General features: G+C 72.4%; 38 protein-coding genes and 2 pseudogenes. 24 read left to right on the top strand and 16 right to left on the bottom strand.

Going from position 1 to position 44312, the window contains the following annotated elements; genetic code table 11:
* The 5 genes and pseudogenes from ACFYTE_RS05360 to ACFYTE_RS05340 all read left to right on the top strand — a co-directional run.
* Nucleotides 1-186 (top strand): annotated as a pseudogene (locus ACFYTE_RS05360) (xylose isomerase); the annotation flags it as partial.
* 108 nt (nt 187-294) lie between these two features.
* The gene (locus tag ACFYTE_RS05355; protein ID WP_388705138.1) at nt 295-1554 is read left to right on the top strand and encodes an ABC transporter substrate-binding protein; all 1260 of its coding nucleotides are present in this window, start codon (nt 295-297) and stop codon (nt 1552-1554) included.
* Between the two features lie 11 nt (nt 1555-1565).
* Nucleotides 1566-2519 (top strand): carbohydrate ABC transporter permease, encoded by a 954-nt coding sequence (locus tag ACFYTE_RS05350; RefSeq protein WP_388705135.1) that lies wholly within the window; start codon nt 1566-1568, stop codon nt 2517-2519.
* Between the two features lie 6 nt (nt 2520-2525).
* Nucleotides 2526-3368 carry a carbohydrate ABC transporter permease gene (locus ACFYTE_RS05345; protein WP_388705134.1) on the top strand — a complete coding sequence of 281 codons (843 nt, stop codon included), beginning with the start codon at nt 2526-2528 and terminating at the stop codon, nt 3366-3368.
* Nucleotides 3369-3399: 31 nt separating this feature from the next.
* On the top strand, nt 3400-4785 hold the full coding sequence (locus tag ACFYTE_RS05340) for a GH1 family beta-glucosidase (protein WP_388705131.1): 1386 nt from the start codon (nt 3400-3402) through the stop codon (nt 4783-4785).
* Nucleotides 4786-4864: 79 nt separating this feature from the next.
* Here the strand turns inward: ACFYTE_RS05340 and ACFYTE_RS05335 are convergent, their stop codons facing one another.
* On the bottom strand, nt 4865-6106 hold the full coding sequence (locus ACFYTE_RS05335) for an ROK family protein (RefSeq protein ID WP_388705198.1): 1242 nt from the start codon (nt 6104-6106) through the stop codon (nt 4865-4867).
* A gap of 164 nt (nt 6107-6270) precedes the next feature.
* On the opposite strand from ACFYTE_RS05335, the gene ACFYTE_RS05330 reads away from it, so the two are divergent.
* Both ACFYTE_RS05330 and ACFYTE_RS05325 read left to right on the top strand, forming a co-directional pair.
* A complete protein-coding gene (locus ACFYTE_RS05330; RefSeq protein ID WP_388705130.1) occupies nt 6271-7074 on the top strand; it encodes an SDR family oxidoreductase in 804 nt (267 codons plus the stop codon).
* A gap of 149 nt (nt 7075-7223) precedes the next feature.
* The gene (locus ACFYTE_RS05325; RefSeq protein WP_388705127.1) at nt 7224-7859 is read left to right on the top strand and encodes a TetR/AcrR family transcriptional regulator; all 636 of its coding nucleotides are present in this window, start codon (nt 7224-7226) and stop codon (nt 7857-7859) included.
* Here the strand turns inward: ACFYTE_RS05325 and ACFYTE_RS05320 are convergent.
* A complete protein-coding gene (locus ACFYTE_RS05320; protein ID WP_388705125.1) occupies nt 7846-8622 on the bottom strand; it encodes a CoA-transferase subunit beta in 777 nt (258 codons plus the stop codon). The genes ACFYTE_RS05325 and ACFYTE_RS05320 overlap by 14 nt on opposite strands.
* Nucleotides 8619-9509 (bottom strand): CoA transferase subunit A, encoded by an 891-nt coding sequence (locus ACFYTE_RS05315; protein ID WP_388705123.1) that lies wholly within the window; start codon nt 9507-9509, stop codon nt 8619-8621. Before ACFYTE_RS05315 ends, ACFYTE_RS05320 begins: the two co-directional genes overlap by 4 nt.
* Before the next feature lie 180 nt (nt 9510-9689).
* Here ACFYTE_RS05315 and ACFYTE_RS05310 point away from each other — a divergent pair, with 180 nt between their 5' ends.
* The 8 genes from ACFYTE_RS05310 to ACFYTE_RS05275 all read left to right on the top strand — a co-directional run bounded on the left by ACFYTE_RS05310 (nt 9690) and on the right by ACFYTE_RS05275 (nt 19437).
* Nucleotides 9690-10499, top strand: coding sequence for an SDR family oxidoreductase (locus tag ACFYTE_RS05310; RefSeq protein WP_388705121.1), 810 nt, complete (start codon nt 9690-9692; stop codon nt 10497-10499).
* A gap of 97 nt (nt 10500-10596) precedes the next feature.
* Nucleotides 10597-11748: an acetyl-CoA C-acetyltransferase gene (locus ACFYTE_RS05305; protein WP_388705118.1), complete on the top strand. Its 1152-nt coding sequence runs from the start codon at nt 10597-10599 to the stop codon at nt 11746-11748.
* A 23-nt stretch (nt 11749-11771) separates the two neighbouring features.
* Complete coding sequence (locus ACFYTE_RS05300) at nt 11772-12857, top strand: NAD(P)H-dependent flavin oxidoreductase (RefSeq protein ID WP_388705115.1); 1086 nt, start codon at nt 11772-11774, stop codon at nt 12855-12857.
* Between the two features lie 50 nt (nt 12858-12907).
* Complete coding sequence (locus tag ACFYTE_RS05295; RefSeq protein WP_388705112.1) at nt 12908-13672, top strand: enoyl-CoA hydratase family protein; 765 nt, start codon at nt 12908-12910, stop codon at nt 13670-13672.
* Between the two features lie 2 nt (nt 13673-13674).
* Entirely contained in the window at nt 13675-14811 is a 1137-nt protein-coding gene (locus ACFYTE_RS05290) for an acyl-CoA dehydrogenase family protein (protein ID WP_388705110.1), read from the top strand.
* A gap of 9 nt (nt 14812-14820) precedes the next feature.
* Nucleotides 14821-15870 (top strand): acyl-CoA dehydrogenase family protein, encoded by a 1050-nt coding sequence (locus ACFYTE_RS05285; protein WP_388705107.1) that lies wholly within the window; start codon nt 14821-14823, stop codon nt 15868-15870.
* Nucleotides 15867-16748: an SDR family oxidoreductase gene (locus tag ACFYTE_RS05280; RefSeq protein ID WP_388705105.1), complete on the top strand. Its 882-nt coding sequence runs from the start codon at nt 15867-15869 to the stop codon at nt 16746-16748. Before ACFYTE_RS05285 ends, ACFYTE_RS05280 begins: the two co-directional genes overlap by 4 nt.
* 262 nt (nt 16749-17010) lie before the next feature.
* The gene (locus ACFYTE_RS05275; RefSeq protein WP_388705103.1) at nt 17011-19437 is read left to right on the top strand and encodes a lamin tail domain-containing protein; all 2427 of its coding nucleotides are present in this window, start codon (nt 17011-17013) and stop codon (nt 19435-19437) included.
* Between the two features lie 179 nt (nt 19438-19616).
* On the opposite strand, the gene sbnA is transcribed toward ACFYTE_RS05275, so the two are convergent.
* From sbnA to ACFYTE_RS05240, 7 genes are all read right to left on the bottom strand, one after another.
* On the bottom strand, nt 19617-20642 hold the full coding sequence (gene sbnA / locus ACFYTE_RS05270) for a 2,3-diaminopropionate biosynthesis protein SbnA (protein WP_388705100.1): 1026 nt from the start codon (nt 20640-20642) through the stop codon (nt 19617-19619).
* A 37-nt stretch (nt 20643-20679) separates the two neighbouring features.
* Nucleotides 20680-21750 (bottom strand): 2,3-diaminopropionate biosynthesis protein SbnB, encoded by a 1071-nt coding sequence (gene sbnB, locus ACFYTE_RS05265; protein WP_388705097.1) that lies wholly within the window; start codon nt 21748-21750, stop codon nt 20680-20682.
* A complete protein-coding gene (locus ACFYTE_RS05260; protein WP_388705094.1) occupies nt 21747-22751 on the bottom strand; it encodes a TauD/TfdA family dioxygenase in 1005 nt (334 codons plus the stop codon). The genes sbnB and ACFYTE_RS05260 overlap by 4 nt, the downstream gene beginning before the upstream one ends.
* 42 nt (nt 22752-22793) lie before the next feature.
* The gene (locus ACFYTE_RS05255; RefSeq protein WP_388705091.1) at nt 22794-26057 is read right to left on the bottom strand and encodes an amino acid adenylation domain-containing protein; all 3264 of its coding nucleotides are present in this window, start codon (nt 26055-26057) and stop codon (nt 22794-22796) included.
* 13 nt (nt 26058-26070) lie between these two features.
* Nucleotides 26071-28680, bottom strand: a complete 2610-nt coding sequence (locus tag ACFYTE_RS05250) for a Pls/PosA family non-ribosomal peptide synthetase (RefSeq protein ID WP_388705088.1) — start codon at nt 28678-28680, stop codon at nt 26071-26073.
* Between the two features lie 302 nt (nt 28681-28982).
* A complete protein-coding gene (locus tag ACFYTE_RS05245) occupies nt 28983-29303 on the bottom strand; it encodes a peptidoglycan-binding domain-containing protein (RefSeq protein WP_388705086.1) in 321 nt (106 codons plus the stop codon).
* 106 nt (nt 29304-29409) lie between these two features.
* A complete protein-coding gene (locus ACFYTE_RS05240; RefSeq protein ID WP_388705084.1) occupies nt 29410-30279 on the bottom strand; it encodes an effector binding domain-containing protein in 870 nt (289 codons plus the stop codon).
* A 345-nt stretch (nt 30280-30624) separates the two neighbouring features.
* Here ACFYTE_RS05240 and ACFYTE_RS05235 point away from each other — a divergent pair, with 345 nt between their 5' ends.
* From ACFYTE_RS05235 to ACFYTE_RS05225, 3 genes and pseudogenes are all read left to right on the top strand, one after another.
* Nucleotides 30625-31566, top strand: a complete 942-nt coding sequence (locus ACFYTE_RS05235) for an alpha/beta hydrolase family protein (RefSeq protein ID WP_388705081.1) — start codon at nt 30625-30627, stop codon at nt 31564-31566.
* 63 nt (nt 31567-31629) lie between these two features.
* A pseudogene (locus ACFYTE_RS05230) lies at nt 31630-32095 on the top strand (cupin domain-containing protein); the annotation flags it as partial.
* Nucleotides 32096-32152: 57 nt separating this feature from the next.
* On the top strand, nt 32153-32608 hold the full coding sequence (locus ACFYTE_RS05225) for a helix-turn-helix domain-containing protein (protein WP_388705195.1): 456 nt from the start codon (nt 32153-32155) through the stop codon (nt 32606-32608).
* On the opposite strand, the gene ACFYTE_RS05220 is transcribed toward ACFYTE_RS05225, so the two are convergent.
* A complete protein-coding gene (locus ACFYTE_RS05220; protein ID WP_388705079.1) occupies nt 32605-33147 on the bottom strand; it encodes a hypothetical protein in 543 nt (180 codons plus the stop codon). The two genes, ACFYTE_RS05225 and ACFYTE_RS05220, sit on opposite strands and share 4 nt — an antisense overlap.
* A 292-nt stretch (nt 33148-33439) precedes the next feature.
* Between ACFYTE_RS05220 and ACFYTE_RS05215 the strand changes: the two genes are divergently transcribed.
* Together ACFYTE_RS05215 and ACFYTE_RS05210 are read left to right on the top strand one after the other, a co-directional pair.
* The gene (locus ACFYTE_RS05215; protein ID WP_388705077.1) at nt 33440-34417 is read left to right on the top strand and encodes an NADPH:quinone reductase; all 978 of its coding nucleotides are present in this window, start codon (nt 33440-33442) and stop codon (nt 34415-34417) included.
* 103 nt (nt 34418-34520) lie between these two features.
* Nucleotides 34521-35291: an SDR family NAD(P)-dependent oxidoreductase gene (locus tag ACFYTE_RS05210; RefSeq protein WP_388705075.1), complete on the top strand. Its 771-nt coding sequence runs from the start codon at nt 34521-34523 to the stop codon at nt 35289-35291.
* A gap of 42 nt (nt 35292-35333) precedes the next feature.
* On the opposite strand, the gene msrA is transcribed toward ACFYTE_RS05210, so the two are convergent.
* Nucleotides 35334-35843: a peptide-methionine (S)-S-oxide reductase MsrA gene (gene msrA / locus ACFYTE_RS05205; protein WP_388705073.1), complete on the bottom strand. Its 510-nt coding sequence runs from the start codon at nt 35841-35843 to the stop codon at nt 35334-35336.
* Nucleotides 35844-36232: 389 nt separating this feature from the next.
* Between msrA and ACFYTE_RS05200 the strand changes: the two genes are divergently transcribed.
* Both ACFYTE_RS05200 and ACFYTE_RS05195 read left to right on the top strand, forming a co-directional pair.
* The gene (locus tag ACFYTE_RS05200; protein WP_388705070.1) at nt 36233-37867 is read left to right on the top strand and encodes an ABC-F family ATP-binding cassette domain-containing protein; all 1635 of its coding nucleotides are present in this window, start codon (nt 36233-36235) and stop codon (nt 37865-37867) included.
* A 75-nt stretch (nt 37868-37942) separates the two neighbouring features.
* On the top strand, nt 37943-39580 hold the full coding sequence (locus ACFYTE_RS05195) for an ABC-F family ATP-binding cassette domain-containing protein (RefSeq protein ID WP_388705068.1): 1638 nt from the start codon (nt 37943-37945) through the stop codon (nt 39578-39580).
* 629 nt (nt 39581-40209) lie between these two features.
* On the opposite strand, the gene ACFYTE_RS05190 is transcribed toward ACFYTE_RS05195, so the two are convergent.
* From ACFYTE_RS05190 to ACFYTE_RS05180, 3 genes are all read right to left on the bottom strand, one after another.
* Nucleotides 40210-40542, bottom strand: coding sequence for a Tn3 family transposase (locus tag ACFYTE_RS05190; RefSeq protein ID WP_388705065.1), 333 nt, complete (start codon nt 40540-40542; stop codon nt 40210-40212).
* Between the two features lie 54 nt (nt 40543-40596).
* Nucleotides 40597-41160 (bottom strand): hypothetical protein, encoded by a 564-nt coding sequence (locus ACFYTE_RS05185; protein ID WP_388705064.1) that lies wholly within the window; start codon nt 41158-41160, stop codon nt 40597-40599.
* A 78-nt stretch (nt 41161-41238) separates the two neighbouring features.
* Entirely contained in the window at nt 41239-41673 is a 435-nt protein-coding gene (locus ACFYTE_RS05180) for a cupin domain-containing protein (RefSeq protein ID WP_388705061.1), read from the bottom strand.
* A 275-nt stretch (nt 41674-41948) separates the two neighbouring features.
* Here ACFYTE_RS05180 and ACFYTE_RS05175 point away from each other — a divergent pair, with 275 nt between their 5' ends.
* Nucleotides 41949-42698 (top strand): hypothetical protein, encoded by a 750-nt coding sequence (locus tag ACFYTE_RS05175; protein WP_388705058.1) that lies wholly within the window; start codon nt 41949-41951, stop codon nt 42696-42698.
* A 373-nt stretch (nt 42699-43071) separates the two neighbouring features.
* Nucleotides 43072-43287 (top strand): hypothetical protein, encoded by a 216-nt coding sequence (locus tag ACFYTE_RS05170; RefSeq protein ID WP_388705057.1) that lies wholly within the window; start codon nt 43072-43074, stop codon nt 43285-43287.
* An 8-nt stretch (nt 43288-43295) separates the two neighbouring features.
* On the opposite strand, the gene ACFYTE_RS05165 is transcribed toward ACFYTE_RS05170, so the two are convergent.
* Entirely contained in the window at nt 43296-43919 is a 624-nt protein-coding gene (locus tag ACFYTE_RS05165) for a hypothetical protein (protein ID WP_388705054.1), read from the bottom strand.
* Nucleotides 43920-44312 lie beyond the last annotated feature (393 nt).

Here is a 44312-nt window from a genome sequence, read left to right as displayed (position 1 = left end):
CAGGACGCCCTCAAGGCCGCCCGCCTCGACCAGCTCGCCCTGCCCACCGCCGCCGACGGCCTGAACGCCCTCCTCGAAGACCGCACCGCCTACGAGGACTTCGACACCGAGACCGCCGCCGCCCGCGGCATGGCCTTCGAACACCTCGACCAACTCGCCATGGACCACCTCCTCGGCGTCCGCTGACTCCCCGCCGCGGGCCGGCCGGTGCCCGCGGACCGCTCCCCCAACCCCCGTGCGACACAGTGGTCGTGCGGGCGGGCCGGCACCCCCTCGCACCCAAGGGCACCCACCGTGACAGCACATCCTCCCGCCGCCGCGCGCGGCGGGCGCGGACGCTCGCGCCGAGTCGTCGCGCCGCTCGCCGCAGTCTCCGTCCTGGTCTCCGCGGCGGCGCTGACCGGCTGCGGACAGCAGCGCGACGCCCGCGTGTACACCGTGATGAACTCCTCGACCGACGAGTCGTACCACCGCTGGGACGCCGAGGCCATGGGCCGCTGCGGCAAGCAGCTGGGCGTCACCATCGAGCAGCAGAGCGTTCCGGCCGCGCAGGTGATGACGAAGGCGCTGCGCATGGCCTCCTCCAAGTCCCTGCCGGACATCGTGCAGTTCGACGCCTCCGAGATGCCGACCTTCGCCGAGGCCGGCGGTCTGGTCGACCTCAGAACGCTCGGGCTGAGCACCCGGGACATCCCGGAGGGAATCGTCAACTTCGGCTCCTACAAGGGGACGTACTACGGCGCGGCCCGGTCCGTGAACACCCTCGCGCTCTTCTACAACAAGGACGTCCTCGACGAGGCCGGGCTGCCGGTCCCCACCACCTGGGCCGAGCTGCGGGCGACCGCGCAGAAGCTCACCCAGGGCAAGCGCTACGGCGTGGCGCTCAGCGCGGGCGGCGCCGAGGACGGCGTCTTCCAGTTCACCCCGTTCATGTGGTCCAACGGCGGCGACGAGACCCGGCTGGACAGCCCGCAGGTCGTGGCCGCCCTCGACTACTGGAAGAGCCTGCTGAAGGACGGCTCGCTGTCGAAGTCCACGGTCAGCTGGACGCAGGCGGACGTCAACGACCAGTTCATGGCGGGCAACGCGGCCATGATGATCAACGGGCCGTGGCAGGTCGAGACCCTCAACACCAAGAAGTCCCTGCACTGGGGCATCGCGCAGATCCCGGTGCCGAAGGCCGGTGACGCGTCGGTCGGCCCGCTCGGCGGCGCCGTGCTCACCGTGCCCAACACCGGGGACGGGCAGCGGGAGCGGACGGCCGCCAAGATCGTCGCGTGTCTGTCCGGCCAGAAGGAGCAGCTGACCTACGCGCTCAACAGCTGGATGGTCCCCGCCAACGAGAAGGCGGCCGCCGTCTGGCGCAAGCGGGTGCCCGAGCTGGACGCCCTCGCCGACCAGGTCGCCGCAGCGCGGTCCCGTACGGCCAAACTCGGCGCCGGCTGGTCGAGCGTCTCGCTCGCCCTGCAGAGCGCCTTCCAGTCCGCCCTGACCGGGCAGTCCAGCCAGGCCGCCCTCACGCGGGCCCAGCAGCGGGCCACGAGCGGGAACTGAGGTACGCGCACATGACCACGTCCACCGTCACCGCCCCGGCCGCCGCCCCGGCGTCCCGCACGGCCGGCGCACCGGACCCGGTCCGGCAGCGGCGCCGGCGCCGGCTCGCCCAGTGGGGGTTCGTCGCCCCCGCGGTCGTCTTCATGCTCCTGTTCTTCGGCTACCCGCTCGTCCGGAACGTCGTGATGAGCTTCCAGCACTACACGCCGAAGACGTTCTTCACCGGCGACGCCCCCTTCAACGGCACCGACAACTGGTCCCATGTGTTCCGGGACGCCCTGTTCGGCAAGGCGCTGTGGCACACCCTCGTCTTCACCGCGGGCTCGCTGCTCGGACAGTTCTGCATCGGTCTCGCGCTCGCCGTGTTCTTCAACCGCCGCTTCCCGCTGAACGGGGTGCTGCGCTCGCTGATCCTGCTGCCCTGGCTGGTGCCGATGGTGGTGTCGGGCATCGTGTGGCGGCGCATCCTCGACCAGGACACCGGGGTGCTCAACTCCTTCCTCGACACTCTGGGTCTCGGCGGCCACACCCCCTGGCTGACCAGCCCGAGCATGGCGCTGTTGTCGGTGATCCTGGTGAACATCTGGATCGGCATCCCGTTCAACATGGTCATCCTGTACGGCGGCCTCCAGGAGATCCCCAGAGAGCTGTACGAGGCGGCCGCCCTGGACGGCGCCTCGGCCTGGCGGACGTTCCGCTCCATCACCCTGCCGATGCTGCGGCCGGTGATCACGGTGGTCCTCGTGCTCGGCTTCATGTCGACCGTGAAGATCCTGGACCTGATCCTGGCGCTGACCGACGGCGGCCCCGCCGACGCCACCCAGACCCTGGGCACGCTCACCTACCAGAACTCGTTCGTCCAGCTGGACTTCGGAGCGGGCGCGGTCGTCGGCAACATACTCATCCTGATCTCCGCGGTGTTCGCGGTGTTCTATCTGCGGGCCAACCGCACCGAGGGGAAGTGATCCACGATGGCCGCTGACACACCGGTCGCCGCCGAGCCGCGGGGCCCCAGGCGGCGCCTGGGCTCCACCGTGGCGGGGGTGCTCATCCTGTGCGTGATGCTCTTCCCGCTGTACTGGATGCTGAACACCGCGCTCCAGCCCGAGTCCGGCCTGCTCCAGGTCGACCCGGTGCCGGGCAGCCTGGACCTGTCCGGCTTCTCCAAGGCCGTGACCGACCAGGGCGGGCATCTGCTGACCTCGCTGGTGGTCTCGCTCGGCGCCGTCGTCATCTGTCTGACCGTCGCGGCCCCGGCGGCGTACGGGCTGGCCCGGTTCGGCCTGCGTGGCTCGCGCACCATCGTGTTCGGCACGCTGATCACCCAGATGGTGCCGGGCATCGTCATCGCCAACGCGCTCTACAACTCGTACGTCGACCTGGGCCTGGTCAACTCCTACTTCGGCCTGATGCTCGCGGACGCCTCGCTCGGCATCCCGTTCTCGATCGTGCTGATGCGCTCCTTCATGGTGTCGATCCCGGCCGAGGTCATCGAGGCCGCTGAGGTCGACGGCGCGGGCCCGGTGCGCACGTTCGTGCGGGTCGTGCTGCCGATGAGCCGCAACTCCCTGATCACGTCCGGGCTGTTCGCGTTCCTGTTCTCCTGGAGCGACTTCATGTTCGCGCTCACCCTGAACACCACCGACGACGTCAAACCGGTCACGCTGGGCATCTACCAGTACATCGGCGCACACGTCGGGGACTGGGGCTCGGTGATGGCCGCGTCCGTGCTGTCCGCGATCCCGGCGGCGATCCTGCTCGTCCTCGCCCAGAAGTACATCGCCGCCGGCATCACCGGCGGTTCCGTCAAGTGACCACCGTCCGCATCGAGATGGGTTCTCCCGTATGACTGACTTCCCCGCCTTCCCGCCCGGCTTCGTGTTCGGCGCCGCGACCGCCTCGTACCAGATCGAGGGCGCGGCCCGGGAGGACGGCCGTGGCCCGTCGATCTGGGACACCTACAGCCACACGCCCGGCCTGGTGGCGGGCGGCGACACCGGCGACGTGGCCTGCGACCACTACCACCGCTATCCGCAGGACGTCGCCCTGCTGCGCGACCTGGGCGTCGGTTCGTACCGCTTCTCGATCGCCTGGCCGCGCATCGTGCCCGACGGCAGCGGCCCGGTGAACCCCAAGGGCCTGGACTTCTACTCCCGGCTGGTCGACGAACTGCTGGCGGCGGGCATCGAACCGGCCGCCACCCTCTACCACTGGGACCTGCCGCAGGCGCTGGAGGACCAGGGTGGCTGGCGGGTGCGCTCGACGGCGGAGCGGTTCGCCGAGTACACGGCCGTCGTCGCCGCGCACCTGGGCGACCGGGTGCCGCGCTGGATCAGCCTCAACGAGCCGTGGTGCAGCGCGTTCCTCGGCTACTCCATCGGCCGGCACGCCCCGGGCGCCCGTGAGGGCCGCGGCGCCCTTGCCGCCGCGCACCATCTGCTGGTCGGGCACGGCCTGGCCGTGCGGGAGCTGCGGGCGGCGGGGGTGCGCGAGGTGGGCATCACCCTCAACCTCGACCGCAACCTGCCGGCCTCCGGCTCCGCCGCGGACCTGGCGGCCGTCGTCCGGGCCGACACCCAGCACAACCTCGTATGGACCGAGCCGCTGCTCGCCGGCCGCTACCCGGACACGGAGGAGGACACCTGGGGCGAGCTGATCACCGGTCAGGACTTCCGGCGGGACGGCGACCTCGAACTGGTCTCGCAGCCGCTGGACTTCCTCGGCGTCAACTACTACCGGCCCATCGTGGTCGCCGACGCCCCGCTGCGGGAGGCCGATCCCGCCGAGCGCACCGCCACGGACAACCGCTACGCGGAGGCGCGGCTCCCCGGCGTCCGGCACACGGCGATGGACTGGCCGGTCGCCCCTGACACCTTCACGGACCTGCTGGTGTCGTTGAAGCAGCGGTACGGCCGGGCGCTGCCGCCGATCCACATCACGGAGAACGGCTCGGCCGAGGACGACACGGTGGGCGCCGACGGCGGCGTGCACGACGACGACCGGGTCGCCTATCTGCGCGACCATCTGTCCGCGCTGCGGGCGGCCATGGACGCCGGCGTCGATGTGCGCGGCTACTACGTGTGGTCCCTTCTCGACAACTTCGAGTGGGCCTTCGGCTACGACAAGCGCTTCGGCATCGTCCGGGTCGACTACGACACCCAGCGGCGCACCCCGAAGGACAGTTACCACTGGTACCGGGCGATGATCGCCGCCCAGCCGGGCCGCGGCTGACGGTGCGGGGCCGCCGGCCGGACCCGGCGGCCCCGTTCGCCGGCTTCCGGCCGCCTCCCGGTGATCCCGGTGGTTCTGCTCAGTCCTCGTCGCGTTCGGCGTACGCCGCCGGATCGGCGAGCACCTCCCGCACGATCACGCCGGCCGCGCCGCGGGCCGCGTCGCCCAGCGGGGACGACGCCCGCAGCCGGGTACGGTCCTGGTTCCACAGGCCCGACACCACCCGGCGGGCGAGTTCCGCCTCCACGGCCGGCGCGAGCCAGTCCATCAGCTCACGGTAGATGCCGCCGAGCATCACCGCGTCCGGGTCGAACAGGTTGACCGCGCCCGACACCACGACGCCGAGCTGCCGCCCGGCCCGCTCGATCGCGGACAGCACGGCCGGATCCGCCCGCCCGGCCCGCCGCCGCAGCTCGGCCACGCCCAGCAGACCCGCGTCGCTGCCGATGCCCGCGGCCTCCAGCAGGGCGGCCTGCCCGGCGTACTGTTCCAGGCAGCCCCGGGCCCCGCAGCGGCACAGCGGGCCGTCCGGGTCGACCACCATGTGCCCGATCTCCCCGGCGAAGCCGTGCGCGCCGCGCAGCAGTTCGCCGCCGAGCACCAGCGCGCCGCCGATGCCGATCTCCCCGGTCAGATACAGGAAGCTGCGCACGCCCTCGGTGCCGGCGCCGTACCACAGCTCGGCGAGCGCGGCGGCGTTCGCCTCGTTGTCGGAGCTGACCGGCAGCGGGCGGTGCGCGGGCCGCAGCGCGAGCAGCGCCTGGGCGAACAGCCCCTCGATCGCGACCCGCGTCCAGCCGAGATTGGGTGCCTGGCGCACGGTACCGCCGGTCACCAGGCCCGGCACGGCGACGTGCGCGCCGGCCGGGACGAGGCCCTGCTCGGCGGCCGACCCGAGGGCCCGCGCGGCCAGCTGGGCGGCGCGGGCCAGCACCTCGGACGGCTCCACGACGCGGTTGTCGACATGTTCCACGAGCCGGACACGGTCCGTGCCGGCCAGATCGACGACGCACACGGCGATGTAGTCGACGTTGATCTCCGCGCCAAGACCTGCGGGGCCGGTCCTGGCCACCTTGAGCACGGTGCCCGGACGCCCCACCTGGCCGCTGCTCGTCTTGCCCCACTCGGTGACGAAGCCGTACTCCAGCAGCTGCTCGACGAGCGAGGACACGGCGGCCCTGGTCAGGCCGACGCGCGTCGCGATCCCGGCACGTGTCGCCTCGCCCGCGTCGTGCACGGCCCGCAGCACCAGGCTGAGGTTGTGCCGTCTGACCGTTGCCTTGTCGGCCTTCGGTCCCAGGGGGGTCAGGTTGTTGTTCATCGTGCTGTCGAGCGTAGCGATGCCGCTGGTGAAGCCGCGTTCGCCCCGGTGCGGTACGCGCCGGACGGCCGGTCCGCACCGCGCCGGACGGCCGCCCGGCGCGCCCGCGCGGATCCAGCTCACCGACCTAGCGTTTGTTTGGTTGACGGCGCTAGGGTGGCGCCATGCCGCTCCAGTTGGACATGACGGACCGGGTCGTCCTGGTCACCGGAGGCACCAGGGGCGTCGGCGCCGGGATCGCGGCGGTGTTCCTGCGGGCGGGGGCCCACGTCGAGGTCTGCGGCCGCACCGCCCCGCGGGTCCGCACCGCGGCCGGCGGCGGGGCGGTGCGCTTCAGCCGGGTCGACGTCCGCGACCCGGACGCCGTGGCCCGCTGGGTGGCGGACACCGCCGCGCGGCACGGCCGGATCGACGTCGCGGTGAACAACGCCGGCGGCGCGCCCTTCGCCGACTTCGCCACCGCCTCGCCCCGCTTCCACCGCAGGGTCACCGACCTCAACTTCCTCGCCCCGGTCTTCGTGTGCCGCGAGGTCTTCCCGGTCATGGCCGGCCAGGACGACGGCGGCGTCGTCGTGAACATCACCTCCCTGAGCGCCCGGCGGCCCAGTCCGGGCACGGCCGTCTACGGGGCGGCCAAGGCCGCCCTGGAGAGCCTGACCGCGAGCCTGGCCGTGGAGTGGGCGCCGCGAGTGCGGGTCAACGCGGTCAGCTGCGGTCTTGTGGCCACGCCCGGGGCGGCCGACCACTACGGCGACGCCGAGCAGACCGCCCGGGTGGCGGCCACGATCCCGCGCGGGGTCTTCGCCCGGCCCGAGGACATCGGAGCGGCCTGTCTGATGCTCGCCTCGCCGCTCGCCGCGCACATCACGGGTGCCGTCCTCAACGTCGACGGGGGCGGCGAGTGGCCGGCTTTCCTGCGGCACACACCGAACGCCGGGGCGCAGGCGGCTCGTACGCCCGAACGGTGAACGCGGGCCCGCGGGCCCGTGCGCGGTGGCCGGTGTCCCGGTGTGGGCCGGCCGGAGCCGGTCCGGGCCCGCGGGGGCCCGGGCGCCCTGTGGCACGATGGAGCGCACACTGGCCGGCCGGGGCCGAACCCGGCAGGAGGGACCACGACATGGCGGTACGGCGCCCGGTGCGCACGGCGGCCCGCAACGGTGCGCGGGCGGGCAGCGGCGGTTCGGACCGCCGGGCGGAGCTGCTGCAGATCGCGGCCGGCCTGTTCGCCGGCCGCGGCTACGCCCAGACCACCGTCCGGGACATCGCCGACGAGGCGGGCATCCTGTCGGGCAGTCTCTACCACCACTTCAGTTCCAAGGAGGAGATGCTGCACGAGATCCTGCACGACTTCCTCGGGCGGCTGCTTGTGCGCTTCACCGCGATCGAGCGGGAGGCGCAGGACCCCAGGCAGGTGCTGGACCAGCTCGTCCAGCACTCGTTCACGGTCATCCACGAGACACCGCAGGCCGTCGCGCTCTACCAGAACGAGTCGGGCGCGCTGAGCGGCCAGCCCGGATTCGAGTACGTCGACCAGATGGGCAGGAAGATCGAGAAGATCTGGCTGCGCGCCCTGACCGCCGGTCAGCGGTCGGGGGTGTTCCGCGCCGACGTCGACGCGAGCCTGACCTACCGGTTCATCCGGGACACCGTGTGGTGCGCCGTGCGCTGGTACCGGCCGCGCGGCAGGTTCCGGCACGAGGCCGTCGCCGAGCAGTATCTGCGCGTCCTGTACGGCGGGCTCACCGCCCCGTGAGTCCGGGCCCGGCGGCGGGCACCTCCCGGTTGCGCAGCCCCTCCGGGTCGATCACCTCACGGATGAGCCGCAGTTCCGCGGCGTCCGGCAGCCGGGTCTCGGTGGCACCGGCACCCGCCAGGTCGAAGCCCGTGTTCCGGCGGACCTCCGCGACCGTGACGCCGGGGTGCACCGAGCGGATGCGCAGCCGTCCGTCGTCCCCGTAGTCGAGCACCGCCAGGTCGGTGATCACCACGCCGAGGTCGTGGAACCGGAGCCCGCCGCCCGCCCTGGCGCGGTCGTTGCCCACCCCGCACACCACGTCGACCTTCTCCACGAACACCTTGGGCGAGTGCCGGGCCACCCAGTAGTCGGTGCGGTGGTTGACCGTGTTGCCGGGGGCGCCGCGCACGCCGATCAGCTGCCGGGTGGGGTGCCGCCGGTCGCCGATGAGAGAGATGTTCTGGTTGCCGTAGGCGTCGAGCTGCGCGGCACCCATCATGCTCCGCCGCCGGCCGGCGGCGACGATGTCGAAGACCCGGCCGAACGGCACCCAGCCCTCGATGACGCCGCCGTGCGCGGCGGTCCGGCCGAGCGGCGGCGGTTCGCTCATGAAGTACGCCTCGCCGTCGGTGAGGGCCAGGTCCGGATTGGTCGTCATCCGCGCGAGCCGCGCCCCGAGGCCGGGCAGGACGCCGACCGCGTGGGCGAGCACCTCCCCGGCGTCCCGCCAGGCGTCGGCGCATGCCGCGGCACACACCTCGGCCCGGGTGATCCCGGTCATCGCCGCGCCCTCCCTGTGCCGTCCGGTCCGCCGTGCCCGGCGTGGAACTCGGCCACGGCCTTGTGATAGTCCGCCTCGTCCCCGTCGAGGAACGTCCGCCGGAACAGCCGCCACGCGGCGGGGTCCCGGGCGGCCGCGGCGTAGTGCGCCTGGAACGCCTCGTCCCGCCGGTGGTCGGGCTCGCACGAGGTGAAGTGGGCGCCGCCCGGCGTCTCGATCACCGCGGTCACGAAGATGCGGCTGATCAACAGGGACTGCGCGGGACCCGCGGCCGACAGCTCCCGCGGCGGCACGACCCGCTCGGCGCTCACATAGCAGCGGTCCGCGGCCATCGCGAAGAGGTCGTCGAAGTACGGGTCCGGGCCCAGGTACTGGGCGTTGCCCGCCGCGTCGGCCCGGTTGACGTGCACGAGGGCCGCGTCGAGCGGGAGCGCCTTCATCGCGACGTACTCCTCGCCGGTGTACGGGGAGGCGATCGTCACCAGGTGGGGGTTCATGGTCAGCACGTCGGAGCCGAGTCCGGCCCGGGTGGGCAGGAACGACAGCCGCTGTGCGGCGGCCCGCAGACCGGTGACGAGCATCCCCTCGTCGTACTCCGTGGTCTCGACGGCGCCCCGCTCCCGCACGGCCCGGAAGTGCGGGTCGAGCGCGATGCTGTCGAGCGAGACGAAGCCGTGCACGAGCCTGCGCACCTTGCCCGCGGCGCACAGCAGGCCGACGTCGGGGCCGCCGAACGAGACCACGGTCAGCTCGCGTACGTCGCTGCGCAGAAGCGCGCGCACCAGCGCCATGGGCTTGCGCCGGGACCCCCAGCCGCCGATCCCGACGGTCATGCCCGACTCGATCGTCGCCGCGAAGTCGTCCAGGGGCATCGTCTTGTCACCCATGAAGTCCTCCTCTCGCACGGTGTACCGCACCGGATCCGGGAAGCCGAGGCGCGCTACAACCTAGCGCTTGCTTGGCCAGGCCACCAGACCCAACGCCCCTCCCCCCGAAGCGACTTCGACCGACCACGCCTCGGCACAGGCATTGACCAAACAAATGCTTGGTGGGGTACGGTGACCACCGTGGACCCGAACTGGAGCGGAGGCGGGCCGTCCGTACCGGGATACGTGCCCGGACACGGTCTGCTCACGGGCAAGACCGTGGTGGTCACCGCCGCGGCGGGCGCGGGCATCGGATCCGCGATGGTGCGCCGCTGCCTGGAGGAGGACGCGGGCGCGGTCGTGCTGGGCGACGTCCACGAGCGCCGGCTCACCGAGGCACTCGGCCGGCTGGGCGAGGAGTTCGGCAGGGACCGGGTGGCCGCGGTGGTCTGCGACGTCACCGACGAACGCCAGGTCGGCGGCCTGCTGGACGCGGCGGAGGCGTTCGGCGGGGTCGACGTGATGGTCAACAACGCCGGGCTGGGGGGCACCGCGAGCGTCCTCGACCTGAGCGACGCACAGTGGTCACGGGTCCTGGACATCACCCTCACCGGCACGTTCCGCTGCGTCCGCGCGGCCGGCAACCGGATGGTCCGCGCGGGCCGGAGCGGTGTCATCGTCAACAACGCCTCGGTGGTGGGCTGGCGGGCCCAGGAGGGGCAGGCGCACTACGCGGCGGCCAAGGCGGGGGTGATGGCCCTCACCCGCTGCGCCGCGCTGGACCTGGCCGGGCACGGGATCCGGGTCAACGCGGTGTCCCCGAGCCTGGCCCTGCATCCGTTCCTGGCGAAGGTCACGACCGAGGAAATGCTCGACACGCTCAAGGGCCGGGAGGCGTTCGGCCGGCCCGCCGAGCCCTGGGAGGTGGCCAACGTCATGGTCTTCCTGGCCAGCGACTACTCCTCGTACATGACCGGCGAGGTCGTGTCGGTCAGCAGCCGGCACCCCTGAACCGGCACGCACGAACCGGCACGCACACACCGGCGCGCACGAGCGGCACGCACAAACCGGCACGCACGAACGGGCACGTCTGAGAAGGAGGCAACCCGTGGCCGACGCCTATGTGGTCGACGCCGTCCGCACTCCCGTGGGACGCCGCGGCGGTGCCCTCGCCGGGCTGCACTCTGCGGACCTCGCGGCCCATGTCATCGGCGCGCTGCTGCGCCGCACGGGCGTCGACCCCGGTGCCGTCGACGACGTGATCCTTGGCTGCTGCGACACCGTCGGCTCCCAGGCCGGCGACATCGCGCGCACGGCCTGGCTGGTGGCCGGACTGCCCGAGCACGTCCCGGGGGTGACGGTCGACCGGCAGTGCGGCTCCGGCCAGCAGGCGGTGCACTTCGCGGCGCAGGCGGTGCTGTCGCTGACCGCCGACCTGATCGTGGCGGGCGGAGTGCAGAACATGTCCGCCATCCCGATATCGGCCGCCATGACGCTGGGCCGGCGCTACGGCTTCAGCACCCCGTTCGCCGAGTCGCCCGGCTGGCGCGCCCGCTACGGCGACCAGGAGGTCTCGCAGTTCCGGGCCGCCGAACTGATCGCCGCGAGATGGCGGCTGAGCCGCGAGGACATGGAGCGCTATGCCTGGCGCAGCCACCGGCGGGCGGTGCGTGCGATCGACGCCGGCCGGTTCAAGGCCGAGATCGAGCCGGTCGGCGACTTCGACACCGACGCATGCCCGCGGCGCGACACCTCGCCGGACCTGATGGCCGCGCTGCCCCCGCTCGTCGAGGGCGGCCGGATCACCGCGGCGCTCGCCTCCCCGGTCTGCGACGCCGCCTCGGTCCTGCTCATCGCCTCCGAACGGGCCCTCGGAGAGCACGGGTTGACGCCACGGGCCCGGATCCGGCACCTCTCGGCCCGCGGCGACGATCCGGTCTGGATGCTCACCGGCCCCATCCCGGCGACCCGGCACGCCCTGCGCAGGGCGGGGATGTCCATCGACGACATCGACCTGTTCGAGGTGAACGAGGCCTTCGCCCCGGTCGTCGCGGCCTGGATCGCCGAGACCGGCGCCGACCCGGACAAGGTGAACGTCAACGGCGGCGGCATCGCCCTCGGCCATCCCATCGGCGCCACCGGCGCCCGGCTCATGACCACGCTGCTGGGCGAACTGGAGCGCACGGGCGGGCGTTACGGCCTGCAGACCATGTGCGAGGGCGGCGGCCAGGCCAATGTGACCATCCTCGAACGGCTGTGACGACAGGTGACAAGGAGCCCGGTATGACCGCCGCCGTCCATCCCGCCCTGCACACCCCGCTGTGCGACCTCGTCGGCGTCCGGTACCCGATCGTGCAGACCGGTATGGGACATGTCTCCGGTCCGGAGCTGACGGCCGCCACGGCGGCGGCGGGCGGCCTCGGCATCCTGGCCGGTGCGACGCTCACCCTGGAGGAGACCCGCGCCGCCGTCCGCACCGTGCGCGAACGCACCGACGCCCCGTTCGGCGTCAACTTCCGCGGCGACGCCCCCGACGTCCTCGAACGCGGCGAACTCCTGGTGCGCGAGGGCGTCAGGGTCGCCTCGTTCGCCCGCGCCCCCGACGAACGCGTCATCCGCCGGCTCAAGGAGGCGGGGCTGGTGGTCATCCCGTCCGTCGGCGCCCGCCGGCACGCCGAGAAGGTGCAGGCGTGGGGCGTGGACGCGGTGGTCGTCCAGGGCCACGAAGGAGGCGGCCACACCGGGGCGGTGCCCACCTCGATCCTGCTCCCGCAGGTGGTGGACGCCGTCGACATCCCGGTGATCGCGGCCGGCGGCTTCCGGGACGGCCGGGGTCTGGTCGCCGCGCTCGCCCAGGGCGCCGTCGGCATCGCGATGGGCACCCGCTTCCTGCTGACCAGCGACAGCACCGTCCGGGACGCGGTGAAGGCCGAGTATCTGCGCCGCGGGGTCACCGACACCGTGGTCACCTCGGTGCTGGACGGCGTCCCGCAGCGTGTGCTGCGCACCGAGCCGGTGGAACGGCTGCTCGATGAGGGGGCGGTGTCCCGGCTGGCGCGGTCCGTGCGGCACGCCGTCGCCTTCCGCCGGGTGTCCGGGCTGACCTGGACCGCCCTGGTGCGCGAGGGCCTGGCGATGCGGCGCCGCCATCATGACCTCGGCTGGTCCCAGGTCCTGATGGCGGCGAACACGCCCATGATGCTGCGCGCGAGCATGGTCGACGGACGCACCGACCTCGGCACCCTCGCCTCGGGACAGGTCGTCGGCGTCATCGAGGACCTGCCGAGCTGTGCGGAGCTGATCCAACGGATCGTCGCCGAGGCGGACGCCGTCCTCACCGGGCTCACCGCCGCCCCGGCACGCCGGTGACCGGGCCCACCGGGCCGGCCCCGCCGACCGCCGTCACATCGGGAGAACGCATGGGCACGGACATCGTCAGGGCCGCCGTCGACGGCCGCGGCATCGCGGAACTGGTCGTCGACCGGCCGCCGGTCAACGCCCTGCCGGTGGCTGGCTGGTACCGGCTGGCCCGGGAGCTGGACCGGCTGGGCGACGACCCTGAGGTGCGGGTCGTGGTGCTGCGCGCCGAAGGCCGCGGCTTCAACGCCGGGGTCGACATCAGACAGTTGCAGGCCGACCCCGGCGAGAGCGCGCTGATCGGGGTGAACCGGGGCTGCTTCGCCGCGTTCGCCGCGGTCTACGACTGCCCGGTCCCGGTCGTCGCGGCGGTGCACGGCTTCTGCCTGGGCGGCGGCGTCGGCCTGGTGGGCAACGCGGACGTCGTGGTGGCCGCGCAGGACGCCTACTTCGGGCTGCCCGAGGTGGACCGGGGGGCGCTCGGTGCCGCCACCCATCTGTCCCGGCTGGTACCGGCGCACCGGGCCAGGGCCATGATGTACACCTGCGCCACCGCGACGGCCGCCGAACTGCACGCGTTCGGTTCGGTGCTGGACGTCGTACCGAAGGCGCGGCTGCGCGAGCGGGCGCTGGAGGTGGCGGCCGAGATCGCCGCGAAGGACCCGCTGGTGATCCGCGCCGCCAAGGAGGCCCTGAACGGCATCGACCTGTGGGACGTCAGGCGCAGTTACCGCTACGAGCAGGGCTTCACCTTCGAGTTGGGGCTCAGCGGCGCCGCCCGCCGGGTCCGCGACACCTTCGGCCGCGGCCGGGACGGGGAGGCGTGAGCATGGACCTGACCTGGAGTCCCGAGGAGGAGGCGTTCCGCGCCGAGGCGCGCGCCTGGCTCGCGGCGCACGTGCCGCGCGAGCCGTTGCCCTCCGGTGACACCCGCGAGGGGTTCGCCGCCCACCTGGAGTGGGAACGCGCGCTGTTCGAGGCCCGCTGGGCGGTGGTGTCCTGGCCCGGCGAGTACGGTGGCCGGGACGCCTCGGTGTGGCAGTGGCTGATCTTCGAGGAGGAGTACTACCGGGCCGGGGCGCCCTTGCGGGTCACCCAGAACGGCATCTTCCTGCTCGCCCCGGCCCTGTTCGAGTTCGGCACGCCCGAGCAGCGGCGGCGGATCCTGCCGCGGATGGCCGCCGCCCGTGACCTGTGGGCGCAGGGGTGGTCGGAGCCGGACGCCGGCAGCGATCTGGCCGGGCTGCGCAGCCGGGCGGTCCGCGACGCCGCGGCGGGCGGGTGGCGGCTGACGGGCCAGAAGACCTGGACCACCCGCGGGGCGTTCTGCACCCATCTGTTCGGTCTGTTCCGCACCGACCCGCGGGCCGAGCGGCATCGCGGGCTGACCTATTTCCTCGTCCCTCTGGACGCGCCCGGTGTCACCGTGCGGGGCTTTGAACGCCTCGACGGCGACGAGGGCTTCGCCGAGGTGTTCCTGGACGACGTCTTCGTCCCCGACGCCGATGTGCTCGGCGGCGTCGGGCAGGGCTGGTCGGTCGCCATGGCCACCACCGGTGCGGAACGCGGGCTGACGCTGCGCTCCCCCGGCCGCTATCTCGACGCCGCCCGGCGGCTGCTGGAGCTGGCCCGGACCCGGCCCGGCGGACCGGGCCCGCACCGGGACCGGGTGGCGCAGTCCTGGATGGAGGCGGAGGCGTACCGGCTGTTCACCCTGGATCAGGTCACCTCGGCCGTCGAGGGACGGCAGGCGGGCGCGGAGTCGAGCCTGAACAAGCTGTACTGGTCGGAACTGGACATCCGGCTCAACGAGACGGCCATGGATCTGCTGGGTCCCGAGGCCGAGGCGGACGGCCCCTGGAGCAGGGGCTTTCTGTTCTCGCTGGCCGGTCCGATCTACGCCGGGACCAATGAGATCCAGCGCACCATCGTCGCCGAGCGGCTGCTCGGCCTGCCCAGGAGGTGACCGGAACCGATGCGCTTCGCCGTGGCGGAACGGGACGCGGTACTGGCCGAGGCGGTCGGCGAGGTGCTGGCCAAGCGGTGCGGGCCCGAACTGATCAGGGCCGGCTGGCCCGGTGGCCGGGTCGCGCAGGTGGACGCCCTGTGGCGGACCCTCGCGGGGGTCGGCATGCCGGCCGCTCTGGTCCCCGAGGCGGCGGGCGGTCTCGGCCTCGACGAGAACGCGCTGGCGCCGCTGATGGAGACGCTCGGCCGGGCCGGGCCGCCGGTGCCCGCGGCCGAGACCGTGGCCGTCGGCGCCCCGCTGCTCGCCGCCGCGGGCGCACCGCAGCTCGCCGCCGTGCTGGGCGGATCGTCCCTCGTCGCCGTGGCCCGTCAGGAGGGCGCCCCGGTGCCGTTCGCCGCCCGCGCCGCGCTGATCGTGGTGCGCGCCGGTGACGGGCTGCGGCTGTACGAGCGCGGCGAGGTGCGCGCCGAGCCGGTCGCCTCGGTCGACGGCTCGCGCGCATCGGCCCTGGTGTCGGCGCCGGCCGGCGGCGGGCTGCTGCTGGCAGAGGGACCCGAGGCGCTGGCCGCCGCGTGGCGGCGCGGGGTGCTGGCCACCTCCGCGCTGCTGGTCGGGCTCGGTGCGCGGATGCTCGAACTGACCGTGGCCCACGTCCGCGAGCGCCGTCAGTTCGGGGTGCCGGTGGGCTCGTTCCAGGCGGTCAAGCACGCGCTGGCGGACGTGGAGGTCGCGCTGCGCTTCGCCCGTCCCGCGGTGCTGGCGGCCGGCTGGGCGCAGGCGGCCGGCGACGCCGAGGCCGCGGTGCGCACCTCGATGGCCAAGGTACTCGCCTCGGACGCGGCGCGGCTTGCGGCCCGTACGGCGCTCCAGTGCCACGGGGCCATCGGCTACACCACGCAGTACCCGCTCCATCTGTACGCGAAGCGGGCCTGGGCGCTGGCCGCCGACTGGGGCGGCCCGGCGCACCACCGCGAACTCGTCGCGGGGTGGCTCGGATTGACCGGGCCCACCGGCCACGGGAGCGGGACGGATCTCGGCGAAGGGATGCACGGGTGACCGGAATCTGTCAGGACCGGGTGGTCGTCGTCACCGGGGCCGGTCGGGGCCTGGGCCGTGAGCACGCGCTGGCGCTGGCCGCCGAGGGCGCCCGGGTCGTGGTCAACGACCTCGGGGAGGCGGCGCGCGGGGTGGCCGAGGAGATCGTGGCGGGCGGCGGAACGGCCGTCGCCGACCTGGGCGACGTCAGCGACTGGGCGTACGCGAGGTCGCTGGTGGAGCGGGCCGTCGCGGCCTTCGGCACGCTGGACGCGCTGGTGAACAACGCGGGCGTCAACCGTGACCGGATGCTGGTGTCCATGTCCGAGGCGGAGTGGGACGTGGTGCTGAAGGTGGACCTCAAGGGGCATGCGGCGCCGCTCCGGCATGCGGTGGCGTACTGGCGCGAGCGCAGCAAGCAGGGCCGGCCGGTCGCCGCGCGGATCGTCAACACCAGTTCCGGCGCGGGTCTGATGGGCAGCGTCGGCCAGGGCAACTACGGTGCCGCGAAGGCGGGCATCGCCGCGCTCACCGTGATCGCGGCCGCCGAGACGGCCCGGTACGGGGTGACCGTCAACGCCATCGCGCCGTCGGCCCGTACGCCGATGACCGAGGCGGTCGCCGCCTTCGCGGACCGGATGCGCGCGCCGGATTCCGGCTTCGATGCCATGCACCCCGGCAATGTCTCCCCTCTTGTGGTGTGGCTGGCGTCGGCCGACTCGGGCGATGTGACGGGTCGCCTCTTCGAGGCCGAGGGCGGGACGATCGGGGTCGCCGACGGCTGGCGGCACGGCCCTCGGGCGGTCCGCGACCGCCGGTGGCGCCCGGCGGAGGTCGGTGCCGCGGTGCGCGGACTGCTCGCCGACGCGCCCGCGCCGGCCCCGGTCCACGGCACCTGACCGCCGCACCTGGCCACCGCACCCGCTCACGGCCCGCGATCGGTATGAACACCCCTGTTTCGGTACGAACGTGTCGCGGAGGCGAAGCGGAGAGCACCCACGTTACGTCCGGTGAACGCTTGGGGAAACGCTCGGTACTTGAGCCGCACAACACCTTGTTACCGGGCTATCTACGCGCGTATCTTTCCAGCCGACGCACAAGCCTTCCGCCACCTCCCACGGTTCAGTCGCGTCGTCCCGACTCCCGTATGAAAGAGCCCACGTGTCTGCACACATACCGCTGAGCCTGCGCGGCAGAGGCGCCAAGGCCGGCCTCATCGCCCTTCCCCTCGGCATCGCCGGATCACTGATCGCCCTTCCCCTGACCGCCCAGGCGGCCCCCTCGCCCGACGCCGTCGTCTCCGAGGTCTACGGCGGCGGTGGCAACTCCGGGGCGTCCCTCACCAACGACTTCATCGAGCTGGGCAACGCCGGTGGCGCACCGTTCGACCTGAGTGGCTGGTCCGTGCAGTACCTCAGCGGCTCGCCCACGGCCGGCAGCAAGTGGCAGGTCACCCCGCTGGACGGGGCCATCCCCGCGGGCGGCAACTACCTGGTCCAGGAGGCCAAGGGCACGGCGGGCGACACCGCCCTGCCGACGCCGGACGCCACCGGGACCATCGCCATGTCGGCGACCAGCGGCACCGTCGCGCTGGTCCACTCGACCACCGCGCTCACCTGCCTGACCGCCGCGGACTGCGCGGCCGACGGCACCGTGCAGGACCTGGTCGGCTTCGGCACCGCCGTGGTCCGCGAGGGCGGCCCCGCCACCGGCACGAGCAACACCACCTCCGTCGCGCGCGCCGCCTCGCTCGCCGACACGGACGACAACGCGGCCGACTTCACCGGCGGCACCCCGAGCCCCCGCAACGCGGCCGGCGGCGGCAGCGGCGACCCGTCGCCGACGCCCACCCCGTCGCCCACGGACACCACCCCGGGCCCGCTGCGCATCCACGACATCCAGGGCAGCACCCGGACCTCGCCGCAGAACGGCAAGACCGTCACCCATGTGCCCGGCGTGGTGACCGGTGTGCGCAGCACCGGCTCGAAGGGCTACTGGATCCAGGACCCCGAGCCGGACCAGAACCCCGCCACCAGTGAGGGCCTTTTCGTCTTCACGGGCTCCGCCACTCCGCTCGTCAAGGTCGGCGACTCGGTGCTGGTGTCCGGCAAGGTGAGCGAGTACTACCCCGGCGGCCAGAGCGGCGGCTCACAGTCCGTCACCGAACTGACCGGCCCGACCGCGGCCGTGCTCTCCACCGGCGACAAGCTGCCGGCGGCGGAGGCCGTCGACGCGCAGACGCTGCCCGACGCATACGCGCCGCAGGCCGACGGGGGCCGCATCGACTCCCTGGAGCTGAAGCCCGGCACATACGCGCTGGACTGGCTGGAGTCCCGCGAGGGCATGCGGGTGCAGATCGGCGACTCCCGGGTGGTGGGCGCCTCCAACACGTACAACGAGACGTGGATCACCACCAAGCCCGAGCAGAACCCGACCCCGCGCGGCGGCACGATCTACAAGGGCTACGACAGCCCCAACTCGGGCCGTCTGCTGATCACCCCGCTGACCGGTGACCAGGTGCACGCGAACGTCGGCGACACGCTCACCGGCACCACCGCGGGTCCCGTGGACTACTCCGGCTACGGCGGCTACAACGTCCAGGCGACGCAGGTCGGCACGGTCACGTCCGGCGGCCTCACGCCGGACGTGGCGAAGAAGGCCAAGTCGAACGAGCTGTCCGTCGCCACGTACAACGTCGAGAACCTCGACCCGATGGACCCGCAGAGCAAGTTCGACCGGCTCGCCGAGGGTGTCGTCAAGAACCTGGCCTCCCCGGACATCGTGAGCCTGGAGGAGATCCAGGACGACAACGGTCCCAAGGACGACGGCACGGTCACGGCCGACAAGACGATGGACCAGTTCATCGAGGCCATCAAGGCGGCCGGCGGCCCGGCGTACGACTGGCGCTCCGTCGACCCGGTCGACGACCAGGACGGCGGCGAGCCGGGCGGCAACATCCGCAACGTGTTCCTGTTCAACCCGAAGCGCGTCACCTTCGTCGACCGGCCGGGCGGCGACTCGACCACCGCCGTCGAGGCCGTCGGCGGCGGCAAGAAGGGCGTCAGGCTCTCCGCCTCGCCGGGCAGGATCAACCCCGCCTCCGGCGCCTGGAAGAGCAGCCGCAAGCCGCTGGTCGGCGAGTTCGTCTTCCGCGGTGAGCAGATCTTCGTGGTCGGCAACCACTTCAACTCCAAGGGCGGCGACCAGCCGGTGCACGGCGCAGTCCAGCCGCCGGTGCTCGGCTCCGAGACCCAGCGCGTCACCCAGGCGACGGAGGTCAACACCTTCGTGCGCAGCCTGCTCGCCAAGGACAGGAAAGCGAAGATCGTCGTCCTCGGCGACCTGAACGACTACCAGTTCTCCAAGCCGCTGGCCACGCTGACCGCAGGCGGGGTCCTGAAGGACCTGATCAACACGCTGCCCGTGAACGAGCGCTACAGCTACGTGTACGACGGCAACTCGCAGACCCTGGACCACATCCTGGTCTCGCCCGCCATCAAGAAGCCGGACTACGAGGTCGTCCACATCAACGCCGAGTTCTCCGACCAGAGCAGCGACCACGACCCGCAGGTGGTCCGCATCAAGTAGCGGGCCCCACCCCGTCCGGTCCCCCCACGACGTGTGGCGCACACCTCAACAGGTGTGCGCCACACGCAGGTTCGGGCCTGGCCGGTGGTCGGCGGCTGCCGTGAGCCGGGGCCTGGACGACAGGACCGGCCCCGTGCCGGGCCGGGGTTCGGCCCGGCACGGCGTCGGTCCGCCGCCGGTTACGGCCGCTGCCCCCGCTCCGACGTGGGCGGCAGCGGCTTGGTCCGCCGGGGACCCGCGGCCACCTGCTCGGAGTCGAGTATCTGGTCGCCGTACAGGTCCTGGAGCCAGTTGGTCTGGTAGATGGTGTCGAGGTAGCGCTCGCCGAGGTCCGGGGCGATGGCCACCGCGGTGAGGTCCGACGTGCCGTGCGCGTCCAGCCAGTCCGTCGCGCCGCTGACCACCGTGCCGGTGGAGCCGCCGAACAGGAAACCGCGTCTGGCCAGCCGATGGCACATGCGGATGGTGTCCGCCTCCTCGACCGAGATGACCTCGTCCACGAGGGACTCGTCGAGCAGCGGCGGACGCATGCTCATACCGAGGCCGGGGATCATCCGGCGGCCGGGCTTGCCGCCGAAGGCCACCGAGCCCGCGCTGTCCACCGCGACGATCCGCACCGGCCGGTGCCAGTGGCGGAAGTAGCGGGCGCAGCCCATCAGCGTTCCGGTGGTGCCGGCGCCGACGAACAGCACGTCCAGACGAGGGAACTGACGGGCTATCTCCGGCCCCGTACGGTGGTAGTGCGCCCGCCAGTTGCCCGGGTTGGTGTACTGGCTGAGCCACACGTACCGGTCGTCGGAGGCGCACAGCGCCCGGACGTAGTCGATCCGGGCGCCGAGGAAACCGCCGTTGGCGTCGGTGTCGGCGATGACGTGCACCTCGCTGCCCAGCGCCTCCATCAGGAGCCGGGTGGAGAGGTTGCAGCGGGAGTCCGTCACGCACAGGAACCGGTAACCCTTGCTGGCGGCGATGATGCTGAGCGCCACGCCGAGGTTTCCCGACGAGGACTCGACCAGGGTCGAGTCCGGCATCAGGACTCCGTCGCGCTCGGCGGCCTCCACCATCTCCACCGCGGCCTTCAACTTGATCGAGCCCGCGAAGTTGAAGCCCTCGCACTTCAGGTAGAGGGAACGCCCGAGTGTCGGCTGCAGATCGATGTAGAGCTGGCCTTCGTTGAAGGCGTGGGGAGCGGATATGACGGGCACGGTGGGCCTCCTGGTGCCAGGGCTGAGGGACAGGGCTTCAGCCGTACCGGCGCAGGTCGTGGAAGAAGTCGTCGATGAGGCGGAGATCACCCGCCTGAGCTGCTTCGTCGTAGACGTACTTGCCGACGGCGAGGTCGAGGACGCCGAGTCCGAACGGCGAGAAGATCACCGTGCGGTCGGCCGGCGGGAGGACCCGCTTGCACATGACGTCGTCGAGGGTGCCGTTCAGGAAGTCACGGTTGCCGGTGAGCTGTTCGGCCAGGTGCGGGGAGGTGTCCGCCTTCAGGCAGTGCTCCACGTCGTCGACGAAGTTCGCGGCGCCGAGCAGGATCTCCGGGGCGAGGTCGCGCAGGGAGACATGCAGGACGAGCGGGTGGTGCGCGAACAGTCCCTGGTCGCTGACGTGCGGGGTGCCGGCCACGGTGGCGAAGACCACCAGGTCGCTGGAGCGGATCAGGTCCTCGGCACTGTCGTGCACGGTGACCTCAGCGGTGGCGCCGGACTGCCGCAGATAGCCGCAGAACCCGGCGGTGCTGTCGGCGGACACGTCGTGCACGCCGATCGCCTCGAACGCCCAGCCGGTGCCCGCGAGGAAGGTGTGGATGTAGCGCGCGATCAGCCCGGTGCCGAAGAACCCGATGCGGGCGGGGCGCGACCGGTTGCGGCTGAGCCAGTCGGCGGCCAGCGCGGCCGAGGCCGCCGTCCTGGTCGCGCTGATGATGGAACTCTCCAGGCAGGCCAGCGGGTAACCGGTCGCGTGGTCGTTGAGGATGAGGACCGCGGAGGCCCGGGGCAGCCCCGACGTGACGTTCTCCGGAAAACTGGAAATCCACTTCAGGCCGTCGACCCGTGCGGGCCCGCCGACCGAGGCCGGCAGCGCGATGATGCGCGCCGAGGGGCGGTCCGGGAAACGCAGGAAGTAGGACGGCGGGTTGACCGTGTTCCCGGCGCCGTGCAACCGGTAGGTGGCCTCGACCAGTTCCACGATCTCCCGCTCGCGTCCGGCGAGGGCCTGCTGCACCTGCGCTCCGGAGATCACCGCGAAGCTCGGCGTCTGCGCCGCGTGGTCGGCGGCCCGCCGGGTGGCGGGGGACAGGACGTTCGTCATCGCGCGCTCGCCTCCGAGGTCGGGACGCAGTCTGCCAGTCGCCGGGGCTCGGCCATGGAGACCAGCACCTGGCGTTCGCCGGTGAACGGCTCCCTGCTGTGCGCGGTGCGGATGTTGTCGACGAGCAGCACATCGCCGGCCTGCCAGGGCTCACGTCGGGTGAGCCTGTCGTAGGTGCTGTTGAGCTGCTGGACGACGTCCTCGCCGATCGGACTGCCGTCGCCGTAGCGGGTGTTGAACGGCAGTCCGTCCGCGCCGTACTCGTCCACCAGGTACTCGCGGACCTCGGGCGCCAGCGTCCACTCGTTGAGGAAGGCGATCTGGTTGAACCAGCAGCGCCGTCCGGTGACCGGGTGGCGGACCACGGCACTGCGCAACTGCCGGGTGCGCAGGGAGCCGTCGGGCTGCCAGGTGAAGTCGATGGCGTGGGCGCGGCAGTAGCGTTCGACGGCGGCGCGGTCCTCGGTGCCGAAGGACTCCGCGAGGGAGGCCCCGATCTCGTCGTTGTAGCTGCGGGTGAGCAGCCAGCCCTCGCGTTCGAAGCGTTCGCTGAGCGCCGTGGGCAGCGCCTGGAGCACCTGTTCCGCGTCGGCCACCGCGGTCGCCCCGCCCTCGCCGGGCGGTATCAGGCAGGCGAAGAGCATCAGGCCGGGCACCTCCAGCGTGTAGCTCAGCTCGTGGTGCATGCACATCGGCTGGTTGGCGGGCCAGGTGGACGAGGAGTACAGCCCCGGGCTGTACGTCTCCCGGGGGGCGAAGGCCTCCCGCTCGGTCATGAGACCGCCGGCCAGGCCCGTGAAGACGGCGCCGACCTGGTCCGGCGTGCGCGGCCCGAGGCCGCGCACGAGCAGCGCACCGTGCTCGGCGACCTGCGCGCGCAGCGCGTCGCGGTGCTCGGCCGCCCAACTCGGCGCGTCGCCGGGCGGGTCGACGTGCAGGAGCGGGGGACGGTCCGGCGCCAGCTCCACGTCGAGCGGTGGTGCCAGGGGAGAGGACGTCATCTCGGTTTCCTTTCGGTTGCCCCTGTGGGGGCGGTGGGGGGCTCAGGAAGAGGCCAGTGGTGCGGTGGCTCCGAGCACGGCCCGGGCTGCTTCGGCCGGGCGGGTCCGCAGGAAGTAGTGGCCGCCGTCGGGGAGTTCGTGCAGCTCCACCCGTTCGGCCAGCGGCTGCCAGGCCCGGTGGCGGTCAGGATCGCCGGCCGTGCTCGGGTCGTCGGCGGCCATGACCACGGTCACCGGCGCGGCCAGCTTCTCGGCGGGCGGGGCTTCCAGGGCGTCCGCGAGATAGTGGTGTGCGCTCACGCAGTCGTGCCGGTAGGCGGCCCCGACGCGTTCGGCGTGCCGGGCGTTCAGCTCGGCGAGTTCGGGGTAGCCGCTGTCCTCGGCCAGCCTCGCGGCGGTCTCGGCGTCGCTGCGACCCGCCAGTTCGCCGGCGGCGGCGCGCCGTTCGGCGGGGGTGCCGGGCAGCTGTGCCGCGAGGAAGACCCGCGCGACCTCCACGCCCCGGTCCTGGAGCAGCCTTGCCGTGGCCAGGGCCGCCGCGGCGCCCGAGGAGTGGCCCCACAGCATGACCCGGCTCAGGCCGCGCGCGGTGATCTCGGCGGCCACCCGCCCCGCCACCCGGGCGAGCGGCGCGAACGGCTCGACGTCAGCGGCGAGGTCGTGGCCGGGCAGCTCCACGGCGTACACCGCGCATCCAGTGGCCGCGAGCGCGCTCGCCATCGGCTGGTAGTTGACCGCGTTGCCGCCCGCGTAGGGGAAGCAGATCAGGGCGCACTCCGCGGTGCCGCCCGCCTCCGTCAACGGCTGGAGGAGTTCGGCTGACTGCCGGGCGGTGCCGTCGAGCAGCACCGCGAGGTCCGCGAGCACCGGGTGCCGGGTGATGTCCTTGAGGGAGACCGCGCGGTCCAGGGCGATGGTGAGCTTCACGGCCGTCAGGGAGGTGCCGCCGCAGTCGAAGAAGTGGTCCCGGCGGCCGATCTGCGACTCGGGTACGCCGAGCAGTTCCGCCCAGGCGCCGGCCAGTTTGCGCTCGGTCGGGGTGAGCGGGGCGCGGTCGCGCCGTGGTGCGGTGTCCTCCTCGGCGGGCGGCGCCGTCTGTTCGGCCAGCGCGGTCAGCGCCTTCCTGTCGGTCTTGCCGTTGGCGGTCAGCGGGAGGGCGTCCTGCCAGTGGAAGGCCGAGGGGACCATATAGGCGGGCAGGACGGCGGCCAGCGCCTCGCGCAGCTCGTCCGTGGGCAGCCGCCGGCCCGTGTAGAAGGCGATCAGATGCTTGCTGTGGCCGGCCCGTTCCGCAACGACGACCGCGCCGTCGCGCACCCCGTCCACCCGCAGCAGGGTGTTCTCGATCTCGCCGATCTCGATGCGGAAGCCGCGGATCTTGACCTGGCTGTCCCGGCGGCCGAGGAACTCCAGTTTTCCGCCGGGGTGCCAGCGGCCCCAGTCCCCCGCCAGGTAGAGCCGCTCGCCCGGCCGGTACGGGTCCTCGCGGTACGCCTCGGCGGTCCGCTCGGGGTCGTTGACATAGCCCCGCCCCACGCAGACGCCGGAGAACGCGATCAGGCCCGGGGCGCCCAGCGGCACCAGGGACAGCTGCTCGTCGACGACGTAGACCCGGACGTTGTTGATCGCGCGGCCGAGCAGCACCCGCTCGGGCACCTTGTCCATGACCTCGTGGTTGGTGTCGTCGGAGGTCTCGGTGAGCCCGTAGGCGTTGACCAGCTTGATGCGCGGCAGGCAGGCGAACCAGCGCTGGACCAGCTCCCGCTTCAGCGCCTCGCCGGTCACCGACACACAGCGCAGGTCCGGCAGTTCGCGGGGGTGCTGCTCCAAGTAGGAGACCACGACCTCCAGATAGGAGGGCACGACCTGCACCACGCCGACCCGGCCCGCGGCGAGCGTGTCGAGGAACCGCTCCACGTCCACGACGACGTCCTGGCCCACCAGCAGCGTCCGGCCGCCGACCAGCAGCGCCGACACCAGCTGCCACAGCGAGATGTCGAAGCACTGCGGGGCGGTCTGGGCGACCACGCGTCCCTCGGTGATCCCCAGGTCGTCGATCTTGGCGTAGAGATGGTTGAGCATGCCCGCGTGCTCGCACATCGCGCCCTTCGGCTCGCCGGTGGAGCCGGAGGTGAAGTAGATGTAGGCCAGTTGGCCGGGCGACACCCGCACCCCGACGTCGCCGTCGGCGTGTCCCTCCTGGTACGCCGCCTCGATCAGCACCTTCTCCGCGTCCGGGAGGCCGGTCAGGGCCTGGTCCAGGGTGCCGGTGCTGCCGGACTCGGTCAGCACCAGCCGGCATCCGGCACGCGACAACGTTGCCAGGATGCGTCCCGCCGGGAAGTGCGGTTCGATCGGCAGATAGACGCCTCCGGCCTTGAACACCGCCAGCACCGAAGCCAGCCAGTCGAGGTTGCGCTCGGTGACCACAGCGACCACGCCCTCGCGGGTCAGCCCGCGCGCCAGGAGCGCCCGCGCCAGCCGGTTCGCGCGGGCGTTCAGCTCGCCGTACGTCCAGGACCGGTCGCCGCACACCGCCGCGACCGCGTCCGGATGGGCCCGCGCGCGCTGCTCGAACAGTTCGTGCGCCCGCGCCTGCGGCAGCACCCGGCCGGGCCCGGCCAGTCCTTCGAGTTGCTCGTGCGCCTCGTCGGCCGACACCAGGCTCTGCTCTGCGTGCCCGGCGTTCGCGTCGGCCGCCATCAGGCGCAGTGCGGCCAGGTGGTAGCCGCCGATCCGGGCCGCGTACCCGGCGTCGAGCACCTGGGTGCGGTAGCGCAGCCTCAGCACCAGCCGGCCGCCCCGCTCGGACCAGCCGAGCCACAGCACGGCGTCGTCCACCAGGCCGCCGTCGGTCCCGGCCGGGTCGAACACGACCTCGTACGAAGGCCCGGCCACCCGCATCTGCCGCCACAGCCCGTCGACCGGGAACTCCCGGTGTGCCAGCAGTTCGGACTCGGCGTGATGCGCGGCGGCCACCAGAGCGCGCCAGGAGGCGGGCGCGACGGTCAGCCGGCACGGCAGCGGCGCGCGCCGCGGCCCGGCGACATAGCCGGTCACCACCTCCTGCTCGGCGGAGAGGGCGGCGAGCACCTTGGCGTGCGCGGCGAGCAGCACCGCGCTCAGCGGCACGTTCAACTCGTGTGCCAGCGCGCGGACCTGCGTCGCCAGGTCGTCCGGTGCCGCCGTCTCGTACTCGGCCACTCCCGCCACGGGCTCGCCGACCCAGCGCGGCACGGCGGTGCAGCCGCCGGCGCTCAGCACACGGCTCCAGTACTCCCGGTCCGTTTCCACGTGCGCTCCCATCGAATGACCTTCCTCAACTCACCGTCGCGGTGGCGCCGTTGACCGACGACATTGCCGTTGTCTGGGCCGCCGTCGGCGCGCCGGGGCCCGGGGAAGGCTCGGGGGCGACCGGCAGATCGGCGGCGGGGTTCCCGCCCCACTGCGCGTGGGCGGGGACTTCCTCGCCCTTCATGAGGAACGAGTCGGGCGCCAGCACCGCGCCGTCGCCCATGTTCACGCCGTAGTGCACATGGGCGGAGACACCTAGCGTGCAACCGTCGCCGAGCGTCGAACGGTCGGACTTGAAGGTGCCGTCCTCCTGCGAGTGGCACTGGATCTTGGTCCCGGCGTTCAGGGTGCAGCCGTCGCCGATGGCGGCGAGCGTCCGCTCCGTGATGAAGCAGCCGTCGTCGAAGACCGCGCGGCCCACGCGGACGCCGAGCATCCGCCACACGAGGGTCTTGAAGGGCGTCCCGTTGAAGATTTCGAGGTACTCGTCCGGCACCTTCCACAGGCGTTCATGCCACCAGAAGTACGGGTCGTAGATGGAGCACAGCCGCGGTTGCAGCGGGCGGAACCGGGTGATGATGCGCTCCGCCAGGACGTAGTGGAGCGTGGTGACGGCGAGGGTGATGGCCAGGTATCCGGCGATCACCACGTGTCCGGCCACGCCGTACAGGTCGACGGCGGCCAGACCGAGGACCGTGAGCAGATAGGCGAGCAGCCAGCGGACGCCCATCAGCAGGGCCATCGTGCCGAGGTTGTGGCGGTTCTTCGCGGCGAGCAGGCGCCGCTGGGTGTCGCCGCTCCTGAGGTGGTCGAACCGGGTGTCCCGTTCCACCGTCCGGGGAATCTCGAAGCACGGGGAGCCGAGGAGGCCCACACCCTCGCGTATCTCGCCGTCGAGGGGAACCATCACCTTCGTCGCGAGCAGGCAGTTCTCGCCCGTCCGGCCGCCGGCGGGGTAGGCGATGTTGTTACCGAGGAAGTTGCGCGCCCCGATGGACACCTTCGCCACCCGGAAGGAGGTACTGGAGTATTCGGCGTTCAGCACGGACAGCCCGTCGGCCACCATCGTGCCGCTGCCGATGGAGACGAGGAACGGCGTCTCGTGCTGGAACTCGGAGCCGAAGTTCGAACCGGTCTGCTCCACCTGGTTGAGGTTGTATCCGATCCCGCGCAGGTAGTGCACGACGTAGGAGCTGTCGCCGAAGAGCCAGGCGAAGAACTTGACGTTCGTCATGCGGGCGATCGCCCGGTGCACCACGTAGTGGAATCCGTAGAGCGGGTAGACCCGGCCGGGCTCGATGAGCAGGTTCAGCAGCCGGGGCACGGCGTACAGCACCACCAGGCCCACGGCCGTGAGGCCGAAGAACAGCACGAGGGACAGCACCAGCGCGTCGGTGTACAGGGCCGCCGAGGAGAGCCCGGTGGTGTCCGCCGTCAGCCGGTCGCCGATCGCCGGTACACCGGTGAACAGCAGGTAGGTGCCGCCCATGAACAACGGCAGGTAGAGGAAGTACAGCTGGAGCAGGGCGCCGAGGCCGAACCAGGCCCGGCGCAGTGCGCCGTACGCGGCCGGCGGGACCCGCAGGTAGTCGGTCTCGGTGGGCTGGGCCGGGGAGCCGTGCCAGCGTGCGCCGTCCGGGACGTGCTGGCCGCGGTAGAGGGCGGAGGCGTGACCGAGCTGTGCCCCGTCGCCCATCGAGGTGTCGATGTCCAGCACGGTCTTCTCGCCGACGAAGGCATCGCGGCCGATGGTGACCCGGCCGGTCTGGATGCGCCCGGCGTGTGCCCGATAGCACTGGAAGTAGGCGTCCTTGCGGATCACCGCGCCATCGCCGATCGTCAGCAGATCGGTGCAGACCGGGACGGAGTGCGAGAGGATCGTGACGCCCCTGCCGACGCGCGCGCCGAGGGCCCGCAGATAGAGCACGTACAGCGGGTTGCCGATGAACAGGACCATCGGGTTGGCGTGCAGCAGTACCTTGACGAGCCAGAGGCGCAGATAGCCAAGGCCCCACACGGGGAACTCCCCTGGTTTCCAACGGCCGACGAGCAGCCATTTGGCGACGACCGGGAACAGGCACAGTCCCGTGAAGCCGAGGCCGCCGAAGAGCAGCGACCGCAGATAGATGTCGGCGAAGCCGGAGCCGGTGGCGACCCACTCGAAGCCCCGGGCGGTGACGAGTCCGGCGACGAACGAGTAGCCCAGGAAGATGAGGAGTTGGGCGGCGCCGCACAGGACGTGTCTCGCCCTGGGGGGCGGGGGCGGCGGGCCCGCGGACGCCGGCGGTGCCGGGGCGGCCGGCCGGGACACTCCGGCCGGATCGGGCGCGGCCTGCGCCAGCGCCGCCGCGAGGCTCCGGATCGTCGGGCTGCGGTAGATGTCCTTCATGGACGGGGACGGCAGGTCCGCGCGCTTCCTGAGCCGTGCACAGAACTGCGCCATCACCAGCGAGTTGGCGCCGAGGTCGTCGAAGAAGTGACCGTCGACTGCGACGCGTTCCGCTTTCAGTACATCGGCCAGGACTTCGGCGAGTCCTCGCTCGGTTTCGGTATTCGCCGGGCTCCCGCCGGTACCCCCGGCTGCGGGTGCTTCGTCCGGCCCGGATATGTAGACGTCGGCGGACTGCTCCACCATCGACCTCCTGGAGGACGTTTGCCTGCGCACTTTCCTGATCACGAACCGCTCTGCCAGTTTCGGTCGGCCACGGTCGGCCTGCCACTCCGCCCGAGGCACACGACGGCCCGGCAACCCCCGCCAACCTTGTGTTTCCTGGCGACCCGGGCCGCCGGGGGCGGGGCGTAGATCACCCGGATGGCGGGCCGCTCGGGCCGGCCGGAACCGGCGAGCACCGGCCCGCCGCCTTTGCAAGAGGCAACGCAAACGGCGCCGGTCCGCCCCGTGGGGGCAGGCCGGCGCGGGCGGTCGGCGGGCGGGGCTCACACCACACCGCTCTCCCACCACCACGACCCAGAGCCGCCCGAGGGGTACTGGCCCCGCCTGTCGACGTGCTGCCAGGAGTGGACGCACGCCTCCAGCCCGGAGAACCCGCAGGTCTCGGCGACCCGGTACACCTGGAGCGTGGCGTGGCCCGAGACGACGATGTCGGCGGCGACGCCGTCGGCGGTCGGGCCGTACGCGGGCTGGAAGCGTCTGACCGCGCCGTCGGTGGCGGAGCCGAACGCCCCGTCCCAGGCGATGTACGTCTGCTGGGCACCGGCGGCGGCCCAGCCGCCGACGTGGATCTGCGGTTCGGTCACGTCCGCGCCAAAGACCCCCTGTTGGAGGGTGCGGAGCCAGTCGCAGGCGGAGGCCGATGCCGGCGACCGCCGTGGCCACCGGTGCCGGGTGTGGTGGCGACCGGGCTCACACCTCCCGTTCCACCGGCAGCCACAACTCGGCGTCGGCCTCGGCCCCGTCCGCGGACAGGCGCGTGCGCAGGATCTCCGGTCCCGGGCGGCTGCGGTAAGGGTTCGCCGGGAACCATTGCGTGAACACGTCCCGCCACAGGTACTGGATGGCCTTGGGCGCCGGACCGGAGACGGTGAAGACCGCCCAGGTGCCGGCCGGCACCTGGAGAGCGGTCGCTCCCTCGGGGGCGGGGGCCGCCGAGGACGTCACCACCCCTTGGTAATAGTCGAGTTCGGTGCCCTCGGCGCGACTCGGATCGAGGTCGTCGCAGACGGCGACGATGCCCTGCGGCTCCTGGTCCGACAGCTTCTCCAGGCTCTGCAGGGTCCCCGGTGCGATGCCGCGGACGAAGTCGATGATCGCCCGGTTCGGCCCCGTGTGCACCAGCGGAACCCGGGCCTTGAGGCCGACGACGGTGAAGTCCGGCCGGTCCACGACGCGGTAGCGCATGCTACTGCTCCCTTCGACGGTGAGGCGGAAGGCCAACCGGGGCTGGGAGACGAGCGCGGCACCGGTGCGACGGGCCTCGCCCGGACCGATGCCGTGCATGGCCCGGAACGCGCGGGCGAACGCCTCGCCCGAGCCGTAGCCGTAGCGCACCGCGACCTCCAGGAGCGGCGCCCGCCCGGCGAGCACCTCGGCGCCCGCGACCGTCAGCCGCCGGCGCCGGACGTACTCCGACAGCGGCATGCCCGCGAGCGCGGAGAACATCCGGCGCAGGTGGTACTCCGACGTGGCCGCGATCCGCGCCAGCCGGGCCGCGTCGACCGGCTGGTCGAGACGGCCCTCGATGTCCTCCATGGCCTGGTTGAGCCGCTCCAGCACGCCCGATCACCTTCCTTGTCAACGCTCGCCACGCTAGACGGCAGGCACCCGGCCCGACCCGACATCCTGTGCCCGATCGGGTCGGGTGGCCCGGCCGACCACACCGGGAGCGGGTCATGGGCGACGAACTCCCGTCATGGCACGGCGGGTTCCCCTTGCCCAGCCCCGCTCATGTCCCGGCCCGGCTTGACGAAGCGGAACCGCGTTCCGTATCGTTGTCGGAACGAGGTTCCGGTTTTGCTCATGATGGCAGACCGATGGGACCGGCGACCAGCCGTCCCCCGCCATCGCGTCCCGCCGGGCCCACCGAACCGAACGTGAAGAAACCGAACGGAAGGCACCTCCATGTCCGACCCGAACACCGCGAACCCGCAGAAGGGCGCGGATGCGCCCACCACGGTGATATCCGCGAAGCCGGTCGTCCTGCCCGCCCCGGGCCGCGGTGAAGACCTCCAGGTCCGCGTGTCCGCCCCCGCAACCGGCAGCGCTGTGCCCGTCATCGTCTTCTCCCACGGCTTCGGCTCGTCGATGGACGGCTACGCGCCGCTGGCCGACTTCTGGGCCGCTCACGGCTTCGTGGTCGTGCAGCCCACCCACCTCGACTCCCGGACGCTCGGCATCCCCGCCGAGGACCCCCGCACACCACGGATCTGGCGCATTCGTATCGAGGACCTCAAGCGCGCACTGGACGGCCTCGACGTTCTGGAAGCCTCCGTGCCGGGCCTCGGCGGGCGCCTGGATCGCAGCCGCATCGCCGTGGCCGGCCACTCCTGGGGAGCCCAGACGGCGAGCACGCTGCTGGGCGCGCGTGTCCTCGGCTCCGACGGCGCTCCGGGCGAGGACATGTCCGACCCCCGGGTCACGGCGGGTGTGCTGCTCGCCCTGATCGGCCTGGGCGACGGCCTGACCCCGTTCGCCGCCGAGAACTTCCCCTTCATGAAGCCGTCTTTCGACACCATGACCACCCCGGCTCTCATCGTCGCCGGGGACCACGACCAGTCACACCTGTCCACTCGCGGACCGGACTGGTTCACCGACCCCTACACCTACAGCCCGGGCGGCAAGAGCCTGCTCACCCTGTTCGGCGCAGAGCACTCACTCGGCGGCATCCCGGGGTACGAGGCGGCCGAGACGACGGACGAGAATCCCGCGCGCGTCGCTCTGATCCAGCAACTCACCCGGGCCTTCCTGCGCAGCGCCCTCTACCCCGAGGACACCAGCTGGAAGGCGGCGGCCACCGCACTGGCGGAAGACCCCGACCCGCTGGGGAAGCTGCGGAGCAAGTAGGCGGCGGCCGAGGGAGCGTTCGTCCCTCGGGAAACCCGACCCGGCCCCGGCGCGAAATCTGCCGTGCACCTCGGGCACCCCTCGTCCCACCGGGTGCGGGCGAGCGGGAGTTGGTGCGCGCGCCTCGACCCGTACGACGGCGCGGGCTTCTACGTCGTCCTGAAGGGCAGTTGCTGGCTGCTGCCCGACGGCGGCGCCCCGGTGTCTCTCGGCGTAGGTGACGCGGTGCTGCTGCCTCATGGCACCGGCCATGTGATCGCCCGATTCCCCGGTCGACGCGGCGGTCGCCGAACAGAAGGCGGTGCCGTTCGGGCAATGGCTCGCGGGGACCGGGCCGCGCGCCCGGCCCGAGCGCGACGAGGCGGAGATGCTCTGCGGCACGTACTGGCTCGACTGCAGCCACCTGCACCCGCTCATGACAGAGCTGCCCGAAGTCATCCACCTTCCCAGCCGAGTGGGCAGCCACCTCGAACTCCGCGCCGCGATCGACCTGCTCGCCGGTGAGCTGGACGAGCGGCGGACCGGCTCCTGCATCGCGCTCCCGAGCCTGCTCGATCTCCTCCTCGTCTACATCATCCGTTCCTGGATGACCGAGGCCACCAGCGGAGCCTGGCCCCGCGTACTGGGCGACCCGGTGACCGCGGCGGCCCTGCGGGCGCTGCATTCGAACCCGGCCGCCCCGTGGAGCAACGACCGTCTGGCCGCAGAGGTGGGCGTCTCCCGGCCCACCCTGGCGCGCCGGTTCACCGCCCTGGTCGGCCGTCCTGCGATGGCGTACCTCACGTGGTGGCGCCTGATCCTTGCCGCCACCCTGCTGCGCGACACACCGGACACCCTGGCGACCATCGCCGGCCGGGTCGGCTACGGCAGCCCGTACGCACTCTCCCACGCCTTCGCAAAGGAGTTCGGCAGCACACCGGGACGGTACCGAGCGCAGGCCGCGAAACGCTCCGCTCCCCCCGCAGTCCCCCGGCCGACGTCACACCGAACGGGCCTCGAAAGGGAGCCGGTTGATGTGCCCGGTCAGGCACGGCACGGCTAGGACAGCCCCGCGTCCGAGGCGGAGCGCGAGATGTGCCGGGCGGCGGGGTTGTTCGCGTTCAGCCGGCACAGGGGGACGCCCTGCGCGGACAGATGGAGCCAGTGCGCGGTGAAACCGTGTCCGGCGCTGCCGTAGGTGCCGTGTTCCGTGCGTTCCTGGATCCGCAGGTCCGGCCAGGGGCACGGCACGGTGCGGTCGTGCCCGGTGACGACGAGACCGCGGTCGAAGACATGCAGCCGGGTGTCCCGGTGGGTGAGCCGGCCCTCGATCCGAACGGCGCCGACGGGCAGGGCGATGCCCAGCACGACGAGTACCGCGGCGACCACCTTCGTCGTCGCCCCGTCGGGGCCCGACAACAGGCCGATACCCGGCGGCAGCAGCACGATCCCGACCATGGCCGACACACACCCCAGTCCGCGGATCCGGCTGCCCAGGTTCTGGGTGGTCACATGCTCGCCCAGACCATGCCGCTCGGCCGCCTCGAACGCCCGGTCCAGCGCTTGCCGGTCCGCCTCGGCCGCACGCATCCCCCAGCCCATCGCGGTGCTCCTTCCCCGAGTCGTGCCCCCACGGCCTCCCATCGGCCGGACAGGGGCGCCCCGTGTTCGGACTCCTCTTTCCCCGTCGGGCATCTGCCCAGCCCCGCCCCGCCGGCCGGCCCCGCGGCCGACCGTCCCGACGCGCGTGCGGCGACCGGTCGGGCACGGGGCGGGGCACTTCGGGACGGCCCAGGCACCCGGGCCGGGCGGCACTGCCGTTTCGGCGTACCGTCCCGCCGCTTCGCGCGCGCCCGGCGGTCCGGGCGGCCTTCGCGTGCCACAGTCGGTGTCCATGCGTGCCGCCTACATCACCGGACTCGGCCCACCGGACGCCATCCGCCACGGCGAACTGCCGCCGCCCGCACCCGGCCCCCATGACGTGCTCGTCGACGTCGAGGCCAGCGCGGTCAACCCCGTCGACGCCCTCGTCCGCTCGGGGGCGTACGCCACTGCCCTGCCCTTCCCCTTCGTCATCGGCCGTGACCTCGTGGGCACGGTGTCCGCCGCCGGGCCCGCGACCCACGGCTTCCGGCCCGGGGACCGGGTCTGGTGCAACAGCCTCGGGCACGCGGGCCGGCAGGGCGCCGCCGCGGAGCAGGCGGTCGTGCCCGCCGACCGGCTGTACCGCCTGCCGCACGGCGCGGACCCGATCGAGGCCGTCGCGCTGGTCCACGCGGCGGCCACCGCGCACCTCGCCCTGTTCACCCACGGGCGACTGCGGTGCGGCGAGACCGTCGCCGTGCTGGGCGCCGCGGGCAACGTGGGGAGCGCGCTCGTCACGATGGCGGCGCACGCCGGCGCCCGGGTGATCGCCGTCGCCGCCGGCCGGGACGCGGCCTACGTCCGCTCCCTGGGTGCCGACCGGGTCATCGACTACCACCGTCCGGACACGGGCGCCCTGATCGAGGAGGCCGCGCCCGACGGGGTCGACCTCCATGTCGACACCTCCGGACGCAACGACCTGGAGACCGCCGTGGGTCTGCTCGCCGACTGCGGGCGGATCGTCGTCATGTCCGGTCTGCGGTCCCGGCCCGTCCTGCCGGTGCGGGACCTGTACGTCAAGGACCGCTCGCTGCACGGGTTCGCCATCTCCCATGCCGACACCACGCAGCTCGCCGGGGCCGCGCATCACATCAACATGCTCCTGAGCGCGGGCCGGCTGCGGCCCCGCGCCGTCGAGACGCTGCCGCTGAGCGCGGCGGCCGAGGCCCACCGCCGCATCGAGACGGAGCGGGTGCGCGGCAAGCTCGTGCTGCGCGTCCGCGACTGACCCGCGCGCCGATCCCGGTGCCACTTTTCTGGACTTGCTGGTCCACTTTCTTGCGTGCACAGTGGGCCTCCTCATCCGGTGACCGAGAGAGAGGACCGGCATCATGGGTGCACGGCTACGGAACAAGACCGCGCTGGTGACGGGTGCGACGAGCAACATCGGGCAGGCCATCGCCGAGGCGTTCGCCGCCGAGGGAGCACATGTCGTCGTCTCCGGGCGCAGCCGGGAGCGGGGCGCGAAGGTCGTCGAGGGCATCCGCGCGGCCGGCGGCCGTGCCCACTTCGTGGCGGTGGACCTCGACGGCAGCCCGGCGGCGTCCCGGGCACTGGCCGAGCGGTCCCGTGAGGTGCTGGGCGGCCGCATCGACATCCTGGTGAACAACGCGGGGATCTACCCGGGCGAGGTGACCACGGCGACCGACGAGGAGACCTTCGACCGGGTCTACGCGGTGAACGTCAAGGCGCCGTTCTTCCTGACCGCCGACGTGGCCCCGCGGATGGCGGCGGAGGGCGGCGGGACCATCATCAACCTCGGCTCATGGGTGGCCCGCCTGGCGGTTCCCGTGGGCGCCCTCTACAGCTCCACCAAGGGCGCCGTGGAGACCCTGACCCGCGCCTGGTCCGCGGAGTTCGGGCCGCGGGGTGTCCGCGTGAACGCGATCTCACCCGGCGTCGTCGGCGTCGTCGCCCCCGAGGGCACGGGGTCCCACCCGGCCGAGGCCATGATGCGGGGCACCCCGGCCGGAACGATCGGTTCCGCGCAGGACATCGCCCAGGCCGCCGTGTGGCTGGCCGCCGACGAGGCCGCGTTCGTGCACGGCACCGTGGTGGACGTCGACGGCGGCCGGACCGGCACAGCCGTGATCGCCGGGTAGCACGGTGTCACCCGCGCCGCGGCGGCCCGGGAGCCGCCGCGCTCACGCGGCGCGCTTGGGCAGCCGCCAGTTGGGCCGCGGGAAGTGGCAGGTGTAGCCGTTGGGGTAGCGCTGCAGGTAATCCTGGTGCTCCGGCTCGGCCGCCCAGAACGTGCCCGCCGGCACCACCTCGGTCACCACCGGGCCGGGCCACAGACCGGACGCCTCGACGTCGGCGATGGTGTCCTCGGCGATCCGCCGCTGCTGGTCGTCCAGGTAGAAGATGGCGGAGCGGTAGCTGGCACCCATGTCGTTGCCCTGCCGGTCCTTCGTGGTCGGGTCGTGGATCTGGAAGAAGTACTCCAGGACGGTGCGGTAGTCGGTCACCGTGGGATCGAAGGTGATCTCGATCGACTCGGCGTGGTTTCCGTGGTTGCGATACGTCGGATGGGACACCTCGCCGCCGCTGTAGCCCACCCGCGTCGTCAGGACCCCCGGCTGCCTGCGGATCAGTTCCTGCATGCCCCAGAAGCAGCCACCGGCCAGCAGAGCCTTCTGCTCGTTGTCACTCATCACACGTCACCCTTCTTCAGCGTCCGGAACTCCGGCGCGCCGCTCCCCGCCCGTGCCTCACGCCACGCGCGGGTCCCGGCCGTCCGCCGTGGTCGTCCCTGCGAACCACCGGTGTCTCGCAGGATATTCCCCCCGGGCGCGCGGCAACGGGACGGGCCGGGAGGGCGCGGAGCGCGCACGGGGGCTGCTACACTCGACCGCACCTTTGACCGTTTCGGAGGGAACCAGACATGGCAGGTGACGACGACATCTCCGGGTGATACCCGGAGCTGATCGGCCACCGGCCGGCGCCGTGGAGCGCCGCCGTCGTGGCCCGGTCGTCGTCGCCTTCTTCCCCTGTCTGCCCGGGCAGCGCTGTGCCCCTGCCCTGTCCTTCCCGAGGTCCCTTCATGTCCGACGCCTGTGTCGTCTGCTCCGAGCTGTCCTTTTCCTGGCCCGACGACACCCCGGTCTTCAGCGGCCTGTCCTTCACCATGGAATCCGGCCGCACCGGCCTGGTCGCGCCCAACGGCTCCGGAAAGACCTCCCTGCTCCGGCTGATCGCCGGTGAACTGCGGCCCGATTCCGGGTCGTTGACCGTCTCCGGCACACTCGGCCACCTCCCGCAGAGCCTCCCGCTGACCACCGGTATGACGGTCGCCGAGGTGCTGGGTGTCGCCGAGGTGATCCGTGCCCTGGACGCCGTCGAGTCCGGGGACGTGAGCGAGGAACACTTCACGACCATCGGCGACGACTGGGACATCGAGGAACGCACCCGGGCCCAACTGGACCGGCTCGGCCTCGCCGGCCTCGCCCTGGACCGGAGCCTCGGCACGCTCAGCGGCGGCCAGGTCGTCTCGCTGGGTCTCGCGGCCCAGTTGCTCAGGCGCCCCGACGTACTGCTGCTCGACGAGCCCACCAACAACCTGGACCTCGACGCCCGGCACCGGCTCTACGACGTGCTCGACGACTTCACCGGCTGTCTGCTCGTGGTCAGCCACGACCGCGCCCTGCTCGACCGGATGCAGCGCATCGCCGAACTCGGCCGCGGTGAACTGCGGCTTTACGGCGGTGACTTCACCGCGTACGAGGAAGCAGTACGGGCCGAGCGTGAGGTCGCCGAGAAGCATGTCCGCAACGCCGAGGGGGAACTGAAGCGGGAGAAACGGGAGATGCAGCAGGCCCGCGAGCGCGCCGAGCGGCGCGCGAGCAACGCCGCACGCAACCTCAGCAGCGCGGGACTGCCCCGTATCTTCGCCGGAAACATGAAACGCGGCGCGCAGGAGTCCGCGGGCCGGGCGGGTCGGCAGCACGCCGCCCGGGTCAGCGCGGCCAGGGCCCGACTGGACGAGGCGGAGCGGGCCGTACGGGAAGAGCAGCGCATCAGCCTCGACCTGCCCGACACCGTCGTCCCGGCGGGCCGCATCGTCTTCGAGGGCGAGCACCTCCAGGTCCGGCACGGCGGGCGGGCCCTGTTCGCCGGCGACGGCATCGACCTGACGGTCCGCGGTCCCGAACGGATCGCGCTGACCGGGCCGAACGGCGCGGGCAAGTCCACCCTGCTGCGGCTGATCAACGGCGGTCTTGAAGCGGAGTCCGGGCGGATCCGGCGGGCCGACGGCCGGATCGCCCATCTCTCGCAGCGCCTGGACCTGCTCGACCTCGACCGGACCGTCGCCGAGAACTTCGCCGCGTACGCGCCGCACCGCACCGACGCGGAGCGGATGAACCTGCTCGCGCGTTTCCTGTTCCGCGGTGCGCGCGTCCACCTGCCGACCGCGGTGCTGTCCGGCGGGGAGCGACTGCGGGCCACCCTGGCCTGTGTGCTGTGTGCCGAACCGGCCCCGCACCTGCTGCTCCTCGACGAGCCGACGAACAATCTGGACCTGGTCAGCACCGGCCAGTTGGAGAGCGCGCTCGCCTCCTACCGGGGCGCGTTCGTGGTCGTCAGCCACGACGAGCGGTTCCTGCGCGAGATCGGGGTGCGGCGCCGGCTGCGGCTGGCGGGGGGTGCGCTGGTGGAGACGGCGGCGCCCGAGGTGTGACCCGCGCGCCGACCACGCCCGCGCCCGAGGCGGCAGCCCGGCGGGCAAAGCACCCCTCACGTTCGGTGGAAACCCATGTCCGCTCAGCCGGCCCTGCTCGCCCACGACCTGGTCCGCACCCTCGGCACCCGCCGGGTGCTCGACGGCGTCTCCCTCACCGCCTCCCCCGGCCGGCGCATCGGCCTGATCGGGGAGAACGGCGTCGGCAAGTCGACCCTGCTCGGCCTGCTCGCCGGAACCGACGAACCCGACTCCGGCAGCGTCGTACGCCCCGCCGACCTGGGCCATCTGCCCCAGGAGATGCCGTACGACGCCACGTCGACGATCGCCGACGTGCTCGACGGCGCCCTGCGCGAGGCCCGAGCCGACCTCGCGCGGCTCGACCACCTCACCCGACAGCTCGCCGACACCCCGCCGTCCCACCCCGGCCACGCCGACCTGCTCCAGGAGTACGGCCGACGGCTCGAACAGGCGCAGCAGCGCGAGGCGTGGGACGCGGACCGGCGTGCCGCGATCATGCTCACCGGGCTCGGTCTGGGCGAGGTCCCGCACGACCGCACGCTCGGCTCGCTGTCCGGCGGGCAGCGCGGCCGGCTGGCCCTGGCCGCGCTGCTGGTCCGGCGGCCCGCCGCGCTGCTGCTGGACGAGCCGACCAACCATCTCGACGACCAGGCCGCCGCCTTCCTGGAGGAACAGGTGCGCGATCTGCCCGGGGTGGTCGTGCTGGCCAGCCACGACCGGGCGTTCCTCGACGCCGTGTGCACGGACCTGATCGACCTCGATCCCGCGGTGGACGGACCGGTCCGCTACGGCGGCGACTACACCGCCTATCTGGCCGAGAAACATGCCGAGCGGGACCGCTGGGAGCGCCGCTACGCCGAGGAACAGGAGGAGTTGGCGGCGCTGCGCCGGTCGGCCGGGGTCACCGCGCGCCGCGTCGCACCGGACCGGGGGCGCAGCGACAACGAGAAGATGGGCTACGGCCACCGGGGCGGCCGGGTGCAGAGCCAGATCTCACGCCGGGTCCGCAACGCCGCCCGGCGGCTCGACGAACGGGAACGCACCCAGGTCGCACAGCCACCCCGGCCGCTGCGCTTCGGGCACCAGGCGCTCGCCGGCGAGTCGGAGCAGGGCACCGTCGTGTCGTTGCGCGACGTCCGGGTGACGGGCCGGCTCGCCGTGCGCCGGCTCGATGTGGCGGCGGTCGACCGGCTGTTGGTCACCGGCGACAACGGGACCGGAAAGTCGACCCTGCTGGCGGTGCTCGCCGGACGGCTCGGGGCGCGCGGCACGGTACGGCGGCGGCCCGGTCTCACCGTGGGACTGCTGGAGCAGGACACCGTCTTCGACCGGCCCGACCGCACCGTACGGGACACCTACGAGGCGTCGCTCGGCGCCGAGCGGGCGGAAGCGGTCCCGCTGTCCTCGCTGGAGTTGCTGCACGAGGCGGACCTGGACAAGCCGGTGGGACACCTCTCCGTCGGTCAGCGGCGCCGGCTCGCACTGGCTCTTCTGGTGGCCCGCCCACCGCAGTTGCTGCTGCTCGACGAGCCCACCAACCATCTGTCGCCGCGGTTGTGCGACGAGTTGGAGGAGGCGCTGGGCTCCGGTCCCGGCGCGATCGTCCTGGCCAGCCACGACCGCTGGCTGCGCCGCCGCTGGCCGGGCCTCGAACTCCGGCTGACCGCCGAGGGCCGGCCGAGCGGCCCATGACATGCCTCGCCGGTCCGCGACACCCGGGGACCGCCCTTCGAGGCCAACCGGAATACGCCTGAAACGTGCCGTAGCCCCCTGTGATCAGCCCCGGTGGCGGGCGGCCGGGTCGCGTGAGGCGACGTGTTGGGCGACCGAGTCGACGCCGGGCCGTGCGTATCGCTCCAGGGAGCGGGCCGGCAGCGTCGGGGTGGAGGTGCCGTCTTCCGCGTCGTGCGTGAGGGCACTGTGTGGTCGCCTTCGACGTCCATCGGCACGTACGTCTGGGAGATGTGCTCGCGCCAACAGGAGAACCTGTCAGGCGCGAGCACATTGATCGGCATGCTTCGCATCGCGGACTATGCCCGGTGGTCGGATGGCGGCTCCAGCTGGGGTTACCGGCCCTCCGGCTCGAAGGCGTCAGGCGGCCGTCCGCAGCCGCCCTCCTTGTTCGTCATCACTCCTTCTCCGGGTCGCCGAACAGCGGGGCGATGTGCTGGTACTTCACCGTCACGCTCGGCCGGTAGAAGGTCAGGTCCTTCCAGTTGCGGATGCGTGGCAGCAGCTCCACGCCAACAGATACACCGCTTCCCCCACGCCACACGGGATGAAGTGGCTGAAGAGCGCGATGTAGGTGTCGGTCACGTGTCTCATCGAGATGCCCAGGTGTCGTACTGGGAGCCGTCGATCCCGGCCTTGCCGACGTCGCCCCACACGTGCGCCAGGTCGAGCTGGATGAACATGTCGATGACGTCCGCCGAGGCGGCGTTCAGCTTCTCCGCGGTGATGTGCTGGTTGCCCGCCGGTGACAGCTCGTGCACTGAGACCTTCTGCCGCATGTGCCGCGCGACCTGCGCGGGGCCCGCGTTCGTCCACTTGCGGCGGTCCTTGCCCTTGCGAGGGGTGAGCACGATCTTCCCCGACGCGGTGTCGATGGTCAGGTCCGCGTTGTCCGGGTATCCGGCGTCCACCTTCGCGGCCACCTGGGTGAGCTTCTGCTTCAGTGCAGCGGTGAACGCCGGGGCGGTGGAAGGTAGTCAGGCCTGCTCGCAGTAGTCGGCGACCAGCGGCTCGCACGCCTGCCAGGACAGCAGTTGGTCGTGCAGGTTGGCGTACGACTCCGAGTCGATGACCGCCACGTCGCCGGTCCGCAGCTCCTGGGTGAGGTAGAAGAGAGTGCACACCTCGAAGTGCCGCCGGTTGATCTTTCCCGGCTTGTGCTTGTCGAACAGGATGCGCTGCCGGTGTACGTCACCGGCACCCACTGGCTGCCCGAAGTGCCGCCGCATCAGCGGCGCGTAGTTGTCGCCGTGATGGGCGGAGACCAACTCATGGTCCTCCGAGAGCTTGGCCAGGCCGCCGGCCCTCTCCAGCCGCTCCAACACCGCCTTGCCGCACTCGGCGTACACCAAGTTCTGCTTGCGGACGCTCGTGGGCAGGGTGACCGACTCGCGGTCGAAGCCGACCGCGTCCTTGGCCGCCTCCAGTACCTCCCCCAGAACGGCGATCAGCCGCTCGGACTCCGCTCGGTGCCGCTCATGGATCTTCTCCAGATCCTCCTTCGCCTTCTGCGGTGCTGATCTGAAGCTCGCTGGCCCCACCGGCGGGTCACCCGTTCGTGGGGAGCGGGATGGAGCTGCCCGGCTACAGCACGCTGGCGGTCCCCCGCAGACGGCCCGCTACTCGAAGTCGCACCCGGGATTCGGGGCGTCCTCGGAGAGCGGGGCCCCGTGGGGCAGGACGTACAGCACGTCCAGGACGACCGGGGTCGTGCCGAGGTTGCGTCCGATGTGGACGTGGTCCTCGCCGGGTGGTTCGGTGAGGTGGCTGCCGGCCCGGTAGACGCCGTCGGACGCGCAACGGGCGTCGAAATGGCTGAGCGTGCCCTGCTGCACATAGGCGTACAGTGGTCCGTCGTGGTAGTGCCAACCCGTGCTCTGGCCCGGCGGCACGGTTATCTGCCGGAGTATGTAGTCCGTCCCGCCCTTCGTGGTCTGCGCGATGATCGTGCCCGTGACACCCGGGCCGGGCGGGGTGGCGAAGGCGGTGCCGGTGCCGAGTGACAGACCGGCGGCGGCCACGGCCACGGCGAGCCGTGACAGGTTTCTGCGCATGTGGAACACCTTTCCCCTGGGAGGTGACCTGCGGTGCCGCGCACGGCAGTTCGGCACCCGCGCGGCCCGGTCACACCCTAGTCGGCGGGGGGCGTCACCGGGTACGGTACGCCGCAACCCGCGGCCTGCGGCACATGCCCGCCGCAGGCCGGGCGTCGCTCGAACGAGTGCGATGTACGTGTGTTTCCGCCCCGGCTCCCTCACACCTCGCACTACCGGGTCGGCGGGTCGGTACCATCGCACCACCATCCATCGTCTTCAAGGAGTGAATGATTGTGTCCGATCAGTCGACCGATGCCTCGATCCGATCCCGCTATCTGGAGCAGGCCGCCTCGGATCTGCAGGAGAACCGGCGCCGGCAGCAGGAACTCGCGGAGCGTGTCAGCACGTTGAAGCAGGAGGAGGCGCTGTTGCTGGACATCCTGAACATCGCCGAGCGTTTTGACACCCCGTCGGACGGCGTGGTGGCCGAAGCGGCGCCGCTGCCGCAGCAGGCGCAGGCCGAGCCAGTCCTGGTTCCGGCCGCCACGGCCGCCGCAACCACCGACACGGACGCCGGCACCGAGGCTGCGACGCCGCCGGCGCCGCGGCGCCGTGCGCGTGCGGCACGTGCGGTGGCGGGCCCCAAGTCCGCCACCAAGACCGCCGACAAGACCGCCGACAAGGCCGGTACCAAGACCGGTACCAAGGCCGCCGACAAGTCCGGTACCAAGTCCGGTAAGAAGAAGACCGATCGCGTTTCCGCGCAGGCCACGTCACGTCAGCCCCTGCTCGGTGACGTGTTCCTCGACCTGCTCCGCGCGCACGACGAGCCCCGCCTGGCCAAGGAGTTGCGCGAGGAACTGGTGCGGGAACACCCCGAGCGGACCCCGACCCCGCAGGTCGTGCGCAACACACTGGAGGCACTTGTCGCCAAGGGCCGCATCCAGCGGCACAAGCAGCAGAGGTCGGTGCTGTACTCGCTCGCCGAGCCGACGTCCGCGGTGCCGGCCGAGACCGAGGGCGACACGTCGGAGAACGCCTGACACATTCCGGTGTCCGCAGCGGCCGCGACAGCCGCACGGACGGAATGAGACGCACGGAGACCGAAGCAGAGTTCGCCGCCCTCACTTCCGTACGGCCGCATGACACATGTCCGCGGCCGGGGGCGGCTGTGCGACCAGGCGGTCGACGGGCGCCCAGGTGTCCGCGCCCATGGTGCGGCCGACGCCTGTGCATCCGCCGGACGACCTGCCCTGTCCGTAGCCCACCGAGCGGTGAGCGCACCGGGCCCGGGTGCCCCAGCCGTGCTCCATTCGGGTCGGAGCACGCCTCGGCTCCGCCGGGTATCGGTCGGCAGCGATCACTCTGGGACGACGTCCGCAAGGGCGCCGACGCCCCGTGATCAAGGAGAAGTGGATGCCGATCGACACCCTGGAGCGCTTCCTGGCCGCCCTGAGCCCGCACGACCGGGAACAGGTCCGGCAGCAGCCGCACGACGAACAGGAACGACTCGCGGCCGCCTGGGAAGAGGAACTGCGCGAGGACACGGACCTCGACACACTGAGCGAACTGTCCCCGGCCGCGGCCGAGAGCGAGGCGGCCAAGCGGGTCGTCGAGCGGCGGTTCGAATAGGCCGGGGGTCAGGTGGGGGTCGTCCAGCGGGGAGCCGTGCGGGCCCAGGCGGTGTCCCAGGCGGCGAGGTTGCGCCGGTGCAGCGTGCGCTCGGCGATGCCGTACGCCGCGGCTCCCGCGAGGGCGACCGCCAGGGCGGCGATGATCGCCCAGCCCATGCAGCGGCTGCGGATCTCCGCGGCGGTCATCGGCGGGTCCGTGATCCCGCCCTCCGGCCCGGTCCAGACCGTGACGGTGCTGCCCGCCGGCAGTCCGGGGTGGGCGTCGACGCAGCCGGTGCGGGAGTGGCCGAGCCGGTCGGTGAAGCGGACCTCGACCCGGTAACGGGTCCGCTTCTCCTCGTCCGACCCCGGCTCGGGGTGCCTCGGTGAGTCGTACAGAAGGACCGCGGTGCTCTGGTGCCGGGTCGCGGCCTGGTGGCGGGCCGTGTGCGCGTAGTGCCGGTAGGCGGTGTCACCGATCAGGAACATGGCGCCCGGCATCGCCACGAGCACGGCCAGCAGCAGGCCGAGGCCGATCCACGCCTGGGCCACGTCGGTGCCGCGCCGCAAGGGATTGCGGCGGAAACGCCAGAGCGGATGGCGTGGCAGGTCGTCGGGGGGCGGCTGTGCCCGCGGAATGCCGCCGGGCATGGGGATGCTCCTTCCTTCGGCCGGGACAGCGGAGGGGACCCGTCGGCCGGATGAGCCGCGACGAGAAGCGGGGTGTGGGTGGGAGTGGGGACGGGCGCCATGGACGACGTGACCCGCGCGGGCGGCCACGGAAAACGGGTGTGCGGCCGGGACCGGAACGGGGTGCTTCGCGGCCGGGCTCGGCCGGTCATACGCAGTGCTGCGGACGGGGTCGGGCGGGGCCGAGAGGACGGGTGTGCCACGCGGCCGTGAGTACGGGGACGACACTCGGGTGAAACCCGGCCGGCCGCGCGGGGCCGGGCGGACGGGACCGGGACGGGGTGCTCCGCAGCCGGGGCCGGTGCTCCGCGGCCGGGCTCGGCCGGTCATACGCAGTGCTGCGGACGGGGTCGG

Origin of the sequence: Streptomyces sp. NPDC004629 (assembly GCF_042873595.1) — a bacterium.
GTDB lineage: Bacteria > Actinomycetota > Actinomycetes > Streptomycetales > Streptomycetaceae > Streptomyces.
This window is presented reverse-complemented; position numbering and strand designations above follow the sequence as displayed.

Coding starts and splice junctions, on each gene's coding strand:
- ACFYTE_RS05300 (WP_388705115.1), top strand. CDS start 11,772: ATGACCGCCGCCGTCCATCCCGCCCTGCACACCCCGCTGTGCGACCTC.
- ACFYTE_RS05295 (WP_388705112.1), top strand. CDS start 12,908: ATGGGCACGGACATCGTCAGGGCCGCCGTCGACGGCCGCGGCATCGCG.
- ACFYTE_RS05290 (WP_388705110.1), top strand. CDS start 13,675: ATGGACCTGACCTGGAGTCCCGAGGAGGAGGCGTTCCGCGCCGAGGCG.
- ACFYTE_RS05320 (WP_388705125.1), bottom strand. CDS start 8,622: ATGACCGGGATCACCCGGGCCGAGGTGTGTGCCGCGGCATGCGCCGAC.
- ACFYTE_RS05210 (WP_388705075.1), top strand. CDS start 34,521: ATGGGTGCACGGCTACGGAACAAGACCGCGCTGGTGACGGGTGCGACG.
- ACFYTE_RS05350 (WP_388705135.1), top strand. CDS start 1,566: ATGACCACGTCCACCGTCACCGCCCCGGCCGCCGCCCCGGCGTCCCGC.
- ACFYTE_RS05220 (WP_388705079.1), bottom strand. CDS start 33,147: ATGGGCTGGGGGATGCGTGCGGCCGAGGCGGACCGGCAAGCGCTGGAC.
- ACFYTE_RS05180 (WP_388705061.1), bottom strand. CDS start 41,673: ATGCGCAGAAACCTGTCACGGCTCGCCGTGGCCGTGGCCGCCGCCGGT.
- ACFYTE_RS05340 (WP_388705131.1), top strand. CDS start 3,400: ATGACTGACTTCCCCGCCTTCCCGCCCGGCTTCGTGTTCGGCGCCGCG.
- ACFYTE_RS05195 (WP_388705068.1), top strand. CDS start 37,943: ATGTCCGCTCAGCCGGCCCTGCTCGCCCACGACCTGGTCCGCACCCTC.
- ACFYTE_RS05235 (WP_388705081.1), top strand. CDS start 30,625: ATGTCCGACCCGAACACCGCGAACCCGCAGAAGGGCGCGGATGCGCCC.
- ACFYTE_RS05260 (WP_388705094.1), bottom strand. CDS start 22,751: ATGACGTCCTCTCCCCTGGCACCACCGCTCGACGTGGAGCTGGCGCCG.
- ACFYTE_RS05200 (WP_388705070.1), top strand. CDS start 36,233: ATGTCCGACGCCTGTGTCGTCTGCTCCGAGCTGTCCTTTTCCTGGCCC.
- sbnB (WP_388705097.1), bottom strand. CDS start 21,750: ATGACGAACGTCCTGTCCCCCGCCACCCGGCGGGCCGCCGACCACGCG.
- ACFYTE_RS05285 (WP_388705107.1), top strand. CDS start 14,821: ATGCGCTTCGCCGTGGCGGAACGGGACGCGGTACTGGCCGAGGCGGTC.
- ACFYTE_RS05315 (WP_388705123.1), bottom strand. CDS start 9,509: ATGGGTGACAAGACGATGCCCCTGGACGACTTCGCGGCGACGATCGAG.
- ACFYTE_RS05215 (WP_388705077.1), top strand. CDS start 33,440: ATGCGTGCCGCCTACATCACCGGACTCGGCCCACCGGACGCCATCCGC.
- ACFYTE_RS05330 (WP_388705130.1), top strand. CDS start 6,271: ATGCCGCTCCAGTTGGACATGACGGACCGGGTCGTCCTGGTCACCGGA.
- ACFYTE_RS05255 (WP_388705091.1), bottom strand. CDS start 26,057: ATGGGAGCGCACGTGGAAACGGACCGGGAGTACTGGAGCCGTGTGCTG.
- ACFYTE_RS05345 (WP_388705134.1), top strand. CDS start 2,526: ATGGCCGCTGACACACCGGTCGCCGCCGAGCCGCGGGGCCCCAGGCGG.
- ACFYTE_RS05170 (WP_388705057.1), top strand. CDS start 43,072: ATGCCGATCGACACCCTGGAGCGCTTCCTGGCCGCCCTGAGCCCGCAC.
- msrA (WP_388705073.1), bottom strand. CDS start 35,843: ATGAGTGACAACGAGCAGAAGGCTCTGCTGGCCGGTGGCTGCTTCTGG.
- ACFYTE_RS05335 (WP_388705198.1), bottom strand. CDS start 6,106: ATGAACAACAACCTGACCCCCCTGGGACCGAAGGCCGACAAGGCAACG.
- ACFYTE_RS05250 (WP_388705088.1), bottom strand. CDS start 28,680: ATGGTGGAGCAGTCCGCCGACGTCTACATATCCGGGCCGGACGAAGCA.
- ACFYTE_RS05225 (WP_388705195.1), top strand. CDS start 32,153: ATGACCGAGGCCACCAGCGGAGCCTGGCCCCGCGTACTGGGCGACCCG.
- ACFYTE_RS05325 (WP_388705127.1), top strand. CDS start 7,224: ATGGCGGTACGGCGCCCGGTGCGCACGGCGGCCCGCAACGGTGCGCGG.
- ACFYTE_RS05165 (WP_388705054.1), bottom strand. CDS start 43,919: ATGCCCGGCGGCATTCCGCGGGCACAGCCGCCCCCCGACGACCTGCCA.